The sequence below is a fragment of the Clostridium sp. E02 genome, assembly GCF_003833015.1.
In the GTDB taxonomy this organism is placed as follows: Bacteria; Bacillota; Clostridia; order Lachnospirales; family Lachnospiraceae; genus Lacrimispora.
The window spans coordinates 1-57,671 of sequence record NZ_RJLQ01000011.1 but is presented as its reverse complement, the minus strand read 5'-3'; the positions used below and the strand labels follow the sequence as shown (position 1 = coordinate 57,671).

The window sequence follows — 57,671 nt, the reverse complement described above, 5'->3', positions numbered from 1 at the left end:
AGTAAAGAAGCACTTCCCTTGGCAAAAGATAACAGTAATTTCTAGGCAATGCATAGAGATAATACTCGTACAGTCTGGTCAGACTGATTCCAGCTTTAATCCCTTTCTCATACCAGGAAAAAGCCTCTGACATCTGGCATTCTCCTTTGATAAGAAGAGCACAAATCCCTTCTAGAACTTCCTTATCTTGATATTTTTGATATAGTTTTACAAGCATGCGGTAATGTAGCCGGTTAAAATGCTTGGCCGTTAAGGTGAGCTTACAAATCACAGAAACCAGATTCTTCTCAATCAGTCCATTCTTTGCCCCAAAATAAAACATCTGAAGCTCCATGGGACCTATGGTTCGAATCAACTCTGGTGCTTCATGAAGAGCCCTTAAGCCCCAAACATAAAAAAACGGACTTCTAACTCCCGCTTCGTATTGTCTTCTTAAAATTGCAAACAGCGTAGGCATATGGTCAAAAAGCCTGCGATCTATTTTCATAAGCAGCAAAAGCAACCAATAAAGCACGGAATCTTCTTCCAAATATTTTTTCATAAGACGAATCAGAGACTGTTTCTGATATTCATCTGGCTGAACTTCCAACCGCAAATACTGATAATAGCAGTAAATCTCCTTTTTCTCTTGACGATCCTTTAAAATCTCATCTCTGCATTCATCTAGAAATAAGGCTGCCTCCGAAGGGCTTCCTTCAAATAACCGTAACTCTGCACGCAGTAGTTTTAGGAGACTGCTTTCTCCCTTCATTAGTTCAATCTCGTCTAGCGCTTGCTCCATCTCTTTATTTCGTTTCATCTCATCCGTCTGATTTGATTCTTTTAAAAGACGAAGCCGTAGAAAATGGCCGAATGCCTCTTTCGCAAAGGCATTCTCAGCCGATATTCCTCCTCCAGGATTACGAACTGCTGTAACAGGAATTAAAAAAAGGTCCTCCATGCCACTGATTTGTATTCTCCCATAATTCTCTCCCTGATGCATGCGCTCCGGATGAATTAGAAATGGCAGATTACAAACATCCTCGTGAAAATCCTGTTCACCGATCTGTTTTTTTGGTAACTCTATGAAATCACAGTCTGTCGTTACTTCCAGATTCACATAACCCCAACTGGTTCGATTCATTAAAATATAGTCTGTACAAATTTCCTCTAGTTCCCCGACTCTTCGTTCCGTTGAATCTACGGACAATGAGACTGGCTCTTTTACTTTCAATGCGGTCAAAAACTCTTCTAGTTCTTTTCTCCGGTCTGGTCTTGCTTTTAAACCATCATAGATTGCTCTTACATGAAGTTCTTTCATAAAAGGAGCCGTAACGAAATCACGGTATTCAAACAAACGGAGTGCTGTATCCATATCCTTTTTAGCGATATCCGCAAAATCTTCCGCTGTTTCTAAATTGCTTAATGTTTTCCCAGAAGTACCAAATTCCACACGAAAAGAATAAGGGACTTCTCTCTCTCCACCATTGGTAACCAGATAAAAAGATCCCTTAATCATATCCCCATCATCCATAAAACTACTGTTTATCTCATAGACCAGATGGTTATAGGTACCGCCAAATGCAGCACTTACAAGTCTGATACGGAAGTTTGAGGAATAAGCAAGTCCTTTGATATGTAAATTATTCTCACTGGTAACGACAAGCTCCCGCCTCGTGGCTCCGCCGGACCGCACCACTTCATCTATTTCCGATGGGGTGACTTTAATCTTTGGAATATCAGAATCAATGATGCCCTTTGCTAGCCTGTTGATTCGTTCTCTCATAGTACCACCTGTATCTTAATTTTATTCACTTTTTTGTCTGCTTCTTTTGAATTACTCTATATTCTAACATATTTTCTATTGATTTAAAACCCTAAAATTGGTATGATAATATAAAACTATTTAAAAAAGGACAAACTGACTATGACAACCAATGAAAAAGCACTATTGCTGCATGAAAAATGGGGCGGAAAGCTTGAGATCACTTCAAAAGCAAAGGTTAACAGCAGAGAGGATCTTGCTCTTGCTTATACTCCTGGTGTAGCGGAACCTTGTAAAGTGATTCATGAGAATCCAGAGGCTGCCTATCAATACACGATAAAGTCCAATACCATCGCTGTCGTTTCTGACGGAAGTGCTGTTTTGGGTCTTGGTAATATCGGTCCTCTCGCAGCCATGCCAGTCATGGAAGGCAAGGCCGTGCTGTTTAAAGAATTTGGAGGGATCAATGCCATCCCAATCTGTCTGGATACTCAGGATACGGAAGAGATCATAAAAACAATCGTTCACATTGCTCCTGCTTTTGGAGGAATTAATCTAGAAGATATATCTGCTCCCCGTTGCTTTGAAATCGAAGAACGGTTGAAAAAACTACTGCCCATTCCTGTCTTCCACGATGACCAGCATGGAACTGCTATTGTTGTTTTAGCCGGAGTGATCAATGCCCTCAAAATAACCAAAAAGAAAAAAGAGGAATGTAAGGTTGTAATAAATGGAGCCGGTTCTGCTGGAATTGCAATTGCCAGACTTTTATTATCATACGGGTTTCAACATATTATCCTGTGTGACCGTGACGGAATTCTTTTTAACGGCATGGTTGGATTAAACTGGATGCAGGAACGAATGATGGAAAAAACGAATTTAGAGAATAAAAAGGGAGGTCTTACTGATGCCATGAAAGGCTCCGATGTGTTTATTGGAGTTTCTGCTCCAGGAATCGTCACAGAGGGTATGGTGAAATCTATGAACCCTGACTCCATTCTATTTGCTATGGCGAATCCGACCCCTGAAATCATGCCGGATCTTGCAAAAGCGGCTGGGGCAAAAGTCGTGGGTACCGGAAGATCGGATTTCCCAAATCAGGTAAATAACGTTGTAGTGTTCCCAGGCATCTTTAAAGGAGCACTGGAGGGAAGAGCCTCCTCCATTACGGAAGAGATGAAGCTAGCCGCCGCAACTGCCATTGCTGATCTTGTAGAACCTTCTGAATTAAATGAAAACAATATCCTTCCAGAGGCATTCGATCCTCGGGTTGCTGATGTTGTAAGCAAGGCGGTCAAAGATCGGATCTAGCAATAAAAAGATGGAGGGTGTCCTATGCTGTCAGAACCCATGACATTGTATAAGCTTATGATTTTATACATGCTCAAGCAGGTGAATTTTCCCCTGACAAGTGCGCAATTGTCGAATTTTTTTCTTGAGCATGAATACACCACATATTTTACGTTGAATCAAGCATTAAGTGAACTATTAGAAGCAAAGCTTCTTTATGTGGAAACAAACCATAATAGCAGTCGGTATGAAATTACCAGGGAAGGGGAAGAGACCCTTTCCTTTTTCGGTAACAAGATTTCACCAGCCATCATAGGTGATATGGATGAATATCTAAAAGAAAATAAATTCCGACTTCGTAATGAAGTGGGCGTTACAGCCGATTTTTATAAATCAACCAGTCAGGAATACATCGTGCACTGCGAAGTAAGGGAAGGAAAAAACTGCTTGATAAATCTAGAATTATCTGTTCCAGACAAGGATCAGGCAGAAATTATGTGTGACCATTGGAAAACCAAAAGCCAGGAAATCTATGCATTTGCTATGAAATCTTTGATGAGTGGTTCATGAGAGAAAGGAGCTTATTTTGAAGCAAGTAAAGGCCAAACACAAAAAGCTAAAATTCGGGTTGAAAACAAAGATCTACCTAACTATAGTCCTTCCGATTATAATCGTAACTCTTTTTCTTCGAGTTTTAGAAACCTATCTTCGTATCATGATTCGAAAACTCTTTCTCCCCTCTTCCCAGGCAGAAGACTCATAAAAAAAGCTGATTCAGTCATTAATCTCTGAATCAGCTTTTTTTTATCCTTGCATAAATCTGTTTAAAAATTCTTTAGTTGAACTTTTCTTTGGTGTACCAAATATTTGTTCTGGTGATCCTTCTTCCTCAATTACACCACCTGCCATATAAACCACATGAGTCGATACATCTCTTGCAAATGCCATCTCATGGGTTACAATAATCATGGTAAGTCCTTCTTTTGCTAACGTTCTCATAACAGACAATACCTCTCCTACCATCTGGGGATCCAGGGCAGAAGTTGGTTCATCGAAAAGTAAGATCTCCGGCTCCATGGCAAGTGCTCTGGCTATGGCAACTCTCTGCTTTTGACCGCCAGATAACTGCCTTGGTTTCGCATTAATATAGGGCGCCATCCCTACTTTTTCCAGGAACATCATCGTTTTCTTTCTTGCCTCTTCTTTGTCTTTTTTCAAGACTTTGGTCTGACCAACCATACAGTTTTCAAGAACTGTCATATTATTAAACAAATTAAAATTCTGAAACACCATACCAACTTTTGTCCGGTAAGCGGGTACATTCATCTTATTGTCCGTAATATCTTCTTCATGGTATAAAATCTCGCCACTGGTGGGTGTCTCTAATAGATTGACACAACGAAGGAGGGTTGATTTACCGGAACCAGAAGCACCAATGATACAGGTAACATCTCCAGATTTAACAGAAAAATCAATATCTCGAAGTACCACATTGGTTCCAAAAGTCTTGCTTAAATGATTGATCTCCAAAACTTTGTTGTCTTCCATTTATTTGCCCTCCTTCTCTTTTGGTTCCGGAAACTTTACCATTCCACTGGTATATGCCAGTGTATCAGTAGTTGCCAAATCATAACTGTCTGGCCCATCCATCCTATTTTCCCAGTAACGAAGGATTCTGGAACTTGTGAAAGTCAAGACAAAATAGAGAACCATGGTAATGGAAAACGCTTCAAAATACGTGTAGTAAGCTCCTGCAACTCCTTTCGTGGTATAAAACAATTCTACCACGCCAATTACAGATAAAACACAAGTATCCTTAATATTAATGATCAGATTATTGCCAATCTGTGGCATGATATTACGAAGTGCTTGCGGCATAATAACATTTACCATGGTCTGGTAGTGGGTCATTCCGATGGCCTTTGCTCCCTCTGTCTGACCTGGATCAATGGAAAGGATTCCACCTCTCACCGTTTCCGCCATATATGCCCCTGTATTAATGGACACAATAAAATATGCCGCAAAAGTACTTGACATATTAATGCCCAGCAAAGCAGAAGACCCGTAAAAAATAAACATGGCCTGAACCATCATCGGAGTTCCTCTGAAAACTTCTACATAAATATTCAAAATAATTTTTAAAATATGAATCAGAAAGCGTTTCGCAGGATTATCATTTGGAGTAACCGGAATTGTCTGAACGATTCCAACCGCAAAACCGATGATGCAACCAATCAACGTACCTACAATGGCAATCGCCATAGTCTTTCCAGCCCCTCCTAACAGGGATGGCCCATAATTTTTTAGTATATACAAGATTCTTCCGAAAAAATCTAATGGTAAAGACATCGTTCTACCTTCTCTCTTTCGCAGCTATATTAAAACAAAGGGCACGAAATAAGAACATCCTTGTTCCGTGCCTGTTGAATTTGTTCCGACTCTATGGATTATTTTGACAATGGCTGAACCGATATCGCTTCTTCCATCATTTTATTAAAATCATCCTTATTCATTTTACTAAGTATTTCGTTAATACTATCTTTTAACTCGTCGTTCCCTTTTTTCAAGGAAATGCCAATGTTTATATCTTCATCAGAAACCTTAAATTCTCCGTCCGTTCCCGTAAAATCCAAAAGTTTGAATTCAGGATATGCGATCAGCGCAGCTTGTCCCGTCGGTTGATCCGTAACAACCACATCACAACGTCCAGAACTTAAAGATACCAGCATCGCTGGTGCAGATTCCTGAGCCGGCTGAATCTTCGCTTCTGGAATCTGGGGAAGACATGAATCATACCAAATCGTATTCATCTGGGAAGTAGCGGAAGCACCCTTTAGATCCTCTACGCTTTTCGCAGCCGCAAAATTTCCATCTTTTTTTACAAGTGCTACAATAGTTGCATAGTAATAAGGGGTTGTAAAATCAACAGACTCTAACCGTTCCTTGGTCACAGACTGTCCTGCAATGACGCAGTCCACTTTTCCTGACTGTACCGCCGGAACAAGAGAATCCCAGTCCAATTTTACGATTTCCAACTCATACCCAAGCTCGTCTGCAATTTTCTGTGCCATCATAACATCATAGCCATAAGCATAATCCGAACTCCCAGAGATAGGAACTGCTTTATTCTCATCGGTAGGCTGCGTCCAATTATAAGGAGCATAACTGCACTCCATAGCAACTTTTAAAACCTTTTTATCTCCTGCTTGTTCCCCCGCTTCTGCGGTGTTTGTGTCCTTAGACGCAGATGACTCTGCTGGTGCCTTTGCGCTTCCACAAGCAGTCAAGGAAGCTGCCACAAGAGCAGCTGCCATTAGAGATGACACAACTTTTTTAAATGTTTTTTTCATAACTATTTTCTCCTCTTCCTACCATAATGAACTCTATGTAATAAATAGGTTCATTATAAAAAGATTTTTATTCCCTGTCAAGACTATTTACAGAATCTTCGATCATATTCCAGATCTCTTCTCTTCCCTGCTTTGTTTCTGCCGAGAAGGGTATTACGGTCACATCATTGTTAACTCCAAGGCCATTTCTTAATATCTTTATGGATTTTTGAACCTGGCTTCTTTTTATTTTGTCTAATTTTGTCGCAACGATAACTGGCTGAAGCCCCTGATAAACAATCCATTCATACATGATCCTGTCATTTTCAGATGGTTCATGTCGAATATCTATCAGTAAAAATATACATTTTAGCATAGAAGAATTGTGAAGATAGTTTTCTATCATCTTCCCCCATTTTGCCTTTACTTGCTGGGCTACTTTTGCATATCCATATCCAGGAAGATCGACATAATAAAGTGCCTCATTAATATTGTAAAAATTAATTGTCTGGGTCTTACCCGGTTGGGAAGATGTCCTGGCAAAGGATTTCCGGTTCATTAATGCATTAATGAGAGAGGATTTCCCCACATTCGACTTGCCTGAAAATGCGAACTCCGGTTTTGTATTTAAAGGGAGTGTACTGGTAATGCCGCATACAGTCTCCAATTCTACGGTTTTGATAATCATATGGTTTTCTTCCTAATCCTTTCCAACAGCTTCACTAATCACATGTGACATATCCTTTACGAATTTAATTGTTAATCCCTTTGTAATCTCATCGGATAACTCCGCAACATCCGAACGGTTTTTATCTGGTACCAGAACTTTTTTTACCCGAGCCATTCGAGCCGCCAGAATCTTTTCCTTCAATCCTCCAATCGGAAGAACACGGCCTCTTAATGTAATCTCTCCTGTCATGGCAACATCCGCATACACCTTTCGATTGATCACGGCTGATAACATAGCAGTCGCCATGGTGATGCCCGCAGAAGGACCATCTTTCGGGACAGCACCTTCGGGGATGTGGATATGGATATCATGTTTTTCAAAATAATTATTGGATATCTTATACTCTTGACTCATGGATCTTACATAACTGAGAGCTGTTTTCGCAGACTCTTTCATTACGTCTCCCATCTGCCCCGTCAATTGAAGGGTTCCCTTCCCTGGCATCACTGTAACTTCGATCTGCAGGGTGTCACCCCCTACACTTGTCCAGGCAAGTCCTCTTGCAATCCCCACCTGATCTTCATCATTAACGTGTTGGAAGGATACTTTTTCTTTCCCTAAGTACTTCTCCAAACCAGTTTCATTCACTTCAATTACTTGATTTTTATCTTCCAGTATTTCTCTCGCCATCTTTCTAAAAACGGCTCCGATCTGGCGTTCTAAGTTTCTCACTCCGGCTTCTCTTGTATAATTATGAATCATCTTCTCTAATGCCTGATCCGTTATGTGTACCTGTTTTTCAGATAATCCATTCTTCTCTATTTGTTTTCTCACTAGATAATTCTTTGCAATATGAAATTTTTCATTCTCCGTATAGCTATTTACTTCTATCACTTCCATACGGTCAAGTAGAGGTCTTGGTATGGTGGAGGTAGTATTGGCCGTCGCAATAAAAAGAACCTGAGATAAATCAATGGGTAGTTCAATATAGTGGTCACGGAATTTACTATTCTGCTCACTGTCTAAAACTTCAAGGAGTGCGGAAGCTGTATCTCCTTTGTAATCCTTACTGGACTTGTCTATCTCATCAAGGAGCAGCAACGGATTGCAGACATCTGCCTGTCGGATGGCTTCCACAATTCTTCCAGGCATTGCTCCTACATAGGTCTTTCTATGTCCCCGGATCTCTGCTTCATCTCTGATTCCACCCAGACTGATCCTAACATACTTCTTATTTAGTGCTTTTGCAACAGACCGGGCTATGGATGTTTTTCCAGTACCAGGCGGTCCAACCAGACAAATGATCGGACTTGATCCCTTTTTCGTCAATACTCTAACTGCCAGATATTCAAGGATTCTTTCTTTTACCTTGTCTAGCCCATAGTGATCTTCATTTAAAATCTCTTCTGCATGGTGAAGATTGTTGTTATCTCTAGAATATTTCTTCCAGGGAAGATCAAGCACTGTCTCTAAGTACATACGGACCACATTGGCTTCCTGACTCCCACCAGGCATTCCTTTGAACCGTTCAATTTCTTTTTGAATTTTATCCTTAATTTCTTTCTCTGCTTTTAAAGAATTTAGCCTACGCAAATAATCCTCCGCATCGGAAAGAGGATTATCCTCACCCAGTTCCTCCCGTATTACCTTTAGCTGTTCTCTTAAAATGTAATCTCTTTGATTTTTATCAATTCGTTCTTTCACATGAGACTGCAGGCTACGTTTCACTCTTGTGACTTCGATTTCTGTCAAAAGATGTTTCATGACCAGTTCATACCGTTCTTCCAACATAAAGCTTTCTAATACCTGCTGGCGGATTCTATAATCCCAAGACAACTGCACCGCTGTCTGGTCAAGCAGTTCCCCCAGGTCAGTAAATAGCAAAAGACCTGGGATCACATCTTTTGCAAGCCGTTGATTTTCTTTTCCATATTCTTCTAGCTTTTCTTTCACAATCTCTGTCATAGCCTGAATCGCAACAGGCTCTAATATCTCCTCTGGAACGTGGGTGGTTTCAATCTCTCCCACAAGCATGGAGTTGATCTCGCTTAAATGAATCAATTCTGCCCGTTCCAGCCCCTCTACCATTACACGAATCACATTGTTCGGTAGTTTAACTAGTTGCTTAATGACAGATATGGTTCCAAGTTCATATAAATCCTCCAGCAAGGGGTCTGCCTCTTCTGGATTTCTCTGGGTAATCAAAAACACCTTCTGGTCTTCTACCATTGCTTTTTCTACGGCTGCAACCGATTTTGATCGGCTAATATCAAAATGAAGCATCATTTTGGGTAGAACAGTCATACCTCTTAAGGCAATAACTGGCATTGTGATTGTCATATCTACCATTCAGTTCTCTCCTTTGCATTCAAAAAGGTGTTCCAGCAGATTTTCTCGCTGTAACACCTTCCCGAGTCATGCAGGGACCTATGCGATCTCGCCTGTCTTATCTTTTCTTAATTTTGGGGACAGCTTTTTCTTGGGAACTGCCATATCCCGATAGGTCAGTTCTGGTTCTGCTTTCTTATCCACAACTTCCCCAGTTATCTTGCAGACCCCAATGTTGCCGTCCGACGGAACCTCATACATGAGATCCATCATAACACTTTCCAGAATGGAACGCAATCCTCTGGCTCCCGTCTTTCTCTCCACTGCCAGTTCTGCGATTCGTTCCACTGCATCATGAGTCAGTTCCAGTTTTACATCATCGATTTCAAACAATTTCTGATACTGTTTGAGCAATGCATTCTTCGGTTCTGTTAGTATCTTAACCAAAGAATCCTTACCCAACAACTCAAGAGATACATTGATCGGAACACGCCCTATAAATTCAGGGATCAAACCGAATTTCACCAGATCCTGTGGAAGTGTTTTTCTAAGCAAATCGTCAATATCTGTTTTCTTTTTATCTACAATTTCTGCATTAAATCCGATGGAACCAGCGCTTAAACGGCTTTCAACGATCTTTTCCAACCCGTCAAATGCACCTCCGCAGATAAATAGTATATTCGTAGTATTAATCTGTAAAAGTTCCTGATGCGGATGTTTTCTACCACCTTGGGGTGGCACACTAGCAACCGTACCTTCCAGAATCTTTAACAGTGCCTGTTGAACGCCCTCTCCAGAGACATCTCTGGTTATAGACACGTTTTCAGACTTCTTTGTGATCTTATCAATCTCATCAATATAGATAATCCCGTATTCTGCCCTGCTGATATCATAATCAGCCGCCTGAATCAGTTTCAACAGGATATTTTCAACATCCTCTCCAACATACCCAGCTTCTGTCAAAGCAGTCGCATCTGCTATGGCAAATGGCACATTCAAGACTTTTGCCAGAGTATGTGCAAGATAAGTTTTACCGGAACCAGTGGGTCCTAGCATCAAAATATTGCTCTTTTGCAAATCCACATCCATATTTTTACTGGAAGTGATTCTCTTATAGTGGTTATACACTGCTACGGACAACACTTTTTTCGCATTATCCTGTCCGATAATATAATCATCAAGGAATGTCTTGATTTCCTTCGGCTTCATCAGGTTGATATTGCTGAAATCAGGTCCATCTTCCTCATGGTTGTCGAATTCTTCCTCTAATATCTCTGCACATAAATCAATACACTCATCGCAGATATAGACATTATTGGAACCCGCGATCAATTTCTTAACCTGATCCTGGGTTTTTCCACAAAAAGAGCATCGGATCTTGTCGTCTGTTCTGACCGGCATATACACACCTCTTCTTTCCTTTTAATAACGCATGCTGTCTGGATATAGATACTTCTCCATCGGAAGGTTTCCCTTCAGAGTGTTCTCTTCCATCCTTACTTAGTGATCATGACTGAGGAGGATATCATCAATAATTCCATATTTTTTTGCTTCTTCTGCACTCATATAATTATCACGTTCCGTATCACGTTCAATCGTTTCATACGGCTGTCCTGTGTTTTTAGACAGAATTTCATTCAAACGTTTTTTAATCTTTAAAATATTTTCAGCTACAATACGGATCTCAGTGGCCTGACCTTTTGCACCGCCAGAAGGCTGGTGAATCATAACCTCAGCATTGGGGAGAGCAAATCTTTTCCCTTTTGCACCACCTGACAGCAGAAACGCTCCCATACTGGCTGCCATACCCATACAAACGGTAGAAACGTCACATTTTATATAGTTCATGGTATCATAGATTGCCATTCCTGCGGTTACAGAACCGCCGGGGCTGTTAATGTAAAGATTGATATCCTTATTGGGATCTTCGGCCTCTAAAAACAGCAGCTGAGCCACAATTACGCTTGCAGAAATATCAGATACCTCTTCCCCTAAAAAAATAATTCTTTCCTTGAGAAGTCTGGAATAAATATCGTAAGAGCGTTCACCCTTACTGGTTGATTCAATGACATAAGGTACTAAACTCATCTATCTTCCTCCTGTCTACTTTTCTAAAATAGAGTAGACTCCGGACTAATGTCAGGAATCTACTCGAGGCAAACTTCTTAAACCAATTTTGCTTCCGCAACCAGGAAATCGACTGCTTCCTGAACTGCCAGATCTTCCTTCATCTGTTCGATTCCGGTTTCACCAAGGTATTCTTTAATCTGGGAAACTTCCATTTTATAATTTTCAGCCATGGTCGCAATCTCTTTTTCTACTGCTTCGTCCGTTACGGTAAGATTCTCAGCTTTTACAACTGCTTCCAACACAAGTCTTGTCTGAATTCGTTTGATGGCTTGTGGCTTCATCTGTTCCTTTAAAGACTCAATGGTCATGCCGGTAAATTTCATGTACTGATCTAGAGAAAGACCCTGACTTTCCATTCTTCTTGCATAGTCATTTACCATGTTGTTTACCTGAGTATCGATCATCGGCTCTGGAATCTCCATGGTAGCATTCTCTGCAACTTTTTCTACTACATGATCTTCGTTTTCAGTGGCTGCTGCTTTTTCTTTATTCACTGCAACTTTTTCTTTGATGTCATTTTTGTAATCTTCTAATGTATCAAACTCAGAAACTTCTCCAGCAAATTCATCATTTAACTCTGGAAGTTCTTTTCTCTTAACTTCTTTCACAGTAACCTTAAACATCGCTGGCTTTCCAGCCAGATCTGTTGCATGATACTCATTGGGGAATGTAACGTTGATTTCGCTTAACTCTCCAACTTTCTTTCCGATTAACTGTTCTTCAAATGTGTCGATAAAAGAATGAGAACCAATGGTAAGTGCATAATCTTCTCCCTTACCGCCCTCAAATGCCTTTCCATCTACAAAGCCTTCAAAGTCAATCACTGTCTGGTCTCCGTCTTCAATCGCTCTGTCTTCAACCGTGATAAGTCTGGAATTCTGTTCCTGAACCTTCTTTAACTCTTCTTCCACATCTTCTTCCGTAACTTCTGCTGATGCTTTTGTTACTTCAATTCCTTTATACTCACCTAAAACCACTTCTGGTTTCACAGCAACTGTAGCGGTATAAATCAATTCTTTTCCTTTTTCAGCTTGAATAACAGCAATCTCTGGTCTGGAAACAACATCCAGTCCACTTTCTTCGACTGCGCCTCCATAAGTAGCGTCAAGAGCTTCGTTCACTGCATCTTCGTATAAAACACCAACGCCATACATCTTTTCCACCATGGCCTGGGGAGCTTTCCCTTTTCTGAATCCTGGGATATTGAATCTGCCCTTGTTCTTATTGTAAGCTGCGGTAAGAGCCTTATTAAACTCTACAGCCGGCACTTCTACCGTTAATTTCGCCATGTTTTTTTCTAATTTTTCCACTTGTAAACTCATTAATGGGATCCTCCTTGAGATATATGTGAACCGCCTTACCGACAGGGCGTTACACTTCAATTTAGCATTATAACATACTCGTCCTGTAAATTCCAGTATTATTTGTGATAAATTCAGGTTTTTCCGGTGAATTCCTGCATTTTCCCTATAATATAGGGATCTAGCGGACGGATCTCCATTTGGGGTCTGGCAATGTAGTATCCCTGGAATAATGACACCCCGCATTGCATCAAATATTCCAGTTCTTCCGCCGTTTCTACTCCCTCTGCAAGTACCATAATATCATTTTCCATGGCAAATCCCAATAGATTTTTCAAAATAATCTGTCGCTTGGAATCTTCATAGATCCGCTTCACCAGACTCATATCAACCTTAACAATTTCTGGCTGGATATTTAAAAGAACGGATTCACTGTTGTATCCTGTACCAAAGTCATCCACTGCAATCATTCCATTCCAGTCTTTTGCCATTTTTATCTTACGTTTCATATAATCATGGTTCGCAGGCTCTCCTTCTGTCATCTCAATAACAATCCGGGGCAACAGATCCTTATAAACTTTCTCTAATTCTTCCTGCTCTTCTTCTGTAATACAGACACTGGCAATGGAATTTATAAAGATCTTTTCATCCTTTCCCATATGTCCTTTTTCTAACTCTTTAAAAACAGAATGTAGTCCGGCAAACCAGGTTAGCGTCTCCATCTGGGGAAGTTTTGCCTGTGCTCTGGCAAGATTTAAGACTTCACTGACTCCTTTCATATTGGTAAACTGAGGACGCATTAATAGTTCATATCCATATATGCTTCCATCTCTTGTTACAATTGGTTGAAATACAAAGCTTACTTTTTTTGTATCTAGCATACGATTCAATTCTTCACTGCCAGTAAGCATATAAGAATTGTGAAAATATTCTTCTGGGTCAAACTCTTTTACGGCTCCCTTTACACTGTGCTTTACCATGTACATAGCAAAATCGGCGTAATTAAACAACGTTTCAAAATCCTTTCCATTATCCGGATACCAGGATAACCCACCAGATACACGAACGGGAAACTGGTATCCTCCCACCATATCTAATGTGGTGGACTGTATATATTTCATAAATTCCCGAATTCGCATTCTGATACGCTCTTTTTTACCACCTCTAAGATAAGTCACAAATTCGTCTCCAGAATAACGGGCAATGACTCCCTGACCTTCAAAAAATCTTTTCAAGCAATTTGCAAAATGGGCAATATAGCGATCCCCTTCATCGTGCCCATAGGTGTCGTTGATATACTTTAAGTTATCCAGATCCCACATAACAACAGCCGCCATCGTGTCTTGCTGTTGTTTCATCAATTCCTCCACCTGTTCCCGGAATGCTCTGCGGTTATATAGATTGGTGAGCAAATCAAAATTTCGTTCCCGTTCCAATTTTTCTTTTTCTAGCACATCAGCCGTCACATCGGAACAGACCCCCAGAACGGTTCCGTTTTTTGATTCATCCAAAATAAATTCCACCCATCTGGTCCCTTCCGAGCTTTCCAGACTCTGAAAGAGCCGGTCTCCCTTCATGCGTATGCCGGTAAACGTGTGTTCCATGTAATGTTCAAACGTTTCAAGATCAATATACTGGTACAGTTCCCCCGGTCCTCCCCATCCAAGCATATCAATTAAGGAGCGGCTGCAAAACACCTTATCGCCCCCTTCTGCGTATTCAAAAACACCAATCAAAACATTGGCATGTTCCAGAATATTCGATATCTTTGAGGCTGACTGTTCCACATCACGGTTTAACTGTTCGATGGTATCCGTCAGTTCATCAATTTCCCGAATATGAACCCGCTTTAAAGACAAACCTCCCCGCCCTGATTGTTTTTTTAATTCCTCTGCCAATGTGCGAATTGGTTCCGTCATGATTTTACCAATTAAAAATGCACCAAGCAGGCTGAAAATCAGTGGAAACAACATGGAGCTAAACAACATACGTCGTATCGCATTATAAAAAGTCAAAAGGTCATTTTGCTTTGCCATGCTAGCTAAAACCCAATCATATTCCCCAGCCTTATTGTCGATCCCATATACATTAAGACTTTTTATACTGCCATACCATTTGGTTCCATCCGGGGATTTTATTTCACTGATATCCCCCTCCTCACTGTCTGCGTAAGCGATGTGATTGGCTTCATAAAAATACTGATTATATAAAAATCCAGAATACGCCACAGGTACAACTGTTTTTGTCTTCTTATCCCGGATTCCTAAGACCCAGCATTCAAAATTACTGGTTAACTGTCCATCCTCTAGAAATTGATCCATCTGGTTTCGTGATATCTCCAGACCGCACACCCCGACAACCGTACCATCAGAAAGAATAATTGGTACCGAATAAGTGATAACCGTAATTTCTTTTGGACTCAAACGGAAGGGCGGGCTTAAATAAGCATAATTTATAGCCTCCGATGCCTTTGCTCCTGCTTGCTTTGCCTGTTCCATTGGTTTGTTATAAAAATCCGCAGCATCTCCCTGACCATCCATCAAAAATCCCAGCTCCCAAAGAGAATCTAGGGGGATGTGATTTGACTCTGCCAGAGAAGGGTTACCCCTCTTTAACAATAGAGAGGAATTATTATTTAACAATCCATCCACATTGGAATTTCTAAGATAAAATCCTGCTTTCATATGAGCAGGACTGTTTTCAGCAGCGGGACCATTTAATACAAAAAAAGCTCCGGTTGCATAACTTAAACGAAGAAAATCAATGGATTTATTCATAACCTGTTGGGTTATCTTTTGATTCAATTTATCATTGTTCAAAATATCGTCAGCTGTAACGTTCTCTTCTTTTAATATCATCTGGATTTCATCAGCTATGTAATCCGAATTGTGTTGTATAATGGCCCAATAGTGAACGTTCTGTCTCTCAAAGCTGCGCTTGACTTGTTCCGCATCTTCACTTACAACATTTATTTCATTGTTTTTTAATTTGATAGAAACTCCGCCAAACAAAACCGTTCCTGCAATGACTGCTGCCTGTAGAATCAATAGAATCAACAAAGGACCTAATAGCTTGGTCCGAATGGAATTTTTTCTTCTTTTGTTCATAAATTATTCTCCAAGAATCGTTACCAGCTTCTTTTTCGTATCTTCGTACCAGAGATTAAAATTCTCTTCTGATTCAAAAGCAGACACCGCTCGTTCCCGCTTCATTCCCTGGCTCAAAAGCAAACGCACTTTTTTATAATCCTCTTCTGCCTTCTCTGCCATAGAAGTATTAAGTATTTTTCTAGCCTGCTCTCCATGATAAAAAGGAGGTGATGTATAGAGTGTGTAACGATTGGCTAGATCAAGTCCAATCAAAAGATTGTTTCCCACTGTACTGCATTCACTTGTTTTTTTCAACGATTGAACTGCCTGATCTGCTGCTGCCTTTTTGACGGGCAGATAACCGGTGGCGGTGGAAAACTCCAGATTCTGTTCCACACCAGTAAACCACTTAAGAAAGCATACCGCTGCATATTCTTTCTTTGGATCCGAGCGAAAAACCATCAGCCCTGCCCCCTGAGACACTGCACAGGGAACGGTTCCTGAAAAATTGGGGAGAGGATACAATTTGTTTTCAATTTCGTAACTGGTCCCATCTCCTAAGGTCACAGATTGTGGAAAATAAGATGCCCCACTGGTCGCCCCCACAAACGCCACCAGCCGCCCCGTTTTTACATCATCACTACGATACATTCCGTAAGCACCAAAGTATCCATTTATATATGGGATGTAATAACATTCCCACAACTTACTCATAGCGTTTTTATCAAAATCCAGAACTGTTTTTCCATCTTTTACTTGAAAAATCTCATGTCCAAGTTGCTTACTGCCAATAATTATGTAGTTTGCAAATGCATCTCTACCAAAAAATGCCTTCCCGTCATTGGGTTCCTCCGTCAGGCTGTCTGACCATTGATAATAGGACTTCGCCATCTTCGTAATTCCTTCCCATGTTTGGAATGGAGCTTCTGTTTCTCCTGTCGCCGCCGCAAACTTATTCCAGTCCGTTATATTGACGGATAGTATTTCCGTGGATTTTGCAACGGGATAGACTTTTATACTTCCGTCCTCGTCAAACCTTCCTTCGTCCATATAGACATCTACATACTCAGATATCTCTTCCATGGTCAGATAGGGGTCTAAATCTGCAGTCAGTCCTAATTGATCCATCTCATACGCTTTATCTGCATAAGCGGCAATTACATCCGGAAGGGCTTCTGATCCAATTTTCTTTTCTATGCTGTCATCAATCCGTTTGCCTAATTCCTCTATACTTCCTTTACTGAAAGCCTTAACTACGATCCCTTTCTTTCTGCCTTCATCCTCATTAAAAATTCTAACAAAATGATCAAAAGCTTCTTTTTGCACCCCACTGTAATAGTGCCAGATAGTAACGGTAACAGGATTTTTCACTGACAAATCATATGGAGTCTTTCCTTGACACCCCATAACAACACATAGTAAAAATACTATGCCGCCCAACGGCAGCCATCCTTTTTTTTTACCATTCATCCATTTATATTTCATTGGAATCATACTGGATTGCCTCTTTGATCTGACTGGCATGTTCCCTGTTTGTTAACAAACAAAGAAGTTCAAGCCCCATATCAAGCGCATACCCCAGACCTCTTGCTGTTGTTACATTCCCATCTGTAACAACACCCTGGCGAGTATAATTTGCTCCTTTAAGCTGTGATTCATAACCTGGATAACAGGTTGCGGTTTTCCCTTCTAAGATCCCTAGTTTTCCTAGAACACTGGGTGCAGCGCAAATCGCAGCAATTCGTTTGTTCTCCTGATCCGCCTGTATAAGTGCATTGGCTAGTCCCTCATGTTCCCCCAGATTTTTGGTTCCGGGCATGCCTCCTGGCAAGAATAGAACATCCCCGTCTTTTAAATTCACTTCAGAAAACAAAGCATCTGCCTGCAAAACAATGTCGTGGGAACCTACCACTTCCTTATCCCCACTAATAGAGACCATCAACACCTCCTGACCTCCTCTGATTAAAACATCAACGACTGCAAGCAATTCCACCTCTTCCAAACCATCCGCTAAAAACGCATATACCTTTGCCATTTTATTTGTCCCCCTACTTACAATTCAAATTACTGTCTCCCGTAATCTTTATTTCTTCTAGTGCACCATTTGCCATGGCATCTCCTGTATTTTGCTACATTCCAGTTTTTTTCATCTTAACATGTTTTTTATTATTTTACCACCTTCTTCTAATTTTTATCTATTTGTGGTATACTACCCCTGTTTCCCCACTAATTTTTCACCTTTTGCGAAGGAGTTTATTTATGGAAATTGAACGCAAGTTTTTAGTTACAAATCCTCCCCCAAATTACAACACTTTTCCCCATCATCTGATCGAACAGGGTTATCTCTCTACCAATCCAGTTGTCCGAGTGCGTAAAGAAGACGATACGTATTACCTTACTTATAAATCAAAAGGGTTGCTCGCCAGAGAAGAATATAATCTACCTTTAACGGAAGACTCCTATCGCCATTTGATCAAAAAAGCAGATGGTCATATTCTTACGAAAACACGTTACTGCATCCCGGTTAAAGATTCCGACCATCTTCTCATCGAACTTGATGTTTTTGAGGGACGTTATAAAGGTCTTATGTTAGCCGAAGTGGAATTTACAACCATAGAAGAAGCTCAGTCTTTTCCCCCTCCTTCCTGGTTCGGTAGGGACGTGACGATGTCTGGAGACTATCAAAACAGCAGACTCAGTCAGTTGACCTAGTCTGCTGTGATTCCTTCTTTCTTAAATTTGATAAAGCAATGCATTGACAATTGCGGCAGCTACATTGCTTCCTCCCTTTCTTCCTTCAGCGACGATATAAGGAACATCCGTAAGAGACATAATCAACTCCTTAGACTGTATCACATTCACAAATCCCACGGGAACTCCAATGATTAGTCTTGGATGAAGTTTACCTTCCTTGATCAGTTCATAGAGGCGAACCAGTGCCGTAGGTGCATTCCCAACCGCAAAGATACAATCCCCAGAAAGTCCTGCAGCCTTATCCATACTGGCACAAGCCCTTGTTGTTTGTTTTTCCTTTGCGGTTTCCGCTACATCTTCATCCGCTATAAAACAGTGTACAGCGCTTCCTATGCGACTCAGCGCACGTTTGTTGATCCCAGCTTTTCCCATAGTGGTATCGGTAATGACCGGTATCCCCTCCTTTAATGCAGCAATTCCCTTCGTCACCGCATGGGAAGAAAATTTCAAATGATCGGCATATTCAAAATCTGCTGTTGTATGAATCACTCGTTTCATTACCAGTTCATTCTCAGGGTCCAGAATTCTTGTTCCCAGTTCTTTCGTAATTATCTCAAAGCTTCTTTTTTCGATTTCTCCGGGAAGTACCCGTTCTAATTTCTTATCAATCATGAATCCCTCCGTTTTCGTCCCATTCTAGGCCCATCATCTCATAGATTTGTTTCAATTCAAGGGAATCTCTTAAATATCGAGCTAGTAAGTCATATTGTTTCTCTTTATATTCGTGATAATCAAACGTCCCATTTCGTTCAAATGAAAGTCCCTTCTTTTTCATAAGGGATGTTACAATTGTCTCTGCGATTCCTTCTTTATCAAAAAAGCCATGGATATAAGTTCCATATACATTGCGTTTCTGACACCCGTCCATCTTCGCAAGATGGGAACCTGACTGAGACTCCATGACATAAGCAAGAGGAGGCAGTGCTCTTTTCGTCTCCCCCATATGAATCTCATACCCATCTACTTCCATACCAGAAAGATCTTTTAATATCCCTTCGATCCCTGTGCAAGCACCGGTCACTCTCGCTCTGGTCTTTTCTTTCCCAAAGATTGTACGCACAGGCAACAGATTCATTCCTCTTAAAAGATTTCGTCCAGCTTGGGATTCTACCGCTTCCGGATCAGAAAGACTTTCTCCTAACATTTGAAACCCTCCGCAGATCCCAAATATTGGTACCCCTTCTGCCTCTCGCTTTAATATAGCAGCTTCCAGCCCATTCTGCCGCATCCACAATAGATCTTCGATGGTGTTTTTCGTTCCAGGAAGAATGATAAAATCTGCATTTTTTAAATTCTGAACCGAATCCACATAAGAAAGAGACACTTCTTCCATCGTGGAAAACACGGAAAAGTCTGTAAAATTAGAAATTCTTGGGAAACGTATAATCGCAATCTCCACGGCCGTTTTATTTGTTTTCCCTGTTCCCATGAGATGATTTCCCAGACTGTCCTCTTCTTCAATGTCCACCTTCATATAAGGGACCACACCTGCAATGGGAATCTGCAATTTTTCCTCTATCATAGCAAGCCCTGGATCTAGGATGGATTTGTCTCCCCGAAATTTGTTGACAATCAATCCTTTTATCCGTGTTCTCTCTTCCGGCTCTAAGAGCATAACTGTTCCATACAGTTGTGCAAACACACCACCCCGATCTATATCACCAACCAGCAGCACCGGAGCATCCGCCATCTTTGCCATCCCCATATTGACAATATCCTCTTGCTTTAGATTGATTTCAGCCGGACTGCCAGCTCCTTCTATCACGATAATATCATATTCATTGGAAAGTTTTAAAAAGGCCTTCTCTATCTCTGGAATCAATTGTTTTTTATAGGCAAAGTATTCTTTGGCCGGCATATTCCCTATAGAAATGCCATTGACAATCACCTGAGATCCTATATCATTGGTTGGCTTTAAAAGAATAGGGTTCATCGCCGCCTCAGGCTTTACCCCAGCCGCTTCCGCCTGTACCACCTGAGCACGCCCCATTTCCAGGCCTTCTTCTGTAATATAAGAGTTTAACGCCATATTTTGAGATTTGAAAGGAGCCACCCGATATCCGCCTTGTTTAAATATGCGGCAAAGCCCTGCCGTGATCAGACTCTTTCCTGCATTTGACATCGTTCCCTGTATCATAATTGTCTTTGCCATTTATCTGTTTCCCTTCTGTTATGATGGATTTTAACACGGCTAGAAACCGTTCATTTTCTTTCCGTTTTTTTACACAGATCCGATAATAAGTATCATCAAGTCCCCTGTAATTGGAGCAGGAACGAATAAGAACCTTCTCATGAAGTAATTCTTTATATAGAAGCTGCTCCTTCTTACATGCTTCTTCTCTAGTATCCCGAAAAAATATATAATTTGCTTTGGAGTCAAAAACACAAAATCCCATATTCTTCAGCATTTCCTTTAAATAAGCACGCTCAGTGGAGATGAGAGCTCTGGTTTCCTCTACATATCCTGTTTCTGAAAGTGCAGCCTCACCTGCAGCCTGGGCAAACGAAGAGACACTCCATGGTTGTCGAATTCCATTCATTTGATCCAACACCGATACATTTTTACAAATTCCATATCCTAGCCGTATGCCAGCCATGGCATAAATTTTGGTAAATGCTTTTAAGAGAAATACATGATCATAATTTCCACTTTGGATCTGTGACAAAATGGAATATCGATCTGGTTCATCCAAAAACTCATTGAAGCATTCATCTATTACACAAAAAATTCCCTGTTCTCTACAGACGATCAAAAGATCCTCTATTTCTTCTTTTGTCACAACCAAACCAGTGGGATTGTTTGGATTACACAAGAACAACATCTGAATTTTTTTCCCATTCCATTTCAACCATTTTGCCAATTCCTGTAAAGACAGCATAAAACCATTGGAGGCCTTTAAATCATAATATGTAATCTTACACCCCACTGCATGAAGTGCCTGTTCATATTCTGCAAAAGAAGGGGCTAAGAGCAAGGCCTCTTTGGGTTTTCTTGCCTGAACAATCTGAAAAATCAGATCGGCCGCTCCATTGCCACAGATCACCTCCTCTGGTTCAATCCTATGAAATGTGGCTATTCTTTCCCTTAACCTTTGATTTCTGCTGTCCGGATAGCAACAACAAGTATCAATGGTTCTTAAAACAGCTTCTCTCACCCCCCTTGGGAGACCCAGAGGGTTGATATTCGCCGAATAGTCCAAGGTAACACTGTTCGTGTAGATATCTCCACCGTGTTGATATTCCATATTCGTTTTCTCCTGTCAAACTCTTCCTATATAAAATCACAATAAAACCACAAGTAATACCACTGGCAGCAATGCCAGCAGATAGGTAACAGACATCAGAACATTCGCCCGGCGAATATCCTCATATTCAATGGATCTTATTGGATCCCCTATGGTTGGCTTTTCATATAAAGTCCCAAAATAACGAGCATTCCCAGCCAATTCCACCTGTAACACTCCGGCACACACCGCTTCGGTCTGCGCTGAATTGGGACTTTTATGGTTGAACCGATCCCGCAAGAATATACGAAGGCCACAACTCCCGCTGTAAGGATTCTCCTTTTTCTCATATAAGGAATGAAAAAATTGGCATATATATCCTGCCCCGATCATCAATCCTGCAGAAATTCTAGCTGGCAAATAATTGATTATATCATCTAACTTTGCTGCAGCCCGTCCAAACCAGAGGTACCGTTCATTCTGATATCCGATCATGGAATCCATGGTATTCACTGCCTTATAAAGAGCTCCACCCACACCTCCAAAGCAAACCATGAAAAGAAAGGGCGCAATGATTCCATCGGAAGTGTTTTCTGCTATGGTCTCAACCGCTGCTTTTGTGATTCCCACATCGGTCAACTCTTTGGTATCTCTTCCCACAATCATGGACACGGCATACCTGGCTCCCTCTAAATCCTGTCTTTGAAACGCATAATACACTTTCATACTTTCCTTCTTCAAAGAATGCCAGGCCATCATCTGATAACACAGCAGACTCTCCATTAGAAGCCCAACATAAGGCGATGCCATGTATGCGATCATAAGAATTCCTAGGGATAGCCCTCCAGTGGTAAGGAGAACCAAAATCACCAGAATGAGTCCGGATGACTGTTCCCCTTTTCTATCCTTTGAAAACCGGTTTCTTAACTTTTTTTCTAACCAATTAATGAGAGAGCCTATGGCACAAACTGGATGCCAAAGCCAATCAGGATCCCCAAAACATAGATCCAGAAAACACCCCAATAATACTGCGGTTAAATGCAAACGTATCATATCTCTTATCCTTTGTCTTTTTTCTATTTGATTCGAGCCGATATTCCGCATATCACCCGATAAACTTCATCACAGTTTTTAGCCAGTTTTTCTCCAGCTCGTCCCGTCTGTTCCCTCCATACTCTGTCAAATGGATCCATGGGGACAATTCCACAGCCAAGTTCATTGGAGGTTACAATCACATCTGGATTTTCTTCCTTCAGTTTATCAATAAATTCACCTGGGTCTTTTCCTTCCTGCAACAACCGTCTAATGTATTCCTGCAAATGATGAATCACCGGACTTGTCATTGCCTTATCAAAACCGTCTTTGTCTCCCTCTGCCACCACCGACGCTTCACTTCCTGACAACTCCAAAGCAAAAGACAACTTCCCCTGCCAAGCTCCACCAACAATTAATTTCATAATAAATCCTTTCTTTTTAAACTAGAAATGGGAGAGAACGGAAAGCCCTATAAGCAAAGCCAGTTCACACACTTGAAGAAAATAGCCTGCCAAATCTCCGGTAATTCCCCCAAATTCTTGTTTCGCCATATGATAATATCGCCAATAAATAAGGGAAGAAATAAAAACCACCGTAAGGAAAGCTCTTCCTCCCTCCAAATACCAGATTCCAAAAAAAGAGAACGCAAGATAAATCACCATTGTAACACCAACGGTTCGTTTCTGTGCACCACTAGAAAAGGCAGCAGCAAGTCCACTGCTCTTTGCCATAGGAAAGGTAACCACAGACAACCCGCTAAATGCCCTTGTAATTACAAATCCCATGCAGTAAGCTGGAATCATATGAGAATCTAACTCCATAAAAAAAGACAGATAAACAAGAAAATAGACCACACAGCCAATGATTGCAAACGCTCCGGTGTGGGGATCCTTAAGGATCTCTAATTTTTTCGATATCTCCCCATGGGATGACCTTGCATCGATGACATCCAAGAGTCCATCCATATGAATCCCTCCAGTGACCAGAACTGGAATCACCATTGGTATCATTTTCCTTATATATGGAAAGCCAAAGGAATCAGTAAAAAAACAGATGAGATATACCAATAGACCAATCCCCGCCCCAATCAGTGGAAAAAAGCACATGGCATATTTCATCCGTTCCTTGGTCCACGCTACCTGTGGCATGGGAATACGGGAATACATGGAAAATGCAATCAATAAACTACCTAGTAGATTCATGCTCCTTCTGCCTTTCTTCGTTTTTTATCGACAAACTCACATCCGCATTTTACCATAAAAATACCCGTATTAAAAGATGTTATGAAAAAAGCTACTGCAAATCGTTATAATTCTCTCCGATCTGCAACAGCCTTGTCCCACTTTTCTTATTGATTCGTTACAGCAATGCTTCCAGATCCGGAAGCACTTCTAGACTTCTCTTTAAGATTCCCTTCATATAAGCAATGGAAGTTCCATAATTGGTAAATGGCACGCCTGCATCTGCGGCACACTTTCTTCGGTATTGCATCTCTCTTTCGTTGAGCATACAACTTCCACAATGAATTACTAATTTGTACTTGGAAAGATCTTCTGGAAACTCTCTTCCTGATGAAGTTTCGATGATCAGCTCTTTTTTGGTGAATTCCTTAAGCCAACGAGGAAGTTTCACGGTTCCAATATCATCACACTGCCTGTGGTGTGTACAACCCTCGGAGATAAGAATAGCATCCCCATCCATAAGATTTCCAATGGCAGCGACTCCTTTGATGGAATCTTCCAAAAATCCCTTGTACCTTGCCATCAAAATAGAAAAAGAGGTAAGAAGAATCTCATCTGGTGTATCTTTGTTTACTTGTTCAAATGCCTGGCTGTCAGTAACAACCAAGTAAGGCTTTGTTCCCAGTTTTTCAATGGTCTGTTTTAACTCCGTATCTCGTACAGCAATGGCCACCGCACCTGCCTCTAGAATATCCCGCATGGTCTGCTGCTGAGGAAGTATAATCCTCCCTTTAGGGGCGGCAGAATCAATGGGGATTACCAAAAGCACCAGATCATAAGGCTTTAATAAGTCTCCTATAATCCTCATCTTGGTATCTCCAGTATTGACCAGTGTTCCAATCCGTTCTTTTAACTCATGAACATTCTGACCGGTCTTGGCACTGACATAAATCCCATCTTCAGCTGCCGTTTCTCCTACTAGATCGGATTTATTGTACGCAACCACATAAGGAATCTTTTTCTCTATAAACAAAGCGATTAGCTCTTCGTCCATCTCGGTTTTTCCAATGGTTCCGTCTACTACTAATACAGCGCAGTCTGATCGGTTTAGGATCTGTTTCGTCTTCTTTACTCGCATCTCCCCTAACGTACCCTCATCATCAAAACCTGGTGTATCAATGATTACGACCGGTCCCATAGGAAGAAGCTCCATGGATTTATACACTGGATCTGTAGTCGTTCCTTTCACTTCGGATACTACGGACAGTTCTTGTCCTGTTACTGCATTCACAACGCTGGATTTTCCTGCATTTCGGCGGCCAAAAAAACCAATGTGTACCCGCTCGGATGATGGTGCTGCATTAAGTCCCATGTTATACTCCTCTTCTTATTGTCATTTTCATGTTTAGAAACGGAAATCCCGGATTCCTTGTTCAATGTTCTTTAAATGATCCTCACAGATCAAACGTACCTTTTCTTTCGGGATCTTTTTTAATTCCGCTTCAATCAGAGCTTCGCCTACTTTTTTTGTATCCTCAGATGCATAATCCATCAGATACTCTTTTAACGTCATAAGAGCATTGGGCTGACAGCAGTTTTGAATCTGTCCGCTTTTGCAAAGACTCATAAAACGATCTCCAGTACGCCCTTCTCTGTAACATGCCGTACAAAATGACGGAAGATAACCCAGATCCATCAGCCAGTGTACCACTTCATCAAGGCAGCGCTGATCTGACACATCAAACTGTTCGGTTTCTTTTGGTCTCTCTTCCTCTTCATATCCACCTACACTGGTCCTTGAGCCGCCACTGATCTGAGAAACTCCCAGTCGAATCACCTTCTCCCGAACCTTTTGACTCTCTCTTGTGGAGATAATCATACCCGTGTAAGGGACCGAGATACGAATAAGTGCACAGATTTTTGCAAATGTATCATCGTCAATTCCATTGGCAAATGCCTTGGAATCTATGTCATCCGCATTTTTGATTCTTGGAACACTAATGGTATGGGGACCAACTCCATGAACCGCCTCCAAATGTTCCGCATGCATCAGAAGTCCTGCAAACTCATACCGATACCGTTCTAGTCCGAACAAAACGCCAATCCCTACATCATCAATCCCGCCTTCCATCGCCCGATCCATGGCTTCGGTATGATAAGCATAGTCGTGCTTCGGTCCTGTAGGGTGAAGCTGTTCGTAGCTTTCTTTATGATACGTCTCCTGGAATAAAATATAAGTTCCAATATCCGCATCTTTTAATCTCCGGTAATTTTCCACTGAAGTTGCTGCTATGTTTACATTGACCCTTCTAATTGCTCCGTTTTTATGCTTAATTGAATATATAGTTTTCACACAATCTAAGATGTACTCAATGGGGTTATTGACAGGGTCTTCCCCCGCTTCAATTGCAAGTCTTTTATGCCCCATATCCTGTAAGGCAATCACTTCCCTTGCTACTTCTTCTTGATTTAATTTCTTTCTTTCAATGTGCTTATTCTTTAAATGGTATGGACAGTAGGTGCAGCCATTGACACAGTAATTGGACAGGTATAACGGCGCAAACATGACGATACGGCTTCCATAATAATCTTTCTTAATCTGTTCTGCCAGTTCATAAAACTCTTGTATCTTTTCTGGATTTTCACAAGCTAAGAGTACCGATGCCTCCCTGTGCGTCAGCCCTTTGCGATCTCTGGCTTTTTTTAGTATCTCATCAATCAGTTCCCCGTTGTCTTTGTTTTCTTCTGCATACGCAAGCGTATCAAGAATTTCTTCATGTGAGATAAATGCTTCCGCTTTTTTTGATTTCAAATCATACATTATAATACTTCCTCTCTTTTGGGTCAGCGATTGCTTCTCCGTCAGTTTTTATAATTTCACAAGGGTTATCCCTCTTGAAATCTCTAATCTTCTCTTTTCACACTTTGGTAAGCCGTCTTAGAACTAATTCCGTTAATCTTACCAATTTTACCAGTTAAGGCAGAGATCGTGGTTTGAGGCGCATCCACGGCTATGCTTATGATACTAACCTCTTTTTTGGGATAGGGGATCCCCATCCGTCCAATTATAAAATACCGGTACTCATGTAAAATTTCGTTAAGAATCTCAACCGATTTCTCATCTTCTACGACAATGCCAATCACAGCAATTCTCGTCTCCATGCCAATTCCTCCAACTTTTCTTTTTATCTCATAGGTTATAATCCCCTAAAAAATAAAAATACCACACCTGAAAAGGTGCGGCAAACAAACGTTTCCTCATATGCCGAACCTTCTACCGCAAACTATGTTTTAGGTATCAGGATGCTGCTTGTTATAAGAATAACATACTTGAGGATTATTTTCAATAAATTCATTTTTTAAGACAATGGGGATTCCTGCTACGACTTCAACGACCAGATTCGCCATATCCGCTATTTTCTGATTTATCTGTCCCAATACCATTCGGTAATGATTGGTCTGTGCACTGTAATAATCTCCATCAGAAAACACTTCGTTGGTAACGATTACCAGATGGTTCGTTTGTAATGAGAGATTTTTAATTCCTTCCATTATTTGTTTCTCTACGAACTCATTCGATGGCAAAAATACCTCTTCTTCGAATCCAAACAGTTCATTGGAGACTAGGTTGGACATACACTCCAAAAGGACTGCTGAAACTTTTGATTCCTGGGGCAAGGTTAACTTATTTAACTTGCTATAACATTCTATGGTCTCAAACTGCTTTTCCTGACGCATGACCTGGTGCCGAAGAATCCGCTTTCTGCATTCCTCATCCCAAGGCTTCATCGTTGCGATATAAATCCGTTTCCCAACCCCTAAGCGACTGATCAAATTCTCAGCATATTCCGATTTTCCACTTCCACTTCCACCCGTTACCAGTGCAATCATAAGCAGTCTTCCATCGGCTCATATGCTTCTATTTCTATATCCTGAAAGGAGCTCATCTTTGTATAAATATCTGCAGCCATATCAAGAAGAGGAATCGCAGCAACCGCACCCGTTCCTTCCCCCAGACACATGCCTGCCTGAATCAGAGAGGAAAGCCCTAATTCTTCAAGCAACATTTTACCAGCTGGTTCTTTGGATACATGGGATGCCAGCATATAATTTCTGCATCCAGGTGCGATTCGCTCTGCCAAAAGAGCGGCACTCGCAGATATAAAACCGTCAACAAGCACGGGCACCCGGTAAATTGCACCACCCAAAAACATTCCAGTAAGGCCGGCCAGATCAAATCCTCCCACATGAGCCAAAACATCCAGTTCGTCCCGACACAAAGGACCGTATGTTTCCACCGCTTCCCGGATGACGGTCCGTTTTTTTAACAACCCCTCATTATTTAATCCAGCCCCTCTGCCCGTTAATAGTTCAGGGTCTTTTTTTAGAAGAAGTGACACAAGAGCGCTGCTTGTAGTTGTATTCCCGATTCCCATTTCCCCAGTTGCAAATAGATCATATCCATTTGCCTTGAATACTCTGACTAAATCGATTCCGGTCATAATTCCCAAAATCGCATCCGCTCTTTTCATAGCTGGCTCTTTTCGAAAATTCTTTGTGCCATAAGCAATCTTTTTTGGAATCAGCGGATAGCGGGTACCAGAGTGCAATTCTCTGGCTGTACCCATATCCACGGGAATCACATCCACGCCTGCACGCTCTGCCATAATACAGACACTACTATTGCCTTCTGTCATATTTTCAGCCACTATGGAAGTGACCTCTTTCCCCGTTTGGGTAACCCCCTCTTCCACGATTCCATTGTCTCCACAGAAAATAAAAAGTGCTTTTTTTCCTATCTGAACCTTTGAAGTTTCTCTCATTCCCGCAATCTTTACAAGATCTTCTTCTAAAACACCAAGGCTGTATAATGGTTTCGCCACATTGGCCCAACGAATTCGAGCCTCCTTCATCGCACGCTCATCAAGAGGACGTATTTGAGATATGTATTGATGCAACTCATCATTCATGATTAAACCCCTTCTTTCCAACGGTTTTTTCCCAGTTCCTACAGTTTTTTATAAAACCTTGGGGCAAACAGGGATTGGAAGGATAATATAAGTGTGGAAATCCTGCCAATATGCTTTCTTCTCCGTGCATGCAGGAATATCGCTGCTCTCTACCTGGCTTTCCTGCCTCCATATAGGTTCCATTGTTGGTACTGTCCCAATAATGAAACTCATGCCCACGGATTTTCTCTCCTTGATTTAGGAATGCTGTTTGTTTTTTCACCAATGCCTCTATATAACCAAACCGAACCAGTTTTCCTACTGGATATCCTCGTCCTTTTATAACTCCCGCCATGGGATAGGAAACATGTTCCTTGCTTTCCACCTCCTCATGCAGATAAAGAAATCCCCCACATTCTGCCAGTATAGGAAGATCTAAAGCCGCTAAAAGTCTGATTTCTTCCCGCATAACACTGTTATGTGACAGTTCATTTAAATACAGTTCTGGATATCCACCACCTAAAATCAAACCACAGATTCCCTCTGGCAAATGTTCTTCATGAAGAGGGCTAAACGGAATGAGTTTGGCTCCCATCTCTTCTAACAGTTTTAAATTCTCCTGATAATAAAAACAAAAAGCCTCATCTCTTGCAATACCAATCGCCACTTTCTCCTTGTTCTTTGAAACGGCCGCTCCATATTCTCTAACGGATTCCGATTGGAGTGCTGGTGCATTCCCTGCCAGGTGTATAAGCCCTTCTACGTCAATGGTTTCATCAAGCTTACGTGCCAATTTCCCGAACTTCTCTTTTAAATCTCTTTGTTCTTCTGGAAGAACCAGTCCTAAATGTCTGCTGCTAAGACGAGCTTCCTCACATTCCGGCAGATATCCATACACCCTTACTCCGAGTGCCTCTATCTCTGGTGTTAACCTCTCTGCTATAACAGATGAGGTCCGGTTTAGAATCACACCAGCAATTTGGCTGTCTTCCTTATATTCCAAAAATCCCTTTACCACGGGCACTAAAGATAGACTGGCCCCTTTCCCGTCAAGAATCAAAACAACAGGTGCTGATACTGCATTTGCGACGTCATAGGAACTCGCCCACGTTTGATTGCCTCCCATTCCATCGTAATACCCCATCACCCCTTCTATCAAGGACAGACTGCTCCCTTGTGACTGATGGATTAACTGCTCTGATACTTCTTTCTTTTCCAAAAAAAAGGTGTCTAAATTCCCCCCATCGATCCCAAGTACGTGCTTGTGGAACATGGGGTCAATAAAGTCCGGGCCACATTTAAACGATCTGCAGGTTATGTTTTTCAACTGGAACAAACTCAATAATCCACAGGTAATCGTCGTTTTCCCACTTCCGCTTTTTGGCGCAGCAAGCATCAGCCTGTTAATGGAGTGTATCATCAATATTCCTCCTCTCCGCCAAACGAAATTACAGAAACCGGATTTTGTCCCATCATCAAATGGTACCCTCCTGCTGCTTTTCCTCTGGATACCTGTATCTGAATGAAATCTGCTTCTAATTCTTTGATTTTCAACCAGTTTACCAGTTGAGCTAAGGTCTCTAGTGCAATCACATTGACAACAATTCTGGTCTTATCATTCTTACTTAATACCAGATCGAGTACTTCCTCCAAATTCCCAGATGTCCCCCCAATAAAAACATGAGTCGGCGTTTTCAGATCTTTGATTGCCTCTGGAGCCATTCCTTCCACAATTTCCACCCGATGGGCAAAGAACTTTTCTTTGTTTTTTTCGATCAATTCTACCGCTTCCGGCTTTTTCTCTATGGCATAAACAAGCCCAGAGGTGAGAAACTTAGATGCCTCGATGGCAACAGACCCGGTTCCTGCACCCACATCATACAATATTGAATCTGGTTTTAATTCTAGCTTCGATATGGAAACCGCACGAACCTCACTTTTGGTCATGGGCACTTTTCCCCGGACAAACCATTCATCTCTCATACATTACCTCTCAATCAATACGGCAGATAATTTATCAAATTCCGCTGTTTCAAGTTCCTCTGGAGTTCCAATTCGAATCCTCTCTTCCGGGTAGGATAGCCGCTCCCCTACGGACAAACGAACGTCTTGATATCCCTTCTCTTTTAAAAGGCGGCACAGGGCATTTACCGAATTGGTTCGATCTAAAAGAGAAAAAATTCTAGGATGTTTCCTTAATTCTTCTATCAGATTCCACTCTCTGCCATGGAGACTGACCAACCGTACCTTCTCCCAGCTCGTATTCAATCGGGCGCAAAGATAGGATACAGTGGAAACACCAGGGAGGGAATTTACTTGAAATTCTCTCTGATAGGGATCTTTTTTCAATTCCTCTGCCATCTTACTGGCACCGCTGTAAAACCCAGTATCCCCAGAAAACAAAACTCCTACGGTATCATACTCATTGTGTTTTATCAGCCAGGGGAGGATATCTTGACTTCTATAGAAAGGGATCTTGATCCCAACTGCTTCTTGTACCAATGGCTGGGAAAGCATACGTTCCGCACCAAACAGGACCTGACAGGACATCATAGCTTTCATGGCTACACCTGTCATTGCTCCCTCCCCTCCCATACCAGTGCCAATCAAATAAACACTTCGTTTTGTAACGGAGAGAGTCTCCGGTGATTGAAAACAAAGCAGTTCCTTTTTTGCCTCTTTTAAAGAAATACCCGACTCAGCTAACGGTCGGCCGATAACAACCGTGGTTACCCCCATTTGCGCCGCGGCCTCCAATTTTTCAGAGTATCCTCCCCGGCTTCCTGCTTCTTTGGTTACTAGGTATTGAATGTCAAATTGCTTGATCATCGCTGTATTTAATTCCGTAGAAAATGGCCCCTGCATTCCGATTAGGTGACTGCCTTTGATTCCCATCTCCTCACAAGCAGAAAAGACAGATACAGAGGGAAGCACTCTTGCATAAATTCTATCTAAAAAATCCTCCATATTCGTAAAACGGATCAGTTCTTTGCTGCCTGTTGTTACTAACACATTGCCGATTCTCTCATTTAGATAACCAATTGCTTCCTCTACAGAATCCACCCATATAACTTTTCCTGGGCTTTTCTGATCTTTGGTATCAAGTTCTATGGATTCTCTTACAATCCGCAAAGATCGGACTCCTGTCTTTTCACAGGCTGATTCAATATTTTTGCTCACTTCGGTTGCATAGGGGTGAGTGGCATCAAGTACCAACCGTATCCTCTTTTCCTGAATAAACTGTTCCATTTGAGTGGCATCCATAGGAGTCTCACGAATGTGAAGATATGGGCTAGAAGAAAGAACCAATTTTCCATAACCGGTGGCAACACTAACCCATACGTGGATCTGTTTTTCCTGACAATACTCAGAAAGAATGCGTCCCTCCGTAGTCCCTCCAAATATTAATATCTTACACATGTTGATATCCTCTTGGGGTTACCATCCTGCCGTCTATTTCTTTGGTCGTGGAATTGCCTATGTAAACAGTGGTAAACATATCAGTCTGAGTCTCCATTAATTGTAATAGATTCATGATCTTCATCTCTTCCCCTGTCCTACCTATATTTTTAACCAGACCGCAGACCGTTTCCGGTTTTCTACACTCTAATATAATTTCACAGGCTCTCTTTAAATAATCTGCCCTCTTTTTGCTGGATGGGTTATAAATACATAGAACCATATCAGACTTTGCAGCAGCCCGCAGTCTTTCTTCTATTAATTCCATAGGGGTAAGCAAATCACTTAAACTAATGACTGCAAAATCATGCCCCAGAGGAGCTCCGAGAACCGCGCCGCCACTTAGTGCCGCTGTGACCCCTGGGATCACCTCTACCTCCAGATTTTTTTCTTCTGCCAACTCAAGAATCAGTCCGCTCATGCCGTAAACACCGGAATCGCCACTACAGATCATGGCGGTTGTCTTCCCTTTTTCCGCCTCTGAAATTGCCATGCGACAGCGTTCTACTTCTTTCCTCATTGGCGTGGTAAGCATCTCTTTTTCTGGAAAATTCTCCCGGATCAGATCCACATATACCGTGTAACCTACAATAATCTGGCTTTCTTTTAATGCGTTTACTGCTCTTATGGTCATATCCTCAAAAGACCCTGGTCCAATTCCTATCACGTATAATTTCCCTGACTTTTTCATACAATCACCTTCCAATCCCGGACAGCTAACGCTACCGTTATGCCTTTTCCAGCCTGTTTTTTTACGAGGAGACTGCCACCTCCTGATTCTCTTACGCAGGTAAGCGCTGCCCGTTCACAGACATTATCCACTCCCGTCACCCTTTTAACAAATGGCGAAGCAGTAAACTCTCCTTTTGTCTCAGCCAATACATCTGCCGGATAGGTGAAGAAGGGGAGGTTTCTTCTTTTTGCAAATTCACAAATTCCTGGTTCTTCTTTTTTCAAATCAATACTAGCGCAAGACACCAGACTTTCTCCTGTGAGATTCCATTCATCTAGTACCTGATCCACCACACCTTCGATCGCATCGGTTGTTACCCCTTTGCGGCAACCAATCCCAAGAACCAAAATCGGAGGAATCAGTTTTAGATAGTTTCCTCTTTTCTCTTCTTTATCCCATTTCCTTATACTGATCCAGATGTTTACCTGAGACAAACAGTTCCGATAAAGTCCTTCTGGAAGATCTCCTTCGATTGGGAAATCACTAAAAAAACCAACAGGCGTTCCATGAAGTACGGCAGAGGAGACAAGTTTCACTTTCCTGACATTCAAAAGAATCAATCCCTGTTCTTTGGCAAACAAATCCACTGCAAATTGCCCATGGAGATCTGTAGCTGTCGTAATAACAGGCTGTCCCCCCGTTATCGTGGCAGCCTGTTTCGCCAATTCATTTGCACCACCCATATGCCCAGACAGCAGAGAGATAGAAAAAATGCCCTTATCATCCATTACAACAACTGCCGGATCTTCTGTTTTCCCCTTTAAAAAAGGAGCAATTGATCGAACTGCAATTCCCGTAGCTCCAATAAAAATCATACCGTCTACCCGAGCAAACTGGTCCCTGGTAAAATCCTGTAACGATGGCAACACTGGTAAAAGTCCATCCCCATATTTACCATACCCCTGACATACATGCCCCTTTGCAGAAAGCCCCTTTAAAAGTAGGTTGCATACTTTTGCTCCTGCTTTTGTAAAGCAGACAATGGAGAGTTTCATGATTTTTAAATCCCCTTTCTAAACTCAGTGGTAAATCCGGGATCATAAAGCAACGAACGATCATACTGTTTTTGTGCGACTGCATTGCCCACTAAAATAAGAGCTGTTTTCTGAATCTGCTCCTGTTCTGCACGATCCTTTAAGGTATTCACCGTACAAAGGATTGTCTTTTCTTCTTTCCAAGTTGCTTTGTATACAATGGCTGCAGGGGTTTCTTTCTGATACCCTCCAAGAATGAGTTCTTCTGACAATTCTTTGAGCATCCCAGTACTTAAAAATATCACCATAGTCGCACCATGAGACGCAAAGGAAGCAATGGATTCCCTTTGGGGAACGGGAGTTCTACCTGCCATTCGAGTTATGATAACACTTTGTGTTACGTTTGGAAGGGTGTATTCCATTTTAAGTGCGGATGCCGCTCCACAAAAGGAACTAACCCCAGGACAAACCTCATAGGCAATGCCTTTTTGATCCATCTCATCCATCTGCTCTCTGATAGCGCCGTAAATACTTGGATCTCCAGTATGCAGCCTTACTGTAATTTTATCTTCCTTTTCTGCCGTCTCAATCACAGCAATTACTTCTTCTAATGTCATTTTTGCGCTATTGTAAATCAGACATTCCTTCTTGTTATACGTTAGCAACTCCGGATTTACCAGGGAACCGGCATAGATAATCACATCTGCCTGTTCAATTAATTCTTTTCCTCTTACTGTTATCAAATCCGGTGCTCCCGGACCCGCTCCTACAATATGTACCATATTTACCTCACAATCAACAATGAATAATAACCCGCATCTTCTGGAATCTCACGAAGCGAATGATAGATCCGCTCATTTTGCATTCCACAGTTTTCTATCATCGTGGCTTCTAATCCATTCTTATGGATCAATTTTTTCACTGCTTCCATCTGCCTTCCCGCTTTCATCAAAACCTTTACTCCCGGTAATTTAAGTGCATCTTCTACCTGATAGGAGGCCGGTATAATATGAAGCTGCTCTGCTCCTGAAACAAGCGGAGTGGAAAGTCTTGCTGCAGTCGCACAAAAAGATGGGATACCACTTACAAATTGAATGGGAAATCCATTTTTTTGCAGTGGTTCTATTATATAGCTAAACGTTGAGTAAATGCTTACATCTCCAAGAGTAATAAACCCAACGTCTTTTCCCTCACGAAGCTGGCTCATCAACTCCTTTGCCGCTGATTCATGACTTTCTTTTAATATCTTTTTATCTTTTGTCATGGGCATGGGAATTGAGAGTATCTCTTTTTCTTCTATTTCCGGCACTGCCTCTTTGGCAATCTGATATGCGGTACACAGATTTTTATCGGTATGAGGAATGGCAATTACATCGACCTGCCTGATCCTCTTTGCTGCTTTTATCGTCATAAGTTCAGGATCTCCTGGCCCTACTCCAATTCCATACATGATTCCAGCCATGTTTTATCCTCCTGTTATTTCTTTTGTTTTATTGACACAAACCCATGGTCAATGAGATTTCTGGCTCCAGTTGTCATCCCAAGAATACCAAATACCTTGGAAAAAGTCACTACTTCCACCGATATATTGCTTGTCCATGCACGGATATAGGATTGTATCCTTACAACAACATCTGCCATAACCGGCTCTAAAATCTCAAGCTCTGTTAAGATTTGGGCGGCTTCATCCATGGTGTTTGCTTTCAGAATCCGCTCTTTTTCTTTTTCCTCTATATAAGACACGGCACAATCCCATAATATTTCCATACGGCGATCTCCATATTTTGAGTGAGTATTCTCCACGCCACCTGCAACTTTGATTAATTTTCCAATGTGACCGACAAAAAGAATCTGATCAAATCCTTCTTCTCCTGCTATGGCACATGATGTTTTAATGAAATTGCTAACCGTCACACCATCTAGAAGCGATAGATGAAGGCTCTCCCTGATAAAAGCCTCCCCATAATTTCCCGGTGTCAATATGACATGTTTGGAACCCGAAACCGCTTTCATATGTAATTCCAATTTAATCGTGGCAATGAGCGCATCTTCACTCATAGGCTTTACGATCCCTGTGGTTCCAAGAATTGAGAGTCCTCCTTGGATTCCTAGTTTGGAATTAAAAGTTTTTTCTGCCAGTCTTTTTCCTTCTGGCATCCAGATACGAATCTTTAATGCTCCATCGTATCCCGAATTTTGTCTGATTTTCCAAACTTCTTCAAAAATCATTCTCCTCGGAACCGGATTAATGGCAGGATACCCAACTGGACAGGAAAGGCCTGGCCTTGTCACCCAGCCAATTCCTTCCCCCCCAGTTAAATAAATGGGGGATTCGTACTCTTCCTCTCCTCGATAACAATAGGAGGGATCCGATGCTTGTTCCCTGTCTTCAAAGTATTCTACGGATGCAAAAACATAGGCTTGATGCGTCACATCCGGGTCGTCGCCTGCATCTTTTATTACCCCACATGAAACCTGATGCTGTTTCCTTACAACATGAAAAAGGGGCAGATCAGCTTCCGTCCCTTTTGGCGTCACAAGATTCATATGTTCTAATATTTTTCCAGTTAATAGCATGGCTGTTGCTGCTTTTGCAGCAACAGCGGCACAGGTTCCGGTTGTAAATCCGCTCTTTAATTCATATTTCGCCATTTTTCATCCTCTTTGATGTACATTATAAAAGATTTTCACGTATGGCGCAAGGAATTTTATGTTTGTTTTCCTATGCCTCTTCCTGTTTTTCCAATGCTTCTTTTTTCAGTTCTCGTTTTCTTTTGGTAATCAGTCCTCCAATTCTTCCACTTTCTTTGGCCGTCAGACTTCGCCAGCCGCCGCTTACCACTTTATCGTCAAGCCCCAGCTCTGTAGCGATCTCAAACTTAAGCACATCTTCCGGTTTCATGTTTTGAGGATCAAAGGGTTCCTTTTTCTTTCCTTTTGGCATACATCTACATCTCCTTTTCTAAATCTAAAAAGAGTATACCCGTTCAAACCAATATTAAACGTAATTATTCCAGTAAAAAAAGAGACAGGGTCACCTGCCTCGCTTTTCTTTTATAAATTTTCTGTTTATAGTTTTCTTGGAATAATAACTGCCGCAATGATATAAGCAATAATCCCAGAACCAGTACAACCCAAAACAGCCCATATCAACCGAATTAAAGTTGGATCCAAATCAAAATATTCTCCTATTCCTCCACAAACTCCACATAACATTTTGTCGGAATCAGACCGATACAATTTCTTTTCCATGTGTAATTCTCCTCTCTTATTCATTCATGATTAAAATTCACTTCAATGGCACCCGTGTTACATTCTAAATCCATTTCCTTATGAGCCCCATTATTAAGACGTGCTTTGCTTACCAGCCCAGCATAGTTTTCATCTTCTATACGAATGGCTCCCACTTTACTCTCAACCTCATAATTAAAATCATCTTTATCCCCGTTAAGATTAAGTTTGATGGCTCCTACTTTGCATTCAGCGGTGACTTCCTTTGAAACATTCCCAGTAAATTCAACGGCACCCACACTTGTTTCTATGGAAAGGGAATTGGTATCTGCATCCTCCAGCTTGACCGCTCCAACTTTGACATCCAAATTCAACTCATCTGCAGAAATGGTTCTTGCTAAAATTAATGGAGATGAATTATTAATTTTATCCCCACCCCTTCTACGGGATACCATCAAATCCACTTTGGAAAGCCTGTAATCCTCTGGCACTTGAATGGTTACAACCAGATCATTATTCTTGTGTTTTTTCTTGCTTCCCGTTACTGTAAGTTCCAGTTCTCGTTCGTTTTGTTTCAGTTCCCAGTATTCACTGTCTTTGTTACTGTAAATTTGAATCCCATTCTGTCCGGAAACCTCTTTCCATAAAACAGTTCCTGCTAGATTTTCAATTACTATACTTTTTAAATCTGGGGAAGAATAGATAAGATCCATATCCTCTTCCCTCACGTGATTGGATTCTAATTCATCATAATAGTCAGGAATTTCTCCATGCCAGACTCCGTTGTCAGTAAATTCCGTAATTTCCTGCTTGATATCTAGAATGGGGTCTAATTCAAATAGATTTCCCCCTAATGTAGAAGCAATTACTGCCATGATTCCACCGGTAAGGATGCAGATTCCTCCAATTATAAGGCTTACTTTAATGAATCGATTCATGAATTCCCCCTCCTTTTATGCAGCAGACTATTTATAGAGTTGATACTACTACGCAACAGGAAAGGGATAAATTTTCCATAAAAGACTCCACTGACCGCGAGGGATACAAAAGCCAAACCTAGAAACAGTATTCCCAAACCCAAAAGCAACATTCCACTTAAAGGGTGAAGAATCATGGAAGCAATTCCAACCACTGCTACGGCTACTGCTGCTGCAAATAAAGCTAAGGTAATTGCACCAACTGCAACTGCAACCGCAATCAAGACACCAATAAGTCCAACCAGCAATCCTGCCAAGCCACTTCCTATTCCCATAAGTAAGGGAGATGCCACAACAATGAGAATGATCCAAACAACAATTTTAATCGCTTTACCATTATTATTTGCCTTACCTGTTTGATCAAACGACTCTCTTTGTTCGTTCTTTTCATCGATTTCTGAAATCTCTGGTAAGTCATACCGCTTTGCCATCTGATAGTTGGGATCACGGAATCGTTCATCCTGATAACCGTTGTCTGTAAACTCTCCTCCATCAACCAGACTTCCAGTGATGTTTGACCGTATCATGGCAGCAATCCGTTCTGGACTTCCAAATTCTTTTATAACCGCATCTTCATTCTCCTGTCCCGCTTCTTCCAGATAATCTTTGTAATATTCAATGGCATCCACCTTTTCCTCGTCTGGAATATCAGACAATAGATATTCCAACTCTCTCATAAACTCTTCCCTGCTCATATATGTGCCTCCTCAAAAATTTGGGATATTTTTAGGGAATAGCCAGCCCATTCGCCTTTATAGAGATTTAACTGAACCCTCCCTTTTTCTGTTATTTCATAATATCTGCGGTTTCTTCCGTCAAATGCCTTATCATAAACTTCCAGACATTCTTCCTTTTGGAGACGGCGTAAAACAGGATATAAGGTTGATTCTGATACCTCGATCACTTTTCGTACATCCTGTGTGATCTTATAGCCATACGTCCCTTCCTGATCGATTGAAACAATTGCCAGGACTATGGCATCCAATAATGCTGCTCCTGTGTTAAAAACCATATGTCCACTCCTATCTTTATTCGTTGGAAGTTACATTAATGTTCCTCTTCATTGGGTCTTTTCGGGATAATAACAACTGCCATAATGTACAGAATCAAACTTCCGCCTACGAGGGAAAATCCTGTAAATACATGAAACAAATGCCTCCAGGCATTCGCAACCATCAAAAGAATCCAGATCAGCCTTATCATAACCGGATCAACATCCAGATACTCTCCTATGCCTCCACAAACGCCACAAAGAATTTTGTTTTTTACTGAACGGTACAAACGTTTTGGTTTCACGATTGGCCACCTTTCTTTTTGTTTATTTTATTCTATATTATTCGTTCTCTTATATTATATGTCATATAATATTAGATGTCAACATCTATTAAAAAAAATAAATCGATCAGGAGGTTGTAACATCTAGAATATTAGACATAGACGCAGGCGCAGACGTATGGTATACTGGCACCAACTTAAAAGAAAAGGAAGTTTACTTATGATATTGTTTCATTCAGATTTAGATAATACTTTAATTTATTCCTACAAACACGATATTGGCATGAGTAAAAAGTGTGTAGAAATCTATCAGGATAGAGAAGTTTCCTTTATGACCACTGAGTCTATGGATATACTAAAACGTATCCAATCAAAAATTATATTTGTCCCAACTACAACAAGAACGATTGAGCAATATAATCGAATTCAAATGGGCATTGCTAATCCCAAATATGCATTGGTTTGCAACGGGGGGATTTTACTAAATAATGGCTTAAAGGATTCTAAATGGTATGAGGAATCATTAGATTTTGCAGAACATGCAAAGTCGGAAATCGAGAAATCCATCCAGATACTGAAGCAAGATAAGAATCGGTATTTTGAGATACGATTTATTGAACAATTATTTGTTTTTACCAAAACCAGTGAACCGCTAAAAACGATTCAGACATTACGTTTAAAACTTGATGAGAATAAAGTTGACATTTTTCAGAACGGGGAAAAAGTATATGTACTTCCAAAAGAGCTAAATAAAGGAAGAGGTATCTTAAGATTGAAAAAGAAATTGTCAGCCGCTAAGATTATAGCAGCTGGAGACAGCGCATTTGATATTCCCATGTTAAAAGCTTCTGATTTTGGTTTTTGTCCCAAAGGATTAATTACAGAAATCAATTCAAATGTTCTTGAATATCCGAGAGAAGTTTTTACAGTAAAAATGCTTAGAAAAATTGAAAGTCTGCTTCTAAATAGAAATCCGGATATTTGATATACAAATATCCGGATTTAAACTATGCTGCACGTATGAAATTTAACTGTTGATTTACTTATTTGTAAAGTATTTTCTGATCAAATCAACCGGTATCATGGTAAACGATAGCAGAATTACAACAAGCCAGCCGTTTAGACCAAACGGCACACAACTAAACATGTTTCCAATCCATTTAAAGATTTCTATAGGAACCATAGATGCATTTACGATAAGCGCCTGAACAAGTATGATGATGAAAAACACCCTCAAAAATCCAGGATTTAAATTTAATCCTTTAAAAATTTGGTATCCGTCATTTCTGACATTAAATCCATTAAACAATGCACTTACTATAAATAACACGAAATAGGCAGTTAAATGCTGCTCTTTACTTGCAAAAAGATTAGAAAAAATCGGATTTTTCAAAAATACAAAGCTTAAAATGGTCAACCATAGACCCATAATGCAGATTTGAACCAACATACTTTTACTCACAATATTTTCATCTCTGCGCCTTGGTTTCTCATCCATATATTTTTCCAATGCCGGTTCATTCCCAAGCATGATGGCTCCCAACCCATCCATTACAAGATTGACAAACAACAAGTGGGTTACCTTTAACGGTTCCTCAATTCCAAAAAACGGAGCAATCGCACTTACAACAACAGCCGCAACATTAATGACCAACTGGAATTTACAAAATTTCAAAATATTATGATAGATTGTTCTTCCGTACCAGATGGCATCTTTAATTGATTTAAAATTATCATCTAAGATAACGATCTTCCCTGCTTCTTTCGCAGCCTCTGTTCCGCTGCCCATTGCAAATCCAACGTCTGCGATCTTAAGTGCTGGCGAATCGTTTACACCATCCCCTGTCATACCAACAACCAGATTCATCTCCTGACATATTCTGACCATTCTGGATTTATCCGTTGGTAATGCACGTGCAATGACTCGAATATCTTTTATAATTTTCTTTATTTCATCATCTGGCATTTCATTTAACTGTGCCGACGTCAATGCTATTTCATTCGATTTTGTCATTAAACCGGCATCCTCAGCAATTGCAACCGCTGTTTCAAGTCTGTCACCAGTTATCATAACGACCTGGATTCCAGCATTTTTCACCTCATTAATTGCTTCCTTTGCTTCTGGCCGAACATCATCCCGTATCGCTACAAGACCGATCAATACAACATCTTCATGAATCTCATTTTCTACTAATTTTTGATTTGCATATCCAAAAGCCAATACGCGCATTGCTTTTGTTGCCAATTCATTAATCTTATTATTTACTTCATCAAAGTTTAATTCCACTTCATTTCCGTGAATATCCAATGCCATTTTAGCAACCTCTAGGAATTTTTCAGGAGAACCTTTGTAGAATGTTTTTCCCAAATCACTTATGTACGCCTGGCTGAACTTATTCAAAGAGTTAAATCCCTGAGAACAACTAACCCTACACTCTTTATCAAGAGACATTTTTTTATATGTATCTTCACCAATAAACTTAAGCAACGCCTGTTCGGTTGCATTGCCCCCTATCACTTTATGTTTTTCATCGAACATGGACTGTGTGTTTTTACCAATTGCCAGGTCAACTAAGTCCTTTAGTTTGCCATACTTGCTAAGCTGTTGTATCTCAATGGAATCTCCTCCTGCAGTGATGAATTCAACAACTTCCAGCATTCCTTTCGTAATCGTACCCGTTTTATCACTGAACAAAATATTTAAAGAGCCAGCGGTCTCAATTCCCTCCGCTTTTCTGACTAATACATTATGATCTAACATTTTGCTTGTATTCTGCATCAACACCAGCGATATCATAAGTGGAAGCCCCTCTGGGACTGCGCAGACAATAATAACGACTGCCAAAGAAAGTGCCCCCACAATATCTTTGATAATTTGTGTCATACCAATGGAAGCATATGCTGAAAAACCTCCCGCTGAAATAACAAAATAAGAGAGATATAATACAGCAATTACAATTGCACCAATATAACCAAATGTAGAGATTTGATTGGCTAATTTAGAAAGCTTAACTTTCAACGGAGAATCTGGCTCATCCTTCTGCATTTCCTCCGCCATCTTTCCCATCATGGTTTTAAGCCCTACTTTTCTTACATCCAAAACACCTTCTCCGTCAAATAAAACAGAGCCTTTAAATAGGGAGTGTTTATCCACAAACGTATCCCCTGTGATTTCCTCCGCTAAAACGAAGGTTTCTTCTGCTACCGTTTTCTTACATTCCTCGGTCTCTCCATTAAGAGCTGAATTGTCAACCGTTAAATTTCCATCTACCAAGACCCCATCAGCGGGAACCTTATCACCAGATTGTAATAATACTTTATCCCCTACCACAACATCGGAAACTTCAATTACAGTAACAACACCATTTCGATATACTTTACAGCAGTCTTTTTCATTTCTTTCTTTCAATTCCCTGTATTTCGTATCACTGGCAACTCCGGTCTTTGCTGTCACAAAAGCAACCACCAATACAGCCACAATGGTTCCGACCGGCTCATAGATTTCAGAATACCCAAAGAAAAACATAACAATCATTAAACCAGCGATTGCTAACAGAATTTTAATCATTGGATCTCCAAAGGTTTCCTTAAACGCCTCCCAAAATGTTGTTGGTTCTGAGTCCGGTATGGCATTGGTACCATATTTTTCTTGAGAAGCTTTTACTTCTTCGTCTGTAAGTCCTGTAAATCGCATCGATTATCTCCTTAAACAGTTATCAAAAAATAAGAGAAAGAAATATTCCTATCTCGGATCGTTTCTTCCTCTTGTTGGTTTTATTTATATCTCTTTACCAGATCTCCCAGACCAGGATCATTGGTTCCTTGACCAATTGCATTAAACTTCCATTCTCCATCATGTCTGTAAATTTCTCCAAATATAAGAGCCGTTGCCCCTGAATAATCATCTGTCAGATTATATTTACACATCTCAACGTTTTTATTGTTATCTACCAAACGGCAAGATGCATTTTTAATCATACCAAAATGCTGATTTCTTTGCTTCGGTTCATAAATGTTGACAACAACTACTATCTTATCGAATTCAGCAGGTATTCTAGCCAAGTCCACAACGATCTGTTCATCATCTCCATCTCCGGCTCCAGTCAGGTTATCTCCCATATGCTGCACCGTACCGGAAGCATGTTTTAAATTACCAAAGTAAATAATATCTTTCTTATCCATCAGTTTCCCATTATGTAATAATAAAACAGATGCATCGCAATCAATGGGCATTGGTTTCGGTGCAAAGAAACCACCTTTTGCCCTTTTCACTTCATCCCAGCCTAATCCAATCAGCACTTTTGAGAGTCCTGCATTATCTTTGGTCAAACTCACTTTCTGACCTTTCTGTAAACTAATCGACATATCCTGTCCTCCTAATCATTTGTTTAACCAACATCGACTCCAAAATTTGCGCACAATGCGGCCAGACCACCCTGGTATCCACTGCCAATGGCATTGAATTTCCATTCCCCATTGTTTTTATACAATTCACCAAATACTGCAGCTGACTCAATTGAAAAATCTTCGCCTAAATCATATCGTAACAATTCTTCTCCATTTGCTTCGTTATAAATTCGAATGTAAGCACCGCTGACCTGACCAAAATTCTGTCTTCTCAGCTCTGCTTCATAAATCGTAACCGTAAAAGCAATTTTTGAAACATTCTCAGGCACGACCGAAAGGTTGATCTTAATTTGCTCATCATCACCGTTTCCATCACCTGTCAGATTATCTCCTAAATGTTCTGCGCAACCAGAAGGATGTTTTAAGTTTCCAAAAAAGACAAAGTCTTCTGGCCTTGATACTTTTCCTGTATCCGTAAGTAAAAAAGCGGCTGTATCCAAATCAAAATCACCACCTGTATCAAACTGGTTTACATCCCAGCCCAAACCTACTACAACTTTCGAGAGACCAGGATTTCCTTTCGTAATACTTACCTTCTGACCTTTTTGCAAGTTTATTGGCATATCGCTCTCCTCCTGATTATGCTACTTCAACACCAAAATGATTACATAATGCGGCTAGTCCGCCTTGGAATCCACTTCCTATTGCATTAAATTTCCATTCTCCATTATGTCGATATAATTCACCCACAACGACTGCTGTCTCAATAGAAAAATCTTCACCTAAATCATATCGGATTAATTCCGTATTCGTTGATTCATCTACAATTCGGATAAACGCATTGGATACCTGTCCAAAATTCTGCCTTCTTGTCTCTGCATCATAAATCGTTACAGTAAATGCAACTTTCGTAATATTGGACGGAATTGTGGACAGATTAATCTGGACCTGCTCATCGTCCCCATCGCCCTCACCCGTCAAATTGTCTCCCAAATGTTTTACAGATTCGCTGGAATGTTCCAGATTTCCGTAAAAAACAAATTCTTTTTCGGTTGGACATTTTCCAGTTTCATCAATCATAAAAGCGGCTGCGTCTAAATCAAACGCTGCGCCAGAATCAAATGCATTTGTATCCCAGCCCAAACCAACCAGTATATTTTTAAGTCCTGGATTTCCTTTTGTTAAATCTACTTTTTGTCCTTTGGATAAATTAATTGGCATAACGAATTACCTCCTATAATTTAAATTTTATCTCTTAGCCTCATTTGGCATATGATACATTTTATTGTACTCTTCTTTTATGTTATTTAACCGTGACTGATCCTCAATTCTCTGTCTTCTGGCATTCTCCTGAATCTGCTTGGTTTCATCGATACCATTGACAATGGTTCTCCACGTAGTTTCCAGTGTTTCAATCTTAATGGAGCTGCCTGAAGCCAATTTAGCCGTCAACTTCGATTGTTCTACCGTATTCCGCGCATTTCGAATCAACATTTCATTGGTCTTTTCATCAAGAGCTGACATCGCTTCCGCCTGAATTTTTTGTCTTTTCAACATAATAGCCTGAGCCAGTGCCTGCTTAAATACTGGTAATGTGATTATGAACGCAGAGTTAATCTTACGAACCAGATTCATGTTACTAAATTCCATTGTTTTAAGCATGGGGATGGATTGCATCGCAACATTCTCAGCCGTTCTCAAATCCTGAGTTCTCTGCTCAAGCATCATCAATGCCTGCTCCAAACTCTGAATTTCAAACTGGATGGAATTATCTCCAGAAGACTCCATGTCTGCCTTTCTCTGGGCAATGTATTCCTCCAATTCCTTACAGCCCTGCTCTCCAGCAAGAATATATTTAACCAATGCATGATAGTAGTTGACATTTGAGTCAAACATAGTATTCAATTTTTTGTTTGACTGTTTGATCTCTGACTCATATTGTTTTAGCTGAACATATATTTTATCGACTTCTTCCCCCATCGTATGGTATTTCGCAAGTATCTTATCTAATTGTTTCCTAAGATTTCCAAACAGTTTTCCAAAAAGACCCGGTTTTTCCTTTATTTCTTCAATATCAAATTTTGACATGATCTTAGCTAATGTATTGAGCATCTCACTGGACCCATCTATCTGCGACATGTTCATGCTGTTTAAAACAAGGTCAGAACATTTTGATATTTCCTCTGCCGCACCAGATCCAAAGGTAACGATTGTCTCTAAATTATTTATCTCAATTTGACTTACCAAAGCGTCCACTTCGGCAGAATTGGCCAATTCATTGTTCATCTGCTGCCTTTGAGCAACAATATCGTACGGTTGAACCTCTGTTTCGCTCTGTACCTGCATCTCTGTGTTCGGGGTCTGCTGTTGTATCTGTGGTTTACTAAAGTCTAATCCCATTTCAGTTCCTCCTCATAAATAGTTTCTGATGCCATGACTGGCGTCTATTCGCTGAAATCGTATCAAAATTGGGTGGAATTAAATCATATATGTATTCACCAATCTGATGCTCTTCCATAACTTTTTTCGCAAAATGATTCTCCACGGTCTGATATCCCGTAGGAACAAAACAAATAATGTCGAATCCTACCAGACTAAGATAAGCCATCAGAATGGTATCCTCTAAAGATATAACAGCTTCCGTCGTATTGATATAGATTAATTTAGGATTTTTTCTGGTAAAGTCAAATTTTTGGATTAGTCTTACAATATCTTTTGTAAGATTAAGCACCACAGAAATAATCGTATATTCGGTACCATTTTCAAAGGTTCCCTTGATGCTCTTTTGCTCTAATAGTAACTGCAATTTGTCTAACAAATAATCCTGCATCTCTTCTCTTAATACTGCATAAGGATAAGCTTTATGGGATTTAATCTTATTCCTTTGTACCTTTTCATATTTCAAAAACTCGGTTACATATGGTTTTATCGGATTCACGTCCGTAGAACTTATAAACGGTGCTTTCTTAACCAGGTAGGTGTCGTCTGTTATTAATTTTTTCACATCTGACCAGTAATTTGAAAGCAATCGATCTTTTACGCCAGAAACTTTTGCAAAAATCACCGGTACATTCACCATGCCATCCACCACACTGAAATTAGGCCGATATTTTACTTCCTGATCCCACAAGATAGAGATTTCCTCGTACATGGTCTTCAATATGATTGCCGTAGCATTCCTGCACTGCTGATCTCTGTACATTCCAGAATCCTGATACATGAGTGTATCTAATTCACGTTCGGCATGATATGCAGCTGTCCCGATATGTATCTCTGTGTTTTCACAAGGAAAACGTCCCACTTCCAGAGAATTGTTATAATTGATCTCATAGATAAAGGCATCTTCCAGACAGCATTTTTTATTTAAATCCGGATTTAAAATCAAAACATCGATCGGAAGTTTGGATAACACTTTTAGGAACATGGATTCGTTCTCATTCCTACAGCCTCCTAAGAAAATAAAAGAACCAATATCAGGAGCCTTCCAATCCGGAAATAACTGAGGCAGATACCGTTTTAACCAGCATAGAATATATATCGCCTTATTGGTAATTCTATTTAAATTGATCTCCTTTTCTTTCTTTTCCTCCACCAAAATATCAATAAACGCTCTTTTTGTCAGTTTTTGTAATTCATGGTTCGCTGCATATTGAATGTTTGCGGACAAATCAGAGACCATCTGGTCAAAATCGGAATAGTTATTTCGTCTTATCTTTTCAATCTCCTCCATCGTTGGTATCGTAATTTCATGATTAATAATAACAATCTTTCTCTTCGTGTTTTTCAACTGCAAATAAAATTGATAAAGTTCATTTATGTACGTCAGTTTATCTTCCACTCCATTGATTCTAATAAAACAGTTATAAAAAAGCTTTGGATCATCTCCCCGTAACAAAACCTCTTTTAGGATATCTAAAAATCCTTTCCCTTCTATCCAGGCATTGGTACAATTTGTCAATTGGGGCAACGATCCATATATCCTTTGAATTTTCATCTGTTCTTCCATTTGGCTTCTAATCCATCTGATTGAAAACGTTTCTGGAAACGAGCCAAGTCCTGTCATAGGATACGCAATGGAAAGTTTTGATTCTTTATCGAAAGATAGATAACCATTATCACCGTGATATTGTAGTAAAACAACATCACAACCCGCATTTGATAAGATCGTAATGAGCTTCAATTCATAATTACTAATATTCCCTTCATATAATATCTTTGGTACTTGCTCTTGTCCAAGCTGACCCACAATTCTTTCAAATTTATAATATAGCCAGCACATAAACTTTACATATGCATTTTTCAGCATGTGATCGTTCTTTCCACTTTTTCGCATGCGGTCCAATGTATCATAAATAGAAGCAGAAACACAATTGCGCTGGTATTCATTCATTCGGGGAAGCCATTTTATTAAGCTGCTGGTGATAAATCCCATACGAAGCTGAAAATCCTCACCCATCATCTCATAATAATAAGATAAGTTCTTTTCATCTGGGTTTGGGATTTTCCCTTCTATCACGACACCGGTTTGTCTTGCCGATTCATAAAACTTTTGGATGAAGGATTTAATTTCTTCACTATACCCATTAATCCGATAGAAATATACACCTTTCCCATCTCTCTGATTCAATTTAAGAAAATACGCATTTAAATCTTGGAGAATTTTATGTTCAAACATTGTTTGCCATCACCTTCAATATCGATTCCTCTTTTTTTAATCATACTGTAACCAAGAGCTGCTCCAACAGTGACTCCTTTGTAAATAAATTATCCACATTATAACATGATATTATTATTTTCTCAATAAATTCGACAAACTTTTACCTTTTTGTCATTTTACAGGAATAGGGTATGTCAACCTATCTAACCGAATCATATGGAATTAACTAGTATTCCCAACATTTTAATGCTATAATCTTTTTACTATATAAGGAGAAAAGTAAATATTATGGATACATTATTATTACGCTACGGTGTAGGACCTCTCTTGTATTGCCCTGCAGCAAATACCACTGTCGCAAACTCAGTTATAAACGAAAAATTCGGAAAGAACTTCTCATTAGCCCTGTGCCTTGAAGATACCATTGATGACTTTCATGTACAGGAAGCAGAAAACACATTAATCAACACACTTACTACTTTATCAAACGCTTTCAATGACCATACATTTTATATTCCCAAAGTTTTCATTCGAGTCCGAACGCCAGAACAGATATCGGATTTGTTTAACCGGTTTCAAAATTCAAAATCAATTGTGAAGGGATTCATTATTCCTAAGATATCTATGGAAAATGCAGATGACTATATAAATCAAATGAAAGAAATCAATGCTCATTCTGAACAAACGGTTTATATGATGCCAATCTTTGAAAATCTTTCTATGATTCATCTACAGAACAGATATTCAATCCTTTATGGATTGAAAGAAAAATTAGATGCGATTTCGGATCTAATCCTTAACATAAGAGTTGGTGGCAACGATTTATGCCATGCATTTGGATTTCGACGTAAAAGTAACGAATCCATCTATGATATTAAGCCGGTTGCCAATATCTTGACCGACGTTTCTACTGTATTTGGAATGGATTACGTTGTTTCAGGACCCGTATGGGAATATTATAATGGCTACCACTGGAAAAATGGTCTTGAACAGGAATTGCAAAAAGATCGTCTAAATGGATTTGTGGGAAAAACGGTCATTCATCCGAAGCAGATTTCCTTTGTCAATAAGGCTTATATGGTTTCCAAGCAGGACTACGAGGATGCAGTCGCAATTCTTAACTGGAATAAAGACTCCGCTCTTCTGGTTTCGGGAAACACAACGATGGATCGGATGAATGAATATAAGACACATCATAATTGGGCTAAAAAAATCATTGCCTTATCACAAGCCTATGGAATCCTCTAAAATAAATAAAAGCTGATGTCTGTATCTTAAGGCACCAGCTTTTACTTTTGGAATTCCTATGTGTCTGCCATATTTTTAATAATACCGCATGTTTTATAATTTCCCAATGAACAATATTCGATTGATACGTTCTTTTCTTGTGCTAATTTTATAATATGTTTTAGGGAAGAATCATGCTTACACTTTTTATCAATCAACACTTTCCATGGAACCCTTCGTAGCAATACTCGAGTCGTTTCTCCAATACCTGGTTTAATTAAATTTATATCCTTAATATGAAATCCATTTGCGATCTCCTTCACTTTTTCAATTCCATCGCATTTCAGGATAACATTTTCTTCTCTATATTCCTTTTTAAATTTTGATTGGATTTCATGAATGAATTCATAGGATAAATCTTTTTCACGTAAATTTTCATAATAGACAGCACCATGAAAATCATTTTCCCCTATAATATCATCTCTTAAAAAGGTTCTGCTAATCAAGCCGGATATGGTACTATTTAAGCAGGAACTTGGAATCAATATATCTGTATTGGTTCCAAATAATTCTGTAATATTGGCTGGATCTGCTACAACTGCCAATTCACCTGACAGTCCTTCATATTTTTCAACTTCTTTTTTTAGCTCCTTTTGAATGGCCCCCTTACCAATCCAACCATCAACAAAGAGAACATCTTTTGCATCATGGTTACTTAGGATATGCTTTACTGCATTGTCATCCACCCCTTTCCCACGGATAATAGAAATGGAGTAATGCATCACATCCATATGATACTTCCAGCAAATATACCGTTTTAACAAGATACCAATGGGAATGCCTGCTCTGGCAAGAGATACCAAAACTACATTTTCCCCTTTTTTATTAATTATTTTATCAGCCAGTTTTCCAATTGCTTCTGCCGTGGATTCTGCATACTGTTTTAATGCAATCCGGTAGGTTTCCATATAAGTTTCAGACGGAACATACTCCACCGGAAGCATCTCGCAATAATGTTTTCCCCCCTGAATTAACCGTTCCCTCTCCTCAGTCGTCTGAGGCTCTACCATTCCTGTAATATCTTTAAGGAGAAGCGTTACATCTTCCGCTAAATAAGAACTTCTCATTACTCACACCACCTTATATAATAAATATTAGAGTTTCCACACATATGCAATGCATTTATCATTCCATACAACCCATTACGGTTGTTGCATGTGGAGTCCGTAATAATCAAAACGATATCGTACTGTTCCAAATCATAGACAAAGGTCGTCCTGTCTTCCTTATATACGCTTGCTAATTGGTATCTCACATGCAATGGATAATTTTCATCATTACTGACTACAATTGGACTTCTGGTTGTGGCATGAAAGCGTACCTTTTTATCTAATTGTTCTATTTGTTCTGCAACAAATAAAGCAGGGTACATAAATTCTTCTGTTCCCAACACCAAAATATTTTTATACTGTACCAAATCAATTTTATTATGAATCTGCATCCACAGGTTTTCACAGGCTTTTAAATAGTCTTTGCCTAAAACGATTCTTCTTGCATTAAGATAGTCTACGCATACCAACTCCTGATATGTATGTGAGCCTATCTTGCAATCTGGCTTATGATAAATCCCATTGTCCTCTACCGTTTCAATTTTGGTTTCATAGCTATCATGACTTGTTTTAACGAGGAAATGAGTCGTTATGTCATGTTCCTCATAGATAGTTTTTGCTTCTGCATTCATACCATTTAAAAGCGATGCAACTGAAAATTTTATCCTGTTTTGGTATTCTTTTTTTAACAATTTGATTATATTCATAATCGTGTTTCCTGTTGTTATCTCGTCCTCAATAAAAATAATGCGGTCAATCTTATCGATTACCAAACTGATATCATCTTTTACCAGTTTTTGTTCTGTGGCATGGCTGTGAGATTCTGTAAAGTACAAATAGTCCACATCATCGATTATCTCACGTGTGGTCTGTATATAATATCCGCCTACCTGAGTTGCAATTGCTGCCCCGATTGCCGTAGCTGTTTCTGCAAAACCAATCATCAATAATTTTTCTTCCTTATAATCTGTTTTAATAAGATTTCCAAGCTGATGAAACATATGGATGGCGGTTGAGGGTAAAACCGGAATATGTTTCCCCTGTAATTGATTGACAACCAAATACGGTCTGGCTTTATTATTTTCTCGTTTTGCTATTCTTACTAAATCATTCTCTATGTACATAGTAACCCCTTGTCTTTCTGAATAATATTACTTTATCATAACACTTTCCACTCTTTTTTTCTATGGAGTTCGTCTGATTTTGTTTCATTCTAGATTTCGTTGCAATAAAACGATACCTTTCCACACGCCCGAATGTATGCGTATTTCAATAGAAACAATCATTCTGGCATACAAAAATAAAAGCGCATTGTCCGAAAGGGGCAAAATGCGCTTTTTCTATTTCAACTATTCTCACAAACCAAATGCATGAAACAGACGTTTTAAATAATCACTGAACTTAGCTTTCCCCACACCCTCAGCTGTCAAAACTGGAACCTCACCTACCTTTTTTCCATTCAGGGTATAGATAAGGCTGCCGGCCGGCTGCCCCTCTTTTACTGGTGCTTCAATCGAAGGGGATAGTTTTAGTTCTTTTTCAATTCCAGTAAAATCTTCGCCTTTCAAACTTAAGTAGGAAAAAGATCCGTCATACTTTAAAGGCACTTGATCCTTTACTCCGTTATCCACAATCATCTCTGGAAGTGGAACCATCTCTTTGTCTTCATACAACTTACAGTTTGCATAGCCGTAATTTAACAGAGTCTGGGCATCCGCAAATCTCACTTTAAAATCTGGCGCGGCCATAATGGATGCAATCAGACGGACACCGTCTTTATCAGCAGTTGCAGAAAGACAGTACTTTGCAATGGATGTAGATCCTGTCTTTAAACCGGTTACTTGAAAGTTCGTTGCCATTTTTAAAAGCTTATTGGTATTGGACAGACCAAATTCCTTTGTTCCCTGTTTGGTCACATGGGTGATGTTTTCCATCCAGATTGTTGAGTAATTATGAATCTGTGGGTACTTATTGATTAGTTCTCTAGACATCATTGCAATATCTCTGGCAGTGGTTACATGGGTGGGGGACTCCGTTAGACCGCAGCAGTCTTCAAAATGGGTATTTGTCATTCCCAGACTGGCCGCCCGCTCATTCATGGAATTCACAAATTCATCTTCGGTTCCTGCTATGTATTCTGCCATGGCAACCGATGCATCATTCCCAGAAGCAATTACAATGCATTTAATTAATGTTTCAACCGTCTGGACCTCTCCTTCTTCCAAAAACACCTGAGATCCACCCATAGACTTTGCATGTGCACTGGTCACAACCTCATCCGTCATTTTAATTTTACCAGAATCCAGTGCGTCAAAGATTAGGATTAATGTCATGATCTTTGTAATACTAGCTGGACTTCGCTTTTCATCTGCATCTTTTTCATATATTACCTGTCCGGTAGATGCCTCCATTAATATTGCACTGGGTGCCTTTAGTTGTGGACCGCCCTCTGCATCGACCTCTTTTGCATCTTCTGTTTTAACAATCATGTCCGAGGCTACCGCTATATCTGGTTCTTGGGCTGCCACCATCGTTGGACTCAAATAGGAAAACAGCAGAAAAAAGCCTAAAACAAATGCTGTAACTCTTTTCATGTTTACACGATCCTCTGAAAAATTCCTTTGTATCATTGTATGGAACTCTTTCCCATACATATGCCTTTTTTCCAAAAAAATTTACTCACTTATGATTTCAACTTATAACAAAGTATGCTATACTTACATGGAATGTCAGAAATAACACCTTGATATTCAATAATACAGAATTAAGAGGTCAAGATATGAATTTTAATGGTTTTCATGATCGTAACGTTGGAAGAAGGAGGAACCGTCCACGCAACACGATTATTATTGCATTCCTATGTTTTATAATTGTAACGATTTTGGTTTTATTTGCCTTTCTTATCAATAAGAAATTGGGACACCGGATCCAGCCTGTAGACTCATCCGTTGCGGATCTATCTTCTGAAAGTGAAGCAGATCCTACGAAGCAATCCACGAACGAACAGGACAAGAATCATAATATCACTGTTCTCCTTTCAAAAGCAGAAGAACTTGCTGCAGTATATAATTATGACGACGCCATAAAACTGCTCACTTCCGATGAACAATATGCTTCTAACACTCAGATAATGGCGGCAGTGGCTCACTATAAAACAACCAAGGAATCCCTGGTACAGATTAATCCTCAAGATGTAACTCATGTTTTTTTCCATTCACTGATCATAGATACCAAAAAAGCCTTTGACGGAGATTCCAAACAGAATGGTTACAACCAGATGATGACGACAAAATCAGAATTTCTTAAAATCATGCAGTCCATGTATGACAAAGGGTATGTCCTTGTAAAAATTCACGATCTCGCTTATGAAACGAAAGATGAGAATGGTAATTCAAAATTTGTATACGGAGATATTCGGTTGCCGGAAGGAAAGAAGGCATTTATCCTGTCACAGGACGATGTCTGTTACTATGAATATATGAAAGAAGACGGATTTGCCAGACGTTTAATCATCGGTGATGATGGCTATCCTACTTGTGAGATGGAGCAAGAAGACGGAAGTATTGCCGTTGGTGATTATGATCTTGTACCAATTTTGGAAAATTTTATAAAAACCCACCCTGGATTTTCATATAAGGGAGCCAGAGGAATCCTCGCTCTAACCGGCTATAATGGAATTTTAGGTTACCGAACAGATGAATCGTATCAGGATACCAATCCAAACTACGAAACAGACAGAAAAGAAGCAGCCAAAGTTGCCCAGTCTTTAAAAGATCATGGTTGGGAATTAGCTTCCCACAGCTGGGGACATCGGAACATGGGCAGTATCTCCATGGAACACTTTAAAATTGACAGCGATAAGTGGGCACGGAATGTAGATTCCCTGATTGGACCTACGGATATTATTATCTTTCCATTTGGAAGTGATATCGGGAGCTGGACACCTTATCAGGATAGTAATGAACGATTTACATATTTGAAATCTCTTGGTTTTCGATATTTCTGCAATGTAGATGCCAGCAAAAGCACTTGGATGCAGCTCGGTTCTGATTCTTTCCGTCAAGCACGTCGGAATCTGGATGGGTATCGAATGTATTATTATCCAGATAGCCTAAAAGATTTATTTCAAGTATCAGACGTCTTTGATCCAGCCAGACCTACGCCAGTTCCACCGATGTAAAATGCAAAAAAGTACGACTGTTATGATTACAGCCGTACTTTTTTGATGAACTAAAACTGAACAACTCCTTTTATCGGTTCCGCCGGTACAACAGAATCCGCATAAAGTACTGGACCTTCTCCATCATAGTCTTTCCAGAATTCATATGCGATCTTTGCTCTGACACGAACCCATTTTTTAGTCTCAAGATCTTTTGCTTCTCTCGACTTTGTAATAAATCCCATAAAGGTCATATCATCTTCACAGCAGGTCATCGCCATTCGTCCTGGAACAAAGTAGTTTTTTGGGAATTCTGGAGATTTTAATACCATCCCAGTAAACTCTACGGTCTTTCCTTCATATCGCTCCTGCCGCTCCATACAGTCAAGATACCAAATCCCATATGCCTCTGGTGTAATTCTAATCACATCTGCCTTTACATCATAAGGAAGATCCTCTTCTGAAATTTCGTTGATTTCTCCAGTGGAACCTTCGAATATAATTTCACCTTTTAAACACATTGCTTTTAGCGTTCTCCGATAGCCAGAAAGGTCCTCTATTCCATCACAGCGATTGCAGATAATTAATTCTGAATTGCGTACCATCGAATATAGGAGGGATTTCATATTAGCCACATACAAATCAAATGTAGACATATCAATTAGGGAAATCTGCTGGTAAACCTTCCAATCAGAGGGCAGTTTTAGCTCATCTAAGTTCCACATACCATTCCACTCAATTAAGATCCGCTCAGGATTGTGTAGCAGTTCCAGTTCTACCAGGTATTCTGTGCTTAACTGATCCTGACGGTCGATATATACAGTCTCCGTCTGTGTTCGCTTTAAAAGATCTTCTTCGTATTCTGATTCTCCTTCTTCGCAAACAATCAATAATGTTTTTCCTTCTGCTTTAAAATAATCCTGCTCCATGGTAAATTTGAGAAATTGTGTCTTTCCTGATTCTAAAAATCCATTGATTAGGAAAACTGGCATAAAATCATCTTCCATTGTTAGGGTATTGCTCATAATTTCCTCCCGTCTGATTTATCTGCCAAAAACTTTTTTCAGATCATCTTGTTTTAAATTTGCACCGATTACGCATACTTTTCCGGTATATTCTGGCATGCCTGTCCGAATTTCGTATTGCTCTGGAACTAAGTCAAAGTATAGCCAAGATCCTTTTTCTTCACTTGGAATCATTCCTTTGGCACGAAGAACGTCTCCATACTCGTCGCCATATGCCAGTTCATCAAGGATCTTATCTAACTCTTCTTTCTTCATCTCAGTTACATTCTCTAATCCCCAGCTATCAAAGACTTCATCCGCATGGTGATGATCATGGTCATGTCCACATCCGCAACCACAGCTCTCTTCCTTATGATCGTGATGATGACCTCCACAGCCACAGCTCTCTTCCTCATGATCATGATGATGGCCTCCACAGCCACAGCCCTCTTCCTCATGATCATGATGATGGCCTCCACAGCTACAGCTCTCTTCCTCATGGTCGTGATGATGCTTTTTTACTTCTTTTAATAGGTCGTCCACCATTGTATCTGGCTTTTCAATAATTTCAAGTAACTGCTTCCCACTTAGTTCGCCACAGGGAGTGGTAACAATTGTGGCTTTTGGGTTTAAGTCACAAATAACCTCTATGGACTGATCTACTTTATTCTTGGGCGCAATATCTGTACGACTCATAACAACAGTACCAGCATTTTCAATCTGATTGTTAAAAAATTCCCCGAAATTTTTCCGATACATGTTGCATTTTTGTGCATCCACGATCGTAACTGCGCTATTTAAGCTCACTTCTATCTCAGATGCTACATCAATTACTGCTTTCATAACATCGGATAGTTTTCCAACACCAGACGGTTCAATAATGACGCGATCTGGGTGATATTTTGTCAAAACTTCTTTTAAAGATTCTCCAAAATCTCCCACTAAGGAACAGCAGATACAGCCGGAGTTCATTTCCCGTATTTCAACTCCAGCATCCTTTAAGAATCCACCGTCTATCCCTATCTCACCAAATTCATTTTCAATCAGAACGACCTGCTCTCCTGCGATGGCCTCCTGCAATAATTTCTTAATAAAAGTTGTTTTTCCAGCACCTAAAAATCCGGATATTATATCTATTTTTGTCATATTAACGCGTACCTCATTTCATAAAGAATTTTAGAAATTACAACTATTAATTGTGTCACAAACCGGTTTCAAAGTCAAGCAGAGGGACTATTAATTTTACACATATGTTGTTATAAAATTATCAATTTAAGGGAATTACTCAAAATAACCTGTCAACCGTTTTTGAAAATGTCCCGAAAAAGTTTTAACATAAGCACCAGTTTTCTGGTGCTTGATTTAACCAGGTACTATTAGTTTTTGGGTAACTTTAATAAAACTACAGTTACCTGCTTGTAAATTAGGCTATTTCTTTTCTGTGTCGTTGTCCTTTTGCATATTTTTCAAATGATGCCTGCCTCCATGGATGGTT

Annotated in this window: 55 protein-coding genes (1 of these 55 running past the window's edge); 7 read left to right on the top strand and 48 right to left on the bottom strand. The window is 40.1% G+C overall.

The window, feature by feature from the left end:
* Positions 1 to 1,765 carry the 5' end (the start) of a DUF5717 family protein gene (locus EFT72_RS09800; protein ID WP_124066744.1) on the bottom strand. It extends 1,808 nt beyond the left edge of the window, so only the first 1,765 of its 3,573 coding nucleotides appear in the window; the start codon lies at positions 1,763 to 1,765; its stop codon lies beyond the left edge, outside the window.
* A 141-nt stretch (positions 1,766 to 1,906) separates the two neighbouring features.
* Between EFT72_RS09800 and EFT72_RS09795 the strand changes: the two genes are divergently transcribed.
* The 3 genes from EFT72_RS09795 to EFT72_RS19265 are packed head-to-tail and all read left to right on the top strand — an operon-like array spanning position 1,907 to position 3,797.
* Positions 1,907 to 3,055, top strand: coding sequence for an NADP-dependent malic enzyme (locus EFT72_RS09795; RefSeq protein ID WP_124066743.1), 1,149 nt, complete (start codon positions 1,907 to 1,909; stop codon positions 3,053 to 3,055).
* Positions 3,056 to 3,079: 24 nt separating this feature from the next.
* Positions 3,080 to 3,604: a DUF4364 family protein gene (locus tag EFT72_RS09790; RefSeq protein ID WP_124066742.1), complete on the top strand. Its 525-nt coding sequence runs from the start codon at positions 3,080 to 3,082 to the stop codon at positions 3,602 to 3,604.
* Between the two features lie 16 nt (positions 3,605 to 3,620).
* The gene (locus tag EFT72_RS19265) at positions 3,621 to 3,797 is read left to right on the top strand and encodes a hypothetical protein (RefSeq protein WP_164473128.1); all 177 of its coding nucleotides are present in this window, start codon (positions 3,621 to 3,623) and stop codon (positions 3,795 to 3,797) included.
* A 41-nt stretch (positions 3,798 to 3,838) separates the two neighbouring features.
* Here EFT72_RS19265 and EFT72_RS09785 read toward each other — a convergent pair whose 3' ends face one another.
* The 11 genes from EFT72_RS09785 to EFT72_RS09735 all read right to left on the bottom strand — a co-directional run bounded on the left by EFT72_RS09785 (position 3,839) and on the right by EFT72_RS09735 (position 17,916).
* Complete coding sequence (locus EFT72_RS09785; RefSeq protein ID WP_124066741.1) at positions 3,839 to 4,582, bottom strand: amino acid ABC transporter ATP-binding protein; 744 nt, start codon at positions 4,580 to 4,582, stop codon at positions 3,839 to 3,841.
* Positions 4,583 to 5,383 carry an amino acid ABC transporter permease gene (locus EFT72_RS09780; RefSeq protein ID WP_124066740.1) on the bottom strand — a complete coding sequence of 267 codons (801 nt, stop codon included), beginning with the start codon at positions 5,381 to 5,383 and terminating at the stop codon, positions 4,583 to 4,585.
* A 98-nt stretch (positions 5,384 to 5,481) separates the two neighbouring features.
* Positions 5,482 to 6,384 (bottom strand): transporter substrate-binding domain-containing protein, encoded by a 903-nt coding sequence (locus EFT72_RS09775; RefSeq protein WP_124066739.1) that lies wholly within the window; start codon positions 6,382 to 6,384, stop codon positions 5,482 to 5,484.
* A gap of 67 nt (positions 6,385 to 6,451) precedes the next feature.
* Entirely contained in the window at positions 6,452 to 7,051 is a 600-nt protein-coding gene (gene yihA / locus EFT72_RS09770) for a ribosome biogenesis GTP-binding protein YihA/YsxC (protein ID WP_124066738.1), read from the bottom strand.
* A gap of 12 nt (positions 7,052 to 7,063) precedes the next feature.
* Positions 7,064 to 9,382: an endopeptidase La gene (gene lon, locus EFT72_RS09765; protein ID WP_124066737.1), complete on the bottom strand. Its 2,319-nt coding sequence runs from the start codon at positions 9,380 to 9,382 to the stop codon at positions 7,064 to 7,066.
* 78 nt (positions 9,383 to 9,460) lie between these two features.
* Positions 9,461 to 10,762, bottom strand: a complete 1,302-nt coding sequence (clpX, locus tag EFT72_RS09760; protein WP_124066736.1) for an ATP-dependent Clp protease ATP-binding subunit ClpX — start codon at positions 10,760 to 10,762, stop codon at positions 9,461 to 9,463.
* Positions 10,763 to 10,861: 99 nt separating this feature from the next.
* A complete protein-coding gene (gene clpP / locus EFT72_RS09755) occupies positions 10,862 to 11,449 on the bottom strand; it encodes an ATP-dependent Clp endopeptidase proteolytic subunit ClpP (protein WP_124066735.1) in 588 nt (195 codons plus the stop codon).
* A 77-nt stretch (positions 11,450 to 11,526) separates the two neighbouring features.
* Entirely contained in the window at positions 11,527 to 12,813 is a 1,287-nt protein-coding gene (tig, locus tag EFT72_RS09750) for a trigger factor (protein WP_124066734.1), read from the bottom strand.
* Positions 12,814 to 12,926: 113 nt separating this feature from the next.
* Positions 12,927 to 15,899: an EAL domain-containing protein gene (locus tag EFT72_RS09745; protein WP_124066733.1), complete on the bottom strand. Its 2,973-nt coding sequence runs from the start codon at positions 15,897 to 15,899 to the stop codon at positions 12,927 to 12,929.
* A 3-nt stretch (positions 15,900 to 15,902) separates the two neighbouring features.
* Positions 15,903 to 17,375 (bottom strand): extracellular solute-binding protein, encoded by a 1,473-nt coding sequence (locus tag EFT72_RS09740; RefSeq protein WP_243109988.1) that lies wholly within the window; start codon positions 17,373 to 17,375, stop codon positions 15,903 to 15,905.
* On the bottom strand, positions 17,356 to 17,916 hold the full coding sequence (locus EFT72_RS09735; RefSeq protein WP_124066732.1) for a DJ-1 family glyoxalase III: 561 nt from the start codon (positions 17,914 to 17,916) through the stop codon (positions 17,356 to 17,358). Before EFT72_RS09735 ends, EFT72_RS09740 begins: the two co-directional genes overlap by 20 nt.
* A gap of 224 nt (positions 17,917 to 18,140) precedes the next feature.
* On the opposite strand from EFT72_RS09735, the gene EFT72_RS09730 reads away from it, so the two are divergent.
* On the top strand, positions 18,141 to 18,593 hold the full coding sequence (locus EFT72_RS09730) for a CYTH domain-containing protein (protein ID WP_124066731.1): 453 nt from the start codon (positions 18,141 to 18,143) through the stop codon (positions 18,591 to 18,593).
* Between the two features lie 21 nt (positions 18,594 to 18,614).
* Here the strand turns inward: EFT72_RS09730 and EFT72_RS09725 are convergent, their stop codons facing one another.
* The 25 genes from EFT72_RS09725 to EFT72_RS09610 all read right to left on the bottom strand — a co-directional run bounded on the left by EFT72_RS09725 (position 18,615) and on the right by EFT72_RS09610 (position 39,694).
* On the bottom strand, positions 18,615 to 19,247 hold the full coding sequence (locus EFT72_RS09725) for a precorrin-8X methylmutase (protein ID WP_124066730.1): 633 nt from the start codon (positions 19,245 to 19,247) through the stop codon (positions 18,615 to 18,617).
* A complete protein-coding gene (locus EFT72_RS09720) occupies positions 19,240 to 20,787 on the bottom strand; it encodes a cobyric acid synthase (RefSeq protein WP_124066729.1) in 1,548 nt (515 codons plus the stop codon). Before EFT72_RS09720 ends, EFT72_RS09725 begins: the two co-directional genes overlap by 8 nt.
* The gene (locus tag EFT72_RS09715) at positions 20,705 to 21,880 is read right to left on the bottom strand and encodes a histidinol-phosphate transaminase (RefSeq protein WP_124066728.1); all 1,176 of its coding nucleotides are present in this window, start codon (positions 21,878 to 21,880) and stop codon (positions 20,705 to 20,707) included. The genes EFT72_RS09720 and EFT72_RS09715 overlap by 83 nt, the downstream gene beginning before the upstream one ends.
* Positions 21,881 to 21,916: 36 nt before the next feature.
* On the bottom strand, positions 21,917 to 22,912 hold the full coding sequence (gene cbiB, locus EFT72_RS09710) for an adenosylcobinamide-phosphate synthase CbiB (RefSeq protein WP_124066727.1): 996 nt from the start codon (positions 22,910 to 22,912) through the stop codon (positions 21,917 to 21,919).
* A gap of 23 nt (positions 22,913 to 22,935) precedes the next feature.
* Complete coding sequence (locus EFT72_RS09705; RefSeq protein ID WP_124066726.1) at positions 22,936 to 23,316, bottom strand: bifunctional adenosylcobinamide kinase/adenosylcobinamide-phosphate guanylyltransferase; 381 nt, start codon at positions 23,314 to 23,316, stop codon at positions 22,936 to 22,938.
* 21 nt (positions 23,317 to 23,337) lie between these two features.
* Positions 23,338 to 24,096, bottom strand: a complete 759-nt coding sequence (locus tag EFT72_RS09700) for an adenosylcobinamide-GDP ribazoletransferase (protein WP_124066725.1) — start codon at positions 24,094 to 24,096, stop codon at positions 23,338 to 23,340.
* 157 nt (positions 24,097 to 24,253) lie between these two features.
* Complete coding sequence (hydF, locus tag EFT72_RS09695) at positions 24,254 to 25,447, bottom strand: [FeFe] hydrogenase H-cluster maturation GTPase HydF (RefSeq protein ID WP_124066724.1); 1,194 nt, start codon at positions 25,445 to 25,447, stop codon at positions 24,254 to 24,256.
* Positions 25,448 to 25,480: 33 nt separating this feature from the next.
* Positions 25,481 to 26,896 carry a [FeFe] hydrogenase H-cluster radical SAM maturase HydG gene (gene hydG / locus EFT72_RS09690; RefSeq protein ID WP_124066723.1) on the bottom strand — a complete coding sequence of 472 codons (1,416 nt, stop codon included), beginning with the start codon at positions 26,894 to 26,896 and terminating at the stop codon, positions 25,481 to 25,483.
* 83 nt (positions 26,897 to 26,979) lie between these two features.
* Positions 26,980 to 27,237: a TM1266 family iron-only hydrogenase system putative regulator gene (locus tag EFT72_RS09685; protein WP_124066722.1), complete on the bottom strand. Its 258-nt coding sequence runs from the start codon at positions 27,235 to 27,237 to the stop codon at positions 26,980 to 26,982.
* 129 nt (positions 27,238 to 27,366) lie between these two features.
* Positions 27,367 to 27,966 (bottom strand): bifunctional adenosylcobinamide kinase/adenosylcobinamide-phosphate guanylyltransferase, encoded by a 600-nt coding sequence (locus EFT72_RS09680; RefSeq protein ID WP_124066721.1) that lies wholly within the window; start codon positions 27,964 to 27,966, stop codon positions 27,367 to 27,369.
* Positions 27,963 to 29,045, bottom strand: coding sequence for a nicotinate-nucleotide--dimethylbenzimidazole phosphoribosyltransferase (cobT, locus tag EFT72_RS09675; protein WP_124066720.1), 1,083 nt, complete (start codon positions 29,043 to 29,045; stop codon positions 27,963 to 27,965). The genes EFT72_RS09680 and cobT overlap by 4 nt, the downstream gene beginning before the upstream one ends.
* Positions 29,038 to 30,444 (bottom strand): cobyrinate a,c-diamide synthase, encoded by a 1,407-nt coding sequence (locus EFT72_RS09670; RefSeq protein ID WP_243109987.1) that lies wholly within the window; start codon positions 30,442 to 30,444, stop codon positions 29,038 to 29,040. Before EFT72_RS09670 ends, cobT begins: the two co-directional genes overlap by 8 nt.
* The gene (gene cbiT / locus EFT72_RS19665) at positions 30,444 to 31,007 is read right to left on the bottom strand and encodes a precorrin-6Y C5,15-methyltransferase (decarboxylating) subunit CbiT (protein ID WP_243109986.1); all 564 of its coding nucleotides are present in this window, start codon (positions 31,005 to 31,007) and stop codon (positions 30,444 to 30,446) included. Before cbiT ends, EFT72_RS09670 begins: the two co-directional genes overlap by 1 nt.
* Before the next feature lie 3 nt (positions 31,008 to 31,010).
* A complete protein-coding gene (gene cobK / locus EFT72_RS09665) occupies positions 31,011 to 32,444 on the bottom strand; it encodes a precorrin-6A reductase (protein ID WP_124066719.1) in 1,434 nt (477 codons plus the stop codon).
* Positions 32,437 to 33,174 carry a precorrin-3B C(17)-methyltransferase gene (cobJ, locus tag EFT72_RS09660; protein WP_124066718.1) on the bottom strand — a complete coding sequence of 246 codons (738 nt, stop codon included), beginning with the start codon at positions 33,172 to 33,174 and terminating at the stop codon, positions 32,437 to 32,439. Before cobJ ends, cobK begins: the two co-directional genes overlap by 8 nt.
* Positions 33,171 to 34,211, bottom strand: coding sequence for a cobalt-precorrin 5A hydrolase (locus tag EFT72_RS09655; protein WP_124066717.1), 1,041 nt, complete (start codon positions 34,209 to 34,211; stop codon positions 33,171 to 33,173). The genes cobJ and EFT72_RS09655 overlap by 4 nt, the downstream gene beginning before the upstream one ends.
* A 5-nt stretch (positions 34,212 to 34,216) precedes the next feature.
* Positions 34,217 to 34,972 carry a precorrin-4 C(11)-methyltransferase gene (gene cobM, locus EFT72_RS09650; protein ID WP_124066716.1) on the bottom strand — a complete coding sequence of 252 codons (756 nt, stop codon included), beginning with the start codon at positions 34,970 to 34,972 and terminating at the stop codon, positions 34,217 to 34,219.
* A gap of 2 nt (positions 34,973 to 34,974) precedes the next feature.
* Positions 34,975 to 35,652 (bottom strand): precorrin-2 C(20)-methyltransferase, encoded by a 678-nt coding sequence (cobI, locus tag EFT72_RS09645; RefSeq protein WP_124066715.1) that lies wholly within the window; start codon positions 35,650 to 35,652, stop codon positions 34,975 to 34,977.
* 14 nt (positions 35,653 to 35,666) lie between these two features.
* A complete protein-coding gene (gene cbiD, locus EFT72_RS09640) occupies positions 35,667 to 36,842 on the bottom strand; it encodes a cobalt-precorrin-5B (C(1))-methyltransferase CbiD (protein WP_124066714.1) in 1,176 nt (391 codons plus the stop codon).
* Positions 36,843 to 36,912: 70 nt separating this feature from the next.
* Positions 36,913 to 37,134, bottom strand: coding sequence for a small, acid-soluble spore protein, alpha/beta type (locus EFT72_RS09635; protein ID WP_124066713.1), 222 nt, complete (start codon positions 37,132 to 37,134; stop codon positions 36,913 to 36,915).
* A 125-nt stretch (positions 37,135 to 37,259) separates the two neighbouring features.
* Positions 37,260 to 37,442, bottom strand: coding sequence for a PspC domain-containing protein (locus tag EFT72_RS09630; protein WP_124066712.1), 183 nt, complete (start codon positions 37,440 to 37,442; stop codon positions 37,260 to 37,262).
* Positions 37,443 to 37,462: 20 nt separating this feature from the next.
* Positions 37,463 to 38,359 (bottom strand): DUF4097 family beta strand repeat-containing protein, encoded by an 897-nt coding sequence (locus EFT72_RS09625; RefSeq protein WP_124066711.1) that lies wholly within the window; start codon positions 38,357 to 38,359, stop codon positions 37,463 to 37,465.
* Positions 38,356 to 39,093, bottom strand: coding sequence for a DUF1700 domain-containing protein (locus tag EFT72_RS09620; RefSeq protein ID WP_124066710.1), 738 nt, complete (start codon positions 39,091 to 39,093; stop codon positions 38,356 to 38,358). Before EFT72_RS09620 ends, EFT72_RS09625 begins: the two co-directional genes overlap by 4 nt.
* Positions 39,090 to 39,410 (bottom strand): PadR family transcriptional regulator, encoded by a 321-nt coding sequence (locus EFT72_RS09615; protein ID WP_124066709.1) that lies wholly within the window; start codon positions 39,408 to 39,410, stop codon positions 39,090 to 39,092. The genes EFT72_RS09620 and EFT72_RS09615 overlap by 4 nt, the downstream gene beginning before the upstream one ends.
* A 35-nt stretch (positions 39,411 to 39,445) precedes the next feature.
* A complete protein-coding gene (locus EFT72_RS09610) occupies positions 39,446 to 39,694 on the bottom strand; it encodes a PspC domain-containing protein (RefSeq protein ID WP_124066708.1) in 249 nt (82 codons plus the stop codon).
* Between the two features lie 199 nt (positions 39,695 to 39,893).
* Between EFT72_RS09610 and EFT72_RS09605 the strand changes: the two genes are divergently transcribed.
* Positions 39,894 to 40,658: an HAD-IIB family hydrolase gene (locus EFT72_RS09605; protein WP_164473127.1), complete on the top strand. Its 765-nt coding sequence runs from the start codon at positions 39,894 to 39,896 to the stop codon at positions 40,656 to 40,658.
* A 54-nt stretch (positions 40,659 to 40,712) separates the two neighbouring features.
* Here EFT72_RS09605 and EFT72_RS09600 read toward each other — a convergent pair whose 3' ends face one another.
* From EFT72_RS09600 to EFT72_RS09575, 6 genes are all read right to left on the bottom strand, one after another.
* Positions 40,713 to 43,367 (bottom strand): calcium-translocating P-type ATPase, PMCA-type, encoded by a 2,655-nt coding sequence (locus EFT72_RS09600; RefSeq protein WP_124066706.1) that lies wholly within the window; start codon positions 43,365 to 43,367, stop codon positions 40,713 to 40,715.
* Positions 43,368 to 43,447: 80 nt separating this feature from the next.
* Complete coding sequence (locus EFT72_RS09595) at positions 43,448 to 44,038, bottom strand: TerD family protein (protein WP_124066705.1); 591 nt, start codon at positions 44,036 to 44,038, stop codon at positions 43,448 to 43,450.
* Positions 44,039 to 44,061: 23 nt separating this feature from the next.
* Positions 44,062 to 44,643 (bottom strand): TerD family protein, encoded by a 582-nt coding sequence (locus EFT72_RS09590; RefSeq protein ID WP_124066704.1) that lies wholly within the window; start codon positions 44,641 to 44,643, stop codon positions 44,062 to 44,064.
* A gap of 16 nt (positions 44,644 to 44,659) precedes the next feature.
* Positions 44,660 to 45,241 carry a TerD family protein gene (locus tag EFT72_RS09585; protein ID WP_124066703.1) on the bottom strand — a complete coding sequence of 194 codons (582 nt, stop codon included), beginning with the start codon at positions 45,239 to 45,241 and terminating at the stop codon, positions 44,660 to 44,662.
* 27 nt (positions 45,242 to 45,268) lie between these two features.
* A complete protein-coding gene (locus EFT72_RS09580; protein ID WP_124066702.1) occupies positions 45,269 to 46,420 on the bottom strand; it encodes a toxic anion resistance protein in 1,152 nt (383 codons plus the stop codon).
* A gap of 1 nt (position 46,421) precedes the next feature.
* Positions 46,422 to 48,695, bottom strand: a complete 2,274-nt coding sequence (locus tag EFT72_RS09575) for a YceG family protein (RefSeq protein ID WP_124066701.1) — start codon at positions 48,693 to 48,695, stop codon at positions 46,422 to 46,424.
* 270 nt (positions 48,696 to 48,965) lie between these two features.
* Here EFT72_RS09575 and EFT72_RS09570 point away from each other — a divergent pair, with 270 nt between their 5' ends.
* Complete coding sequence (locus tag EFT72_RS09570; protein WP_124066700.1) at positions 48,966 to 49,925, top strand: HpcH/HpaI aldolase/citrate lyase family protein; 960 nt, start codon at positions 48,966 to 48,968, stop codon at positions 49,923 to 49,925.
* A gap of 56 nt (positions 49,926 to 49,981) precedes the next feature.
* On the opposite strand, the gene EFT72_RS09565 is transcribed toward EFT72_RS09570, so the two are convergent.
* From EFT72_RS09565 to EFT72_RS09555, 3 genes are all read right to left on the bottom strand, one after another.
* A complete protein-coding gene (locus EFT72_RS09565; protein ID WP_124066699.1) occupies positions 49,982 to 51,031 on the bottom strand; it encodes a cysteine protease StiP family protein in 1,050 nt (349 codons plus the stop codon).
* Entirely contained in the window at positions 51,031 to 52,137 is a 1,107-nt protein-coding gene (locus EFT72_RS09560) for a phosphoribosyltransferase domain-containing protein (protein WP_124066698.1), read from the bottom strand. The genes EFT72_RS09565 and EFT72_RS09560 overlap by 1 nt, the downstream gene beginning before the upstream one ends.
* 231 nt (positions 52,138 to 52,368) lie before the next feature.
* On the bottom strand, positions 52,369 to 53,607 hold the full coding sequence (locus EFT72_RS09555) for a D-alanyl-D-alanine carboxypeptidase family protein (RefSeq protein ID WP_124066697.1): 1,239 nt from the start codon (positions 53,605 to 53,607) through the stop codon (positions 52,369 to 52,371).
* A gap of 185 nt (positions 53,608 to 53,792) precedes the next feature.
* On the opposite strand from EFT72_RS09555, the gene EFT72_RS09550 reads away from it, so the two are divergent.
* Positions 53,793 to 55,193, top strand: coding sequence for a polysaccharide deacetylase (locus EFT72_RS09550; RefSeq protein WP_164473126.1), 1,401 nt, complete (start codon positions 53,793 to 53,795; stop codon positions 55,191 to 55,193).
* Positions 55,194 to 55,243: 50 nt separating this feature from the next.
* Here the strand turns inward: EFT72_RS09550 and EFT72_RS09545 are convergent, their stop codons facing one another.
* Together EFT72_RS09545 and EFT72_RS09540 are read right to left on the bottom strand one after the other, a co-directional pair.
* On the bottom strand, positions 55,244 to 56,197 hold the full coding sequence (locus EFT72_RS09545) for a GTP-binding protein (protein WP_243109985.1): 954 nt from the start codon (positions 56,195 to 56,197) through the stop codon (positions 55,244 to 55,246).
* Positions 56,198 to 56,215: 18 nt separating this feature from the next.
* Positions 56,216 to 57,322 (bottom strand): GTP-binding protein, encoded by a 1,107-nt coding sequence (locus EFT72_RS09540; RefSeq protein ID WP_124066696.1) that lies wholly within the window; start codon positions 57,320 to 57,322, stop codon positions 56,216 to 56,218.
* Between the last annotated feature and the right edge of the window lie 349 nt (positions 57,323 to 57,671).

Coding starts and splice junctions, on each gene's coding strand:
- cbiB (WP_124066727.1), bottom strand. CDS start 22,912: ATGATACGTTTGCATTTAACCGCAGTATTATTGGGGTGTTTTCTGGAT.
- EFT72_RS09590 (WP_124066704.1), bottom strand. CDS start 44,643: ATGCCAATAAACTTGCAAAAAGGTCAGAAGGTAAGTATTACGAAAGGA.
- lon (WP_124066737.1), bottom strand. CDS start 9,382: ATGGTAGATATGACAATCACAATGCCAGTTATTGCCTTAAGAGGTATG.
- EFT72_RS09615 (WP_124066709.1), bottom strand. CDS start 39,410: ATGGTTTTTAACACAGGAGCAGCATTATTGGATGCCATAGTCCTGGCA.
- EFT72_RS09545 (WP_243109985.1), bottom strand. CDS start 56,197: ATGAGCAATACCCTAACAATGGAAGATGATTTTATGCCAGTTTTCCTA.
- EFT72_RS09680 (WP_124066721.1), bottom strand. CDS start 27,966: ATGATTGCACTGGTAACGGGTGGAAGTGGAAGTGGAAAATCGGAATAT.
- cobK (WP_124066719.1), bottom strand. CDS start 32,444: ATGTGTAAGATATTAATATTTGGAGGGACTACGGAGGGACGCATTCTT.
- cobJ (WP_124066718.1), bottom strand. CDS start 33,174: ATGAAAAAGTCAGGGAAATTATACGTGATAGGAATTGGACCAGGGTCT.
- EFT72_RS09685 (WP_124066722.1), bottom strand. CDS start 27,237: ATGGAGACGAGAATTGCTGTGATTGGCATTGTCGTAGAAGATGAGAAA.
- EFT72_RS09700 (WP_124066725.1), bottom strand. CDS start 24,096: ATGAATCTACTAGGTAGTTTATTGATTGCATTTTCCATGTATTCCCGT.
- EFT72_RS09585 (WP_124066703.1), bottom strand. CDS start 45,241: ATGCCAATTAATTTATCCAAAGGACAAAAAGTAGATTTAACAAAAGGA.
- EFT72_RS09745 (WP_124066733.1), bottom strand. CDS start 15,899: ATGAACAAAAGAAGAAAAAATTCCATTCGGACCAAGCTATTAGGTCCT.
- clpP (WP_124066735.1), bottom strand. CDS start 11,449: ATGAGTTTAGTACCTTATGTCATTGAATCAACCAGTAAGGGTGAACGC.
- EFT72_RS09595 (WP_124066705.1), bottom strand. CDS start 44,038: ATGTCGATTAGTTTACAGAAAGGTCAGAAAGTGAGTTTGACCAAAGAT.
- EFT72_RS09730 (WP_124066731.1), top strand. CDS start 18,141: ATGGAAATTGAACGCAAGTTTTTAGTTACAAATCCTCCCCCAAATTAC.
- EFT72_RS09550 (WP_164473126.1), top strand. CDS start 53,793: ATGAATTTTAATGGTTTTCATGATCGTAACGTTGGAAGAAGGAGGAAC.
- EFT72_RS09570 (WP_124066700.1), top strand. CDS start 48,966: ATGGATACATTATTATTACGCTACGGTGTAGGACCTCTCTTGTATTGC.
- EFT72_RS09670 (WP_243109987.1), bottom strand. CDS start 30,444: ATGATACACTCCATTAACAGGCTGATGCTTGCTGCGCCAAAAAGCGGA.
- cobT (WP_124066720.1), bottom strand. CDS start 29,045: ATGAATGATGAGTTGCATCAATACATATCTCAAATACGTCCTCTTGAT.
- EFT72_RS09630 (WP_124066712.1), bottom strand. CDS start 37,442: ATGGAAAAGAAATTGTATCGGTCTGATTCCGACAAAATGTTATGTGGA.
- EFT72_RS09725 (WP_124066730.1), bottom strand. CDS start 19,247: ATGATTGATAAGAAATTAGAACGGGTACTTCCCGGAGAAATCGAAAAA.
- EFT72_RS09720 (WP_124066729.1), bottom strand. CDS start 20,787: ATGGCAAAGACAATTATGATACAGGGAACGATGTCAAATGCAGGAAAG.
- cobI (WP_124066715.1), bottom strand. CDS start 35,652: ATGGCTGGAATCATGTATGGAATTGGAGTAGGGCCAGGAGATCCTGAA.
- EFT72_RS09735 (WP_124066732.1), bottom strand. CDS start 17,916: ATGGCAAAGGTATATGCGTTTTTAGCGGATGGTTTGGAAGAGGTGGAA.
- EFT72_RS09790 (WP_124066742.1), top strand. CDS start 3,080: ATGCTGTCAGAACCCATGACATTGTATAAGCTTATGATTTTATACATG.
- cobM (WP_124066716.1), bottom strand. CDS start 34,972: ATGGTACATATTGTAGGAGCGGGTCCGGGAGCACCGGATTTGATAACA.
- tig (WP_124066734.1), bottom strand. CDS start 12,813: ATGAGTTTACAAGTGGAAAAATTAGAAAAAAACATGGCGAAATTAACG.
- hydF (WP_124066724.1), bottom strand. CDS start 25,447: ATGGGACTTAATGCAGCACCATCATCCGAGCGGGTACACATTGGTTTT.
- clpX (WP_124066736.1), bottom strand. CDS start 10,762: ATGCCGGTCAGAACAGACGACAAGATCCGATGCTCTTTTTGTGGAAAA.
- EFT72_RS09740 (WP_243109988.1), bottom strand. CDS start 17,375: ATGATTCCAATGAAATATAAATGGATGAATGGTAAAAAAAAAGGATGG.
- EFT72_RS09625 (WP_124066711.1), bottom strand. CDS start 38,359: ATGAATCGATTCATTAAAGTAAGCCTTATAATTGGAGGAATCTGCATC.
- EFT72_RS09565 (WP_124066699.1), bottom strand. CDS start 51,031: ATGAGAAGTTCTTATTTAGCGGAAGATGTAACGCTTCTCCTTAAAGAT.
- EFT72_RS09715 (WP_124066728.1), bottom strand. CDS start 21,880: ATGGAATATCAACACGGTGGAGATATCTACACGAACAGTGTTACCTTG.
- EFT72_RS09775 (WP_124066739.1), bottom strand. CDS start 6,384: ATGAAAAAAACATTTAAAAAAGTTGTGTCATCTCTAATGGCAGCTGCT.
- EFT72_RS09605 (WP_164473127.1), top strand. CDS start 39,894: ATGATATTGTTTCATTCAGATTTAGATAATACTTTAATTTATTCCTAC.
- EFT72_RS09540 (WP_124066696.1), bottom strand. CDS start 57,322: ATGACAAAAATAGATATAATATCCGGATTTTTAGGTGCTGGAAAAACA.
- EFT72_RS09575 (WP_124066701.1), bottom strand. CDS start 48,695: ATGTTTGAACATAAAATTCTCCAAGATTTAAATGCGTATTTTCTTAAA.
- cbiD (WP_124066714.1), bottom strand. CDS start 36,842: ATGGCGAAATATGAATTAAAGAGCGGATTTACAACCGGAACCTGTGCC.
- yihA (WP_124066738.1), bottom strand. CDS start 7,051: ATGATTATCAAAACCGTAGAATTGGAGACTGTATGCGGCATTACCAGT.
- EFT72_RS09560 (WP_124066698.1), bottom strand. CDS start 52,137: ATGTACATAGAGAATGATTTAGTAAGAATAGCAAAACGAGAAAATAAT.
- EFT72_RS09580 (WP_124066702.1), bottom strand. CDS start 46,420: ATGGGATTAGACTTTAGTAAACCACAGATACAACAGCAGACCCCGAAC.
- EFT72_RS09635 (WP_124066713.1), bottom strand. CDS start 37,134: ATGCCAAAAGGAAAGAAAAAGGAACCCTTTGATCCTCAAAACATGAAA.
- hydG (WP_124066723.1), bottom strand. CDS start 26,896: ATGTATGATTTGAAATCAAAAAAAGCGGAAGCATTTATCTCACATGAA.
- EFT72_RS09780 (WP_124066740.1), bottom strand. CDS start 5,383: ATGTCTTTACCATTAGATTTTTTCGGAAGAATCTTGTATATACTAAAA.
- cbiT (WP_243109986.1), bottom strand. CDS start 31,007: ATGAGAGATGAATGGTTTGTCCGGGGAAAAGTGCCCATGACCAAAAGT.
- EFT72_RS09600 (WP_124066706.1), bottom strand. CDS start 43,367: ATGCGATTTACAGGACTTACAGACGAAGAAGTAAAAGCTTCTCAAGAA.
- EFT72_RS09655 (WP_124066717.1), bottom strand. CDS start 34,211: ATGAAACTCTCCATTGTCTGCTTTACAAAAGCAGGAGCAAAAGTATGC.
- EFT72_RS09620 (WP_124066710.1), bottom strand. CDS start 39,093: ATGAGCAGGGAAGAGTTTATGAGAGAGTTGGAATATCTATTGTCTGAT.
- EFT72_RS09795 (WP_124066743.1), top strand. CDS start 1,907: ATGACAACCAATGAAAAAGCACTATTGCTGCATGAAAAATGGGGCGGA.
- EFT72_RS09785 (WP_124066741.1), bottom strand. CDS start 4,582: ATGGAAGACAACAAAGTTTTGGAGATCAATCATTTAAGCAAGACTTTT.
- EFT72_RS09555 (WP_124066697.1), bottom strand. CDS start 53,607: ATGAAAAGAGTTACAGCATTTGTTTTAGGCTTTTTTCTGCTGTTTTCC.
- EFT72_RS09705 (WP_124066726.1), bottom strand. CDS start 23,316: ATGAAATTAATTGTTGGTGGAGCTTGGCAGGGGAAGTTGTCTTTTGCT.